Origin of the sequence: Kitasatospora sp. NPDC048365 (assembly GCF_043200835.1) — a bacterium.
GTDB classification, from domain to species: Bacteria; Actinomycetota; Actinomycetes; order Streptomycetales; family Streptomycetaceae; genus Kitasatospora; species Kitasatospora terrestris.
This window is the reverse complement of sequence record NZ_JBICYJ010000060.1, coordinates 1-49,166: the sequence shown is the minus strand read 5'-3', so window position 1 is coordinate 49,166 and position 49,166 is coordinate 1. Positions and strand designations below refer to the sequence as shown.

At 70.4% G+C, this 49,166-nt stretch carries 38 protein-coding genes and 1 pseudogene; 23 read left to right on the top strand and 16 right to left on the bottom strand.

What is annotated here, in order from left to right; genetic code table 11:
* Positions 1-89 precede the first annotated feature (89 nt).
* A complete protein-coding gene (locus ACGFX4_RS37280) occupies positions 90-533 on the top strand; it encodes a DUF6283 family protein (RefSeq protein WP_393084696.1) in 444 nt (147 codons plus the stop codon).
* Positions 534-612: 79 nt separating this feature from the next.
* Here ACGFX4_RS37280 and ACGFX4_RS37275 read toward each other — a convergent pair whose 3' ends face one another.
* The gene (locus ACGFX4_RS37275) at positions 613-1,584 is read right to left on the bottom strand and encodes a hypothetical protein (RefSeq protein WP_393084694.1); all 972 of its coding nucleotides are present in this window, start codon (positions 1,582-1,584) and stop codon (positions 613-615) included.
* A gap of 225 nt (positions 1,585-1,809) precedes the next feature.
* On the opposite strand from ACGFX4_RS37275, the gene ACGFX4_RS37270 reads away from it, so the two are divergent.
* The 3 genes from ACGFX4_RS37270 (at position 1,810) to ACGFX4_RS37260 (ending at position 6,478) form a co-directional block, all read left to right on the top strand.
* Positions 1,810-2,064: a helix-turn-helix transcriptional regulator gene (locus tag ACGFX4_RS37270; protein ID WP_393084692.1), complete on the top strand. Its 255-nt coding sequence runs from the start codon at positions 1,810-1,812 to the stop codon at positions 2,062-2,064.
* Positions 2,065-2,228: 164 nt separating this feature from the next.
* The gene (locus tag ACGFX4_RS37265; RefSeq protein WP_393084690.1) at positions 2,229-3,110 is read left to right on the top strand and encodes a DUF6083 domain-containing protein; all 882 of its coding nucleotides are present in this window, start codon (positions 2,229-2,231) and stop codon (positions 3,108-3,110) included.
* Between the two features lie 107 nt (positions 3,111-3,217).
* Entirely contained in the window at positions 3,218-6,478 is a 3,261-nt protein-coding gene (locus tag ACGFX4_RS37260) for a DEAD/DEAH box helicase (RefSeq protein ID WP_393084687.1), read from the top strand.
* Between the two features lie 59 nt (positions 6,479-6,537).
* Here ACGFX4_RS37260 and ACGFX4_RS37255 read toward each other — a convergent pair whose 3' ends face one another.
* From ACGFX4_RS37255 to ACGFX4_RS37235, 5 genes are all read right to left on the bottom strand, one after another.
* On the bottom strand, positions 6,538-11,199 hold the full coding sequence (locus ACGFX4_RS37255; protein ID WP_393084685.1) for an NACHT and WD repeat domain-containing protein: 4,662 nt from the start codon (positions 11,197-11,199) through the stop codon (positions 6,538-6,540).
* Positions 11,196-12,230: a hypothetical protein gene (locus tag ACGFX4_RS37250; protein ID WP_393084682.1), complete on the bottom strand. Its 1,035-nt coding sequence runs from the start codon at positions 12,228-12,230 to the stop codon at positions 11,196-11,198. Before ACGFX4_RS37250 ends, ACGFX4_RS37255 begins: the two co-directional genes overlap by 4 nt.
* Positions 12,227-13,111: an AAA family ATPase gene (locus ACGFX4_RS37245; protein WP_393084679.1), complete on the bottom strand. Its 885-nt coding sequence runs from the start codon at positions 13,109-13,111 to the stop codon at positions 12,227-12,229. Before ACGFX4_RS37245 ends, ACGFX4_RS37250 begins: the two co-directional genes overlap by 4 nt.
* A gap of 80 nt (positions 13,112-13,191) precedes the next feature.
* The gene (locus ACGFX4_RS37240; RefSeq protein ID WP_393084676.1) at positions 13,192-14,721 is read right to left on the bottom strand and encodes a serine protease; all 1,530 of its coding nucleotides are present in this window, start codon (positions 14,719-14,721) and stop codon (positions 13,192-13,194) included.
* 17 nt (positions 14,722-14,738) lie between these two features.
* On the bottom strand, positions 14,739-15,056 hold the full coding sequence (locus tag ACGFX4_RS37235) for a CU044_2847 family protein (RefSeq protein WP_393084673.1): 318 nt from the start codon (positions 15,054-15,056) through the stop codon (positions 14,739-14,741).
* Positions 15,057-15,431: 375 nt separating this feature from the next.
* Between ACGFX4_RS37235 and ACGFX4_RS37230 the strand changes: the two genes are divergently transcribed.
* Entirely contained in the window at positions 15,432-15,749 is a 318-nt protein-coding gene (locus tag ACGFX4_RS37230; protein WP_393084670.1) for a DUF6247 family protein, read from the top strand.
* A gap of 765 nt (positions 15,750-16,514) precedes the next feature.
* On the opposite strand, the gene ACGFX4_RS37225 is transcribed toward ACGFX4_RS37230, so the two are convergent.
* The gene (locus ACGFX4_RS37225) at positions 16,515-20,567 is read right to left on the bottom strand and encodes a trypsin-like peptidase domain-containing protein (RefSeq protein ID WP_393084667.1); all 4,053 of its coding nucleotides are present in this window, start codon (positions 20,565-20,567) and stop codon (positions 16,515-16,517) included.
* 109 nt (positions 20,568-20,676) lie between these two features.
* The gene (locus ACGFX4_RS37220) at positions 20,677-21,027 is read right to left on the bottom strand and encodes a CU044_2847 family protein (RefSeq protein ID WP_393084665.1); all 351 of its coding nucleotides are present in this window, start codon (positions 21,025-21,027) and stop codon (positions 20,677-20,679) included.
* A gap of 1,116 nt (positions 21,028-22,143) precedes the next feature.
* On the opposite strand from ACGFX4_RS37220, the gene ACGFX4_RS37215 reads away from it, so the two are divergent.
* Positions 22,144-22,653, top strand: coding sequence for an HNH endonuclease (locus ACGFX4_RS37215; protein WP_393084662.1), 510 nt, complete (start codon positions 22,144-22,146; stop codon positions 22,651-22,653).
* Between the two features lie 132 nt (positions 22,654-22,785).
* Here the strand turns inward: ACGFX4_RS37215 and ACGFX4_RS37210 are convergent, their stop codons facing one another.
* The gene (locus tag ACGFX4_RS37210; protein ID WP_393084659.1) at positions 22,786-23,313 is read right to left on the bottom strand and encodes a GNAT family N-acetyltransferase; all 528 of its coding nucleotides are present in this window, start codon (positions 23,311-23,313) and stop codon (positions 22,786-22,788) included.
* On the bottom strand, positions 23,310-24,575 hold the full coding sequence (locus tag ACGFX4_RS37205; RefSeq protein ID WP_393084656.1) for a helix-turn-helix domain-containing protein: 1,266 nt from the start codon (positions 24,573-24,575) through the stop codon (positions 23,310-23,312). The genes ACGFX4_RS37210 and ACGFX4_RS37205 overlap by 4 nt, the downstream gene beginning before the upstream one ends.
* Positions 24,576-24,865: 290 nt before the next feature.
* Here ACGFX4_RS37205 and ACGFX4_RS37200 point away from each other — a divergent pair, with 290 nt between their 5' ends.
* The 7 genes from ACGFX4_RS37200 to ACGFX4_RS37170 all read left to right on the top strand — a co-directional run bounded on the left by ACGFX4_RS37200 (position 24,866) and on the right by ACGFX4_RS37170 (position 29,038).
* Entirely contained in the window at positions 24,866-25,276 is a 411-nt protein-coding gene (locus ACGFX4_RS37200; protein WP_393084653.1) for an ATP-binding protein, read from the top strand.
* Positions 25,273-25,455, top strand: coding sequence for a hypothetical protein (locus ACGFX4_RS37195; RefSeq protein WP_393084649.1), 183 nt, complete (start codon positions 25,273-25,275; stop codon positions 25,453-25,455). The genes ACGFX4_RS37200 and ACGFX4_RS37195 overlap by 4 nt, the downstream gene beginning before the upstream one ends.
* Positions 25,456-25,476: 21 nt before the next feature.
* On the top strand, positions 25,477-26,625 hold the full coding sequence (amcB, locus tag ACGFX4_RS37190) for a cyclophane-forming radical SAM peptide maturase AmcB (protein ID WP_393084646.1): 1,149 nt from the start codon (positions 25,477-25,479) through the stop codon (positions 26,623-26,625).
* The gene (amcA, locus tag ACGFX4_RS37185) at positions 26,616-26,789 is read left to right on the top strand and encodes a multiple cyclophane-containing RiPP AmcA (protein ID WP_393084643.1); all 174 of its coding nucleotides are present in this window, start codon (positions 26,616-26,618) and stop codon (positions 26,787-26,789) included. Before amcB ends, amcA begins: the two co-directional genes overlap by 10 nt.
* Before the next feature lie 83 nt (positions 26,790-26,872).
* Complete coding sequence (locus ACGFX4_RS37180; protein WP_393084640.1) at positions 26,873-27,559, top strand: pentapeptide repeat-containing protein; 687 nt, start codon at positions 26,873-26,875, stop codon at positions 27,557-27,559.
* Positions 27,560-27,582: 23 nt separating this feature from the next.
* A complete protein-coding gene (locus ACGFX4_RS37175) occupies positions 27,583-28,299 on the top strand; it encodes a hypothetical protein (protein ID WP_393084638.1) in 717 nt (238 codons plus the stop codon).
* Positions 28,300-28,564: 265 nt separating this feature from the next.
* The gene (locus tag ACGFX4_RS37170) at positions 28,565-29,038 is read left to right on the top strand and encodes a hypothetical protein (RefSeq protein WP_393084635.1); all 474 of its coding nucleotides are present in this window, start codon (positions 28,565-28,567) and stop codon (positions 29,036-29,038) included.
* Between the two features lie 209 nt (positions 29,039-29,247).
* On the opposite strand, the gene ACGFX4_RS37165 is transcribed toward ACGFX4_RS37170, so the two are convergent.
* Both ACGFX4_RS37165 and ACGFX4_RS37160 read right to left on the bottom strand, forming a co-directional pair.
* Positions 29,248-30,420 carry a hypothetical protein gene (locus ACGFX4_RS37165; protein WP_393084632.1) on the bottom strand — a complete coding sequence of 391 codons (1,173 nt, stop codon included), beginning with the start codon at positions 30,418-30,420 and terminating at the stop codon, positions 29,248-29,250.
* Positions 30,417-31,001 carry an RNA polymerase sigma factor gene (locus ACGFX4_RS37160; RefSeq protein WP_393084629.1) on the bottom strand — a complete coding sequence of 195 codons (585 nt, stop codon included), beginning with the start codon at positions 30,999-31,001 and terminating at the stop codon, positions 30,417-30,419. Before ACGFX4_RS37160 ends, ACGFX4_RS37165 begins: the two co-directional genes overlap by 4 nt.
* Positions 31,002-31,593: 592 nt before the next feature.
* On the opposite strand from ACGFX4_RS37160, the gene ACGFX4_RS37155 reads away from it, so the two are divergent.
* From ACGFX4_RS37155 to ACGFX4_RS37125, 7 genes are all read left to right on the top strand, one after another.
* The gene (locus ACGFX4_RS37155; RefSeq protein WP_393084627.1) at positions 31,594-32,283 is read left to right on the top strand and encodes an HNH endonuclease family protein; all 690 of its coding nucleotides are present in this window, start codon (positions 31,594-31,596) and stop codon (positions 32,281-32,283) included.
* Positions 32,284-32,292: 9 nt separating this feature from the next.
* A complete protein-coding gene (locus tag ACGFX4_RS37150) occupies positions 32,293-32,442 on the top strand; it encodes a hypothetical protein (protein WP_393084624.1) in 150 nt (49 codons plus the stop codon).
* Positions 32,443-33,188: 746 nt separating this feature from the next.
* The gene (locus ACGFX4_RS37145) at positions 33,189-33,632 is read left to right on the top strand and encodes a hypothetical protein (RefSeq protein WP_393084621.1); all 444 of its coding nucleotides are present in this window, start codon (positions 33,189-33,191) and stop codon (positions 33,630-33,632) included.
* 193 nt (positions 33,633-33,825) lie between these two features.
* Positions 33,826-34,035, top strand: a complete 210-nt coding sequence (locus ACGFX4_RS37140; RefSeq protein WP_393084618.1) for a hypothetical protein — start codon at positions 33,826-33,828, stop codon at positions 34,033-34,035.
* A 92-nt stretch (positions 34,036-34,127) separates the two neighbouring features.
* Positions 34,128-35,252 carry a response regulator gene (locus ACGFX4_RS37135; RefSeq protein WP_393084615.1) on the top strand — a complete coding sequence of 375 codons (1,125 nt, stop codon included), beginning with the start codon at positions 34,128-34,130 and terminating at the stop codon, positions 35,250-35,252.
* Positions 35,253-35,382: 130 nt separating this feature from the next.
* Positions 35,383-36,099, top strand: coding sequence for a hypothetical protein (locus ACGFX4_RS37130; RefSeq protein WP_393084613.1), 717 nt, complete (start codon positions 35,383-35,385; stop codon positions 36,097-36,099).
* Between the two features lie 221 nt (positions 36,100-36,320).
* A complete protein-coding gene (locus tag ACGFX4_RS37125; protein WP_393084610.1) occupies positions 36,321-36,548 on the top strand; it encodes a hypothetical protein in 228 nt (75 codons plus the stop codon).
* A gap of 409 nt (positions 36,549-36,957) precedes the next feature.
* Here ACGFX4_RS37125 and ACGFX4_RS37120 read toward each other — a convergent pair whose 3' ends face one another.
* Entirely contained in the window at positions 36,958-40,686 is a 3,729-nt protein-coding gene (locus tag ACGFX4_RS37120; RefSeq protein WP_393084607.1) for a P-loop NTPase fold protein, read from the bottom strand.
* Positions 40,687-41,446: 760 nt separating this feature from the next.
* Between ACGFX4_RS37120 and ACGFX4_RS37115 the strand changes: the two genes are divergently transcribed.
* The 3 genes from ACGFX4_RS37115 to ACGFX4_RS37105 are packed head-to-tail and all read left to right on the top strand — an operon-like array spanning position 41,447 to position 45,169.
* Positions 41,447-42,706: an ABC-three component system protein gene (locus tag ACGFX4_RS37115; RefSeq protein WP_393084604.1), complete on the top strand. Its 1,260-nt coding sequence runs from the start codon at positions 41,447-41,449 to the stop codon at positions 42,704-42,706.
* On the top strand, positions 42,703-43,188 hold the full coding sequence (locus ACGFX4_RS37110; protein WP_393084600.1) for a three component ABC system middle component: 486 nt from the start codon (positions 42,703-42,705) through the stop codon (positions 43,186-43,188). The genes ACGFX4_RS37115 and ACGFX4_RS37110 overlap by 4 nt, the downstream gene beginning before the upstream one ends.
* 31 nt (positions 43,189-43,219) lie before the next feature.
* Positions 43,220-45,169 carry a DUF3732 domain-containing protein gene (locus tag ACGFX4_RS37105; protein WP_393084597.1) on the top strand — a complete coding sequence of 650 codons (1,950 nt, stop codon included), beginning with the start codon at positions 43,220-43,222 and terminating at the stop codon, positions 45,167-45,169.
* Between the two features lie 397 nt (positions 45,170-45,566).
* On the opposite strand, the gene ACGFX4_RS37100 is transcribed toward ACGFX4_RS37105, so the two are convergent.
* The 3 genes and pseudogenes from ACGFX4_RS37100 to ACGFX4_RS37090 all read right to left on the bottom strand — a co-directional run.
* The gene (locus tag ACGFX4_RS37100; protein WP_393084594.1) at positions 45,567-46,478 is read right to left on the bottom strand and encodes a restriction endonuclease; all 912 of its coding nucleotides are present in this window, start codon (positions 46,476-46,478) and stop codon (positions 45,567-45,569) included.
* 206 nt (positions 46,479-46,684) lie between these two features.
* Complete coding sequence (locus tag ACGFX4_RS37095; RefSeq protein WP_393084592.1) at positions 46,685-47,695, bottom strand: DUF2399 domain-containing protein; 1,011 nt, start codon at positions 47,693-47,695, stop codon at positions 46,685-46,687.
* Positions 47,685-48,173 (bottom strand): annotated as a pseudogene (locus ACGFX4_RS37090) (TIGR02679 domain-containing protein); the annotation flags it as partial. The pseudogene ACGFX4_RS37090 and the gene ACGFX4_RS37095, both read right to left, overlap by 11 nt.
* Positions 48,174-49,166 lie beyond the last annotated feature (993 nt).

Below are 49,166 nucleotides of genomic sequence, written 5' to 3'. Positions count from 1 at the left end.
AAACCCCCGACGAGAGCATCACCACAGCCCTGACCGCCTAGCCTGAAACCGGATCACCGAGTGGCCGTCGATACACCACTCCAGCGGACGTGACCCGGCCGTGTGAGAGCTGCCCCTACCGGCGGGACGTGCCGTCGGGGATCTGGGACCCCGAGGAGTATGCGAAGCTCCGCCGGTACGACGCTCCGACAGCCGAGCAGCCCACGGCGATGTTCCAGTGCCACCAGGCCGATGCCGGCAGCGGCGCGGCGCGGGTCTGCGGCGGTTGGGCTGGCTGCCACGGCTATGCGCTGCTGGCGCCGAGGGTCGCCCTGCTCGATGGCCGCATCGACGATGCGACTTACCGGGCCGTTGTGGAGTACACCTCCCCGGTCGCCCTGTTCGGCTCCGGCGGCGAGGCCGCGGACCACGGGGAGCGGGAGATCGAAGACCCCGGCCGCGGCGCCGAGCGCCTGATCGAGAAGATCACCCACAACCGCGGGGATCTGCGCTCCGGCGGCCAGCCCCATATGGAGACCAGCAGGGCGCGCTGAGGAAGAGCCGGAGCGTGCCCGATGGGTCCGGTTGAGCAGTGGGGCCCAGTCTCGGGGTGAGCCCGCGGAAGGGGACCGCTCATCCGCCTCCCCTCCGCGGCCCCGCACGGGCGAGGGAGCACAGGAGTAGACCGCTGGGGAGCGGATACCAGTCGGCGAGCACGCCTGCTGTGCTCACGTCGGCGAGGGCGTCCTCGAAGGCCTTCTCGTCGAGTCCGCACGAGCGGGCGGTGCCTTCCGGGTCCAGGAGGAACGCCTCGCCGTGCCGATCCTCCGCGGCCGAGACCGCCAGGGCGGCCAGCCGGGTGGGGGCCGGTAGCACGATGGTCCGGCGGTCGGCGAGGAGCTGCAGGGCCCATTGGCCGGCTCGCTTACGGCCGGGCGTGCCGGCGAGCTCGGGGACGAACGCGGCCGGGCCGCCGCAGGGCCTGCCGAGGTAGTGCAGCCACCGAGCCTCCTGCAGCTCGGCCAGCGCTCCGGCGGGCGCGCGCAGACGAAGTGTCCTGGTGATCCCGAGGGGCAGGGGAGCGAGGCCGGTGGGCCGTACGCGTAGCGCGCACACCACGGCGAGCAGCCGCGCCTCGCCGCTCACCCCTGGTGGCAGGGAGGCTGCGGTGTAGGCGAGTGCGGCCCGAGCTGCAGCCTGCTGTTCGGCGACGGAGCGGGCCTCACCGCCGCGCGGCCGCCTGCGCACCGGCTCAGGTGTCGCCACGGTCACCGGGCCGCGCATGGGCACGCGCGCGGCATGCGGGATGGCGCCGGCGCACGTCTCGCACGCGTCTGCCAGGTGCCAGGACCGGCCGCCTGGGCTTCGGAACAGCACGAGGACGATCTGCCCCGTGCAGGAGCGGCTCCCCACATGCCACGCGCAGCCGGCGGTGCGGCAGTTGCAGCTGCGCAGATGGGCGGCGAGCCGCTCGCGCTGCGCGTGCTGTCCGAGGTGGGTGACGGCGGCGTCGCGCACGGCCTCCGGCGTCGGCAGCCGGTCGGTGCGGTACCCGCACCCCGCCGAGGCGCACTGCAGGACGCGCCGGCGAGCGTCGACTACCACCGACCACGCACCGCCCGGTCCCGGTGTGTCGCTGCCCCGCATCGTCCATGCCGCCCTTCCCCTCTGTGATGCCTTCACCCGCTCGCGCGGCCGGTTGTTGGCCCGGGGCGGAGCGGCGGACACCCTAGTGCAGACCTCTGCACTCCCGCCGGTTGGCGAAAGCGGGAGAAAATAGGGCAGAGGTCTGCACTGACAGGGCAGGGGTCTGCACCGTGCGATAGCACAGTGATCATCCCGCCGCCCGACCCCAACCTCCCCGCGCTGCGCCTGGAATTCGCGCGCTTGCGGGCCGACCGCGGCTGGACCTACGACGAACTCGCAGAGCGCAGCGGCCTTTCCCGCCGCACTCTCATCGAGATCGAGCAGGGCCGCACCATCGGCACCCTCGCCACCTGGCACGCCCTCGCCCACGCCTTCGACATCCCCCTCGGCGATCTCGCCGGGAAACTCTGCGACGACCACACCCCGCCCGGAACCTGACCACCCGACACACCCCGGCAGGCGACCGGCACCACTCGAACGAGCACCACCACTCGAACACCCACACCCCCACGGACCGGATCAGCGACCCTCCACCGCCGAACAGGCGACACCGCCGGACCCGCGCCCCGCCAACCACCGCCCAGGGTGTGACCTTCGCGCGCATGACCTCATGCAATCCACCCGCCTTCCACTGGGACGGCACCCGCAAAGGCCCCAAGCCAACCAGGGCCCTGCGCATCGCCCCCGACAGCCCCAGCCGCCTGCTCCGCGCGGCCAAAGCCGGCATCTGCCGATACTGCGGCAACCCCGTCGAATGGTCCTACCGCGCCGACGACACCCCCATCCCACTGCATCCCGCTGAGCTCCCCGCCCCCGCGGTCCCGCCCCGCCAGCGCTGGCACCTCGCCTCCGGCATCGCCCACCCCACCGCCGGCGGATCCCCCTGGTGCCGCATCGCCCACCCCGCGATCTGCCCCGCCACCAGCCCAGCCGACACCGAGAGCAGCCCTGAGCTCACCCGGCTGCGCCGCGCCCTGGCCCTGCGCACCCGGCGCCTCATCGACCGCGGCTTCACACTCCAGCCACCTACCCCGGCGGCACCGCCGACCACCGACGAGACCACGCTCACCGCGACGACGCCGCAGCTCCCCGTCGTCCACATGCTCCACTCCCACTACCTCGCCCCCGCACCCCTGGCCGCCATCCGCTGCGTCGCCCAGACCCTGCGCCGCACCCGCTGCCCCAACCCCGTCGCCGACGACATCGACCTCGGCCGTTGGACCCTCATGCCCGTCGACACCGCCGCCACCGACACGCCCCGCCACCTCACCTCCCACCTCACCCCGCCCGAGATGGCCGTCTTCCAACTCACCCACCTGCCCTACGTGACCCAAGCGCGCTGGCGCGGCCAGCGCTGTCTCGCCCACGCTTCCAGCCGCGCCGCTGACATCGCCCTCACCCAGTGGGAGCCCTTCAACCCCTTCCTCCACCGCCAGCACATCCGCACCGAACTCCCCACCCAGCCCGCCGGCGGCAGCGCATGACCACCACACCCCGGACCCCGAACACGCCGCCGCAGCCCGCCGCCGCCCGGCACCCCTGCCAGGCGCCCCCTGGTGGAGGCCAGGACCGGGCTGACACAGTGAGCACCGTGCACGAAACAGACACCGAGGCAACCGACCTGACGGTCCCACAGCTCCTCCGTGACAGGTGGGGGAGTGACCTGCCGGCCGAAGGGCTGCAGCAGCGGCTCACCGAACCGGGCTGGACCTACCAGGAACAGGTGCCCCGCCTGTGCCCCACATGCGCCGGAGTACTGCACTCGCTACGCCGCCCGTACGAGGCTGGCGGCCGCCAGTACCGGTACGTCGCCGTGGTCTGCCCCGCCTGCCCGGCCGCATTCACGCTCGCCGACCTCGGCACGAAGACCTACGACAAACTCCTGCGCCCCACCACCCCGGCCACGTCCGCAGCGGCGGCGCCCGCCAGCCTCGCGTCCCGGCGGGCGAAGGCAGCTCCCGCGATGACGGTCCGCGCCGCGGCACGGCTGGTGGCCGGGCTCGAGACCGGCCCCTGCCCGGACGGGCCCGGAGTGACCGTCACCGCGATCCGCCTGCCCCACCCCTCCCGCGAACCCGCCCCCGCAGCCCCACCCGCACCGGCGGGACCGGCGGGACCGGCATGGCCGGAGGACCTGCCGCTGCCCACCGAGAAGGAGACCCGGGCCCTGTGGTGGAGCAAGATCACCAACCCTGCCTGGAACGTGCCCGAGCCCGCGCTGCGCGCCGCCACCGACGTGCGGGTCATCGTCCCGGCGGGGGAGCGGTTCGACGCCCTGCGCGACGCTCTCACCGGTCTCGGCGCCCGCGTGCGCGTCGCCGCGCACTGGGTGGAGGACGAGTTTGTTACCACGGTGTCCGACCTCGGTGCGCCCGTCGAGTTGGCCGCCTGGCCCGGCGGCGCGGCCACGCCGGCCGCAGGGCCCGCCGCGTACGCGGCTCGGGACGCGTTCGCCGCCCAGTGGGACGCCCTGGACGAACTCCCCGCCGGCGACATCGAGGCGTTCGTACCCGTCGAGGAGCTCGTCCCCGAGGCGTGGAAGGCGCTGCTGCCGCACCCGGCGTTCAACCCGGTCCAGGCCGCGACCGTCCCCGCCGTCACCGACGGCGACGAGCACGTGGTGGTCGTCGCCCCGACCGGCGCCGGCAAGACCGCGATCGGCATGGTCGCCGCCCTCACCGCCCACAGCAAAGGCCGCAAGGCAGCCTGGCTCGTCCCGCAGCGCTCTCTGACCGACGAACTCGACCGTGATCTCGCTGCCTGGCGCCGCGCCGGGCTGCGGGTGGTGCGCCTGACCGGTGAGGCTGCGGTCGATACCGATCTCATCCGGGATGCGGACCTGTGGGTCGCGACCACGGAGAAGTTCGAGGCGATCTGCCGCGCCGGCTCCCTGCGCGCCGCGCTCGCCGAGGTCGGCTGCCTGGTCGTCGACGAGATCCACCTGCTCGGCGACCCCGTCCGCGGCCCGGTCCTGGAAGCACTCCTCGCCCGGGTCCGCGAGGACACCACCCGGGTGCGCATCGTCGGCCTGTCCGCGACAGTCGCCAACGCCGACCAGCTCGCCGAATGGCTCGGCGCCCGCCTCATCCGCTCACCCTGGCGACCCACCCGCCTGACCTGGCAACTACCCGCCATGCCGCCGGAAGCCGACGCAACCGACTGGGCGAGTCGCAACAACGCCCGCACCCGCCGCACCGTCGACCTTGCCCGCCACCACACCCAAGACGGCGGCAGCGTCCTGGTGTTCTGCGGCAGCAAACGCTCCGTGCGCACCACCGCCCTCGCCCTGGCCCACGACCGCGGCATCGACACCACCGGCGCCGACGCGGACGACAGCGACCTCGTCGAGCGGCTATGCACCAAGGCCGGCGTGCGCCTGCACTACCGGGACTGGCCCCACAAACGCGACGCCGAACAGGCCTTCCGCACCCGCCAGGCCGACATCCTCGTCGCCACCTCCACCGTCGCTGCCGGCGTCAACCTCCCCGCCCGCGCCGTCATCGTCCGCGACACCCAGATCGGCATGAGCCGCATCGAAGTGTCCATGGTCCAGCAGATGTTCGGCCGCGCCGGACGCATCGGCACCGGCGAACGCGAAGGCCACGCCTACCTGCTCACCGCCCCCAGCGAACGCCACCACTGGCAGGCACGCCTCGCCGCCGGATACACCGTCACCTCCCGCATCCGCGACCGCCTCCCAGACCACCTCCTCGCCGAAGCCGTCCAGAACCGCATCGCCACCACCACCCAGGCCGAACACTGGTGGAAGAGCACCTTCGCCTTCCACCAGGGCCACCACCCCTTCGACCCCCTCCACGACGCCACCGACTTCCTCACCGACACCGCCTACCTCACCCGCACACCCGACCCCGACGGCGGCGACGACCGCATCGAAGCCACCGAACTCGGCCGCCTCACCAGCCGCTTCATGGTCGACGCCGACCTCGCCTCCACCCTCGCCGACGCCACCGCCCACCTCCCCGTCCCCGACAACCCGGACACCGCCGAAGACGCCCTCATCACCACCCTCGCCACCCGCCTGCCCGCACTCGAACAGGCCCCCTTCACCGACCGGGCAAAGGCCGAGCTCTACAACGTCCTGCGCATCCTCGGCCAACCCGACAACACCGAGACCGACGCGGACCAGGACGAGGAAGAGGACGACTGGCAGCCGGTCGCCGGCGACCTCGCCCGCGCCGTCCTGCTCCTCGTCGCCCGCGCACCCCGCGCCTTCCGCGGCCGGCCCGCCTACATCCGCGGCATCCCCGCCGACTCCATGGCCCCCGTCCTCGACGACGCCCAGCGCTACCTCGCCTGGCTCGGAGCCCAAGGCCCCCTCGCCACCGTCCACCCCTGGATCGCCATCACCGCCGCGGACCTTGCCCAGCGCATCCGCTGGCGCACCCTCGGCGTGGGTCGAGGCGCTGGTCGGCTGCTGTGGATGTGCGAACAAATGGCCACCCCCGCCCACACCCACACGCTCGTCCCCACCATGTGGCAGGCCGCCCGCGCCCGCGGCATCGACGCACCCGACTGGCCCGGTACCACGGCGCCCAGCACATGCCGCCTCAGCCCGGTCGACTACCGGGCGCTCCTCGCCTTCCGGACCACCGGCACCGAGATCACCCTCCACACCGACTACGCGCAGATCCGGGCACCACGCGGAGCCGTTGTGATCACATGGAACGGGGCAACCACCACTCGGCACGCCATCGCCGAACCAGTTATTGAAGCCCCCTATCCGACTCCGCGACAGGACGACCCGTCAGCAGGACACGTCGGTGCCGCCGTCTTCACCCGAGGCGACCGCAGCGGAGCCGACTGGGTGGCCTCCTACAACACGGCGGACTGACCGCGCCGGTCTGCTGCCCAGCGTTCGGCGGGAGTCATAGCCGATACGCCCGCGCCCTGTCAATGGTCCACACCACCTTCTGAGCGGAAGACGACCGAGGGCGGCTGCCTGTACGTCAGAACTGTCTGATAGCGATCGAGTTGGGGCGATGAGAGAAGGCAGTCCACCGACACTGGTCCGCTGGGTTCCACCGTGGACACGGCCCAGAGCCAAACCATCTCTCCGGGCGGTAGCCACAGCGGCGGCCGGAGCCCACCGTCCGCGTCGCGACTGACGGGTTGGGGTGTCCCGGTGGTCTCTGCGGTGTCGGGGGTGAGGCCGAACCACAGATCGATCGGGAGGGGAACAGTCCCGGCCCGGGCGGTCACGGTGGACAACTCGACGTCGGCACGGGCGAGGAGACCGAGCTCGGCGACGATCTGCTCATCAGCCACCGGCCGCTTGAGCGACACCCCTTCGTCGGGGAGTTCATGTGGTGCGACGGACCCGGCGACCCTGGGGGGAGGTAGCGATCCGCGTCCGTCGAGTTCGAGCAGCCACAGGTTCCCGGTTGAGTCACGAGCGGCGAGCCAGCCGTCCCCGGCCGCCAGAGCGGTCACCGCGCCGTCCAGGACAACGGTGTGGAGCGGTCTCGGCACCCCCGGCTGCCAGAGCAGCAGCTGGCCGTCGGCACCCCCGGAGATCAGCCGACGGCCCACACTCGCGAGAGCGGTGACGGCACCCGTATGGGCGAGCAGTTGCTGGGCGGGCCAGGAGGGGCCGAGCGATAGGAGGCGGATGGTACCGTCGGCCCCTCCAGCGGCCACCCAGCGACTGTCGATCGTCGTCAGGGCCTTGACCGGGCCGGGGCCGGCGGTGAACACGCGGACCGTCCTGGTAGTCGAGGCGTGCAGCAGGTGGACGTTGCCGTCCGCGGTCCCGACCGCGACCAGACGGTCGACGGGGTCGAGCGAGGAGACGGGCGCGAGCGAGGTGACGCGGTCAGGGAGCTCCGTGTCGGCATTGGCACGAGCCGTGCCGCCCAGTCGCACCTGCCGCCCCTCCGACAACGCGAACATCCTGTGCGGCAGGCTGGCGAGAAGGGCCGCTCCCGTTAGCGGAGGTGTCTGTACAGGGAATCGGGGTACCGCCCAGCCGCCTGCATGCACCGGCCGGAGCTCCCAGGCATGCCCGTCGGTGTCCAGGGCGACGGCCAGCTGCCCGTCCGAGGCGACCGACATCGCCCTCAGCTGGGTCTGCAAGGGCTCCTTGTGGTCAACGGAACCGTCCTGAAGAACCGTCACCATCGACCGGCCCACAGTCAAGGAGGCGCGGTCATCCGTGATCGCTAGACCGCCCAGACCCTCGTGGGGTGTGCCCGGCACGGAGAGCAGGTCCCCGTACTCGACCGAGCCGTCCCCGCACAGCACTGCGTAAGCGTCGCCCCTCGCGCTGACCGACCGGATTCCGCCCGGGAAGCCGCGCACCACCTCCCAGGCCGGACCGCCGTGTGACGACCAGTGGCGAACCGTGCCGTCGGCGCCCCAGGAGAGGATCCCGCGTGAGGTCTCGAGGCATCCCGTCACGGCGTCTTCATGCCCAGTGAGGACCAGCGAATCGAGGCCGGTGGGGCTCCAGATCCGCAACGTAGCATCGGCGGAGGCCGAGACCACGCGGCCGTCCCTGAGCATGGCCAGGGCCAAGACAGGTCCTTGGTGGCCCGCCCGCCGGGCAGTTGGGGAGTTGGCCGAACGCCCTGCGTCCCACCACCGTACCCAGCCGTCATCGCCGCCTGTGACGAAGTCGGGCTCGGTGTGTAGCAGTTGCAGACAGCGGACGGCGCCCCGGCCGTCAGTGAACACCCTAGCCCGGCCGCGATCGGCGTCCCAGAGCCGGATGGTGCCGTCTTCGCTCGTGGTGATCAGCGTGAGCAGCGCCTTGCTCTGTGCAGCGGCGGTGACGCGGGCGCCGTGGCCAGTCAGCAGGCTGGTTCGGCGTGCCCCGGCAGGGGACAGATACTGCACGGTGCCGTCGGCGGCGGCCAGCACCGTGCCAGCCCGAGTAGCGGCCGCAAAGTCCACCATCACCCTGAGTGGCCCGAGAGTGGTGAGATTGGGTACCGAGGGAGGGTAGACGGACACGGACACGACCTCCCCGTCCGACCAGGCCACAATTCGGTCGTGACCGGCTACGGCTGCCTGGAGCGAGCTGCCGGGAATCCGCAGCAACGCGTCGTTGCCCGGGCAGCGGGCGGTGGTCGGGGTGACCAGAACCAGACTCGCGGCCCGGCCCAGCAGCCCGGCGGCGAGGTGCCGTTCTTCGGCGTACCGGAACGGGGTACGGGAGCCCCGCAGTTCGTGGTCGCCCAGGACGTGGGAGACCCGAAGTGGTGGACGTGCCAGGAGCTCGGTGAATAGCTCATCGAGCCGGTCCGCCCGGGGCACACGGGCGCGCAACCGGTCGTGCAGTTGGGCAGCGAAGGCAGCGGGCGGCACCTGCGCGGTGGCCAGAGCGTGAACGGCCTGGCGGAGGTGGGTGACGGACGGATCGCCGGTGCGGTCGGCCACCTCGGCGAGGTCAGCCACGAGTGCGGTTGGATCGTCGGCGTAACGCGCCCGTAGATACCTTAGCTTGAGGCAGAGGTCGATGGCAGTGGAGGGTCGATCGGCTGCCAGGGCGTGGTGGACGGCTGCCGTCAGCCTGGTCCGAGAGGTGAGTTCCACGGCGAGTGGGGCGGGGTGCCGAGGAACGAGGTCGGCCAGGATGGCATGGGCGAGTCGGAGGTCAGCGCCGTTGGCAGCCAGCTCCCGAATGCGTTCGCCGACCGTGGGGTCGGCGAGCCGGACCAAGTCGTCGAACGCCGACGGCTCGACCAGTCGGGTCTGCGTGCACACCTCCTTGAACCGTGCCCAGTCGTCCGATTCGGCCAGGGAATCCGCGCAGTCGGCCCAGGTGTTGCGGCCTTCGGCGGCCGTGAGCAGCAGCAGCCAAGGCGTCGGATCGACGCTGAAGTGCCTGGTGAGGAAATTGAGTTGGGGCTCCCAGCGGACGGTCAAGGAGGGCGGGATGTCGTCGAGTTCGACCGATCCGGCAGGTCGGCCGCGCAGCCAGGAGAGGAGGCGGCCGAGCCGGCCCGGCAGCGCGTCCACCAGGTCGAGGAGTTGGCGCCCCTCCCCGGGGAGCGGTACGGCGAAGGCCCGTGCCAGGTTGGCGCGTTCGTGCACGAGCATGGCCCGGCAGAGCTCGGTGTTGTCCGTCAGGGCGACGGGGCGGAGGCGGATACGGGTGGGCACCAGCCGACCCCGTAACGCGGCAAGACGGTCCGGGCTCTCGGCCCGCAGCCCAAGCAGGCAGCGAACCCCAGGGGGGAACCACGTGGGCACTGGGTCCATCGGTGGCCGGCTGAGCGGATCGAGATCGCCCGCCACGAGGCCATCGAGCATGATCACCAGCGGCCTGGCCTTGAATGCCCCTACCGCAGCCAATGCGCCCAGGCCTTCGGCGAGCCCGCGTCGGCCTGACTCCGGTTCCGCTCCGGCAACCTGTGTGAAGTCGGGATACTCCGCGCAGAGTTGATCCAAGAGCGATGCCTCGAGCGGGCCGGATTCGTCGCGCTCGGGCGACCCCGAGCCGAAGAAGTGCTCAATCACCGCGACACCCCGAGCGCGCAGCTCGTCGGTGGCGGCGACCAGCAGAACGGACTTGCCGCAGCCCGGCGGCCCCCACACCGCGACCCAGTCCGTGGCATCGGAGGGATCGGCAAGGAGTCGGCGCACTTCGGCCAGCTCCGCCGACCGGTCAAGGCAGGGCCGCAGCCCTGCCTTGACGGCCGCGTGCCACGGCTCGTCGAACCGGGCCTTCCGGTCGGTCGGGCGGAGCCGGTAGGCGAGCCCGGACAGGAAGACCAGCGTCACCGTGTCCGTGCCGGTCTCCACCCGCACGGGCTCACCGGGATTGACACCGACCCGGACACTTCTGGCCCGTTCGCCGTCCTGCCACCGTGCTTCGACCACCAGAGGGTCGGTCTGCGGGATGCCCTCCAGCGGGAGCGCGTCCGGGTCGGTGGCGCCGAGCACCACCGCACCGTTGAGGAGCCGGACGGGCAGGCTGGTGGTGGGCAGCCCCTCGAGTAGCCAAGGCAACCAGAGCTCGCCCTCCTCCGGCGTCAGGGTATCGCTGACCTGCCCGGCCCGACCGTCCAGCAGGGCCCCGGCGGCGGCCTGCGCGGCTCGGGACACCGGTGCCGCGGCGATGTCGGCGGGCAGCCGTGCGACGGCGCCCAGCAGCCACCGGGCCATGCCCTTCTGACCCGGCTGCCGAGCCAATTCGGCCAAGCCGGCCAGCACCAGATCCTCGATCAGCTGCAGGGCCCGCGGCGGCCGGGCGGCATCGAGGTAGTTCACTTGCTCCTCGAGTCTGACCGACCAGTGCGCCTCCAGGTGTGCGGCATGCACGAGTTGCCACGCCTCGCGCAGCAGCCGCGTGTGGTCGGGCGCGGCGAGCTCACGCCGCAGTGCACGGGCCACCGAGGCGTCCAGTGCGATCGCGGTGATGTCCCGGGCAGTCACCAGGTCGCTGAAGTACAGGTCGGCTTCGGTATCGGCGCCAGCGCCGGGGATCAGCAGGCGCAGGCCGCGCAGCAGCCCCGGCTCCACCCGTACAGCCAGTGAACAGGCCAGGGCAAGCCGGGCCGCGGCGGGGTTGGCCGCGCGCAGCCGGGCGATCCGGGTGGCCGGGGTCATCGCGGGCCCTGCAGCAGCTCGGCCGCCCGGCCGGCAGCGCGGCGGGCCCGGCCGACATCGGTGACGCGGTCCCAGCTGACGACGGCGAACCGCCGGGAGGTCCAGTCGGGACGTCGATCGGGCGGGTAGGGCACCAGGAGGACCAGCGGACAGCCAGCGGTGTGCACGGTCCGCGCGAAGGCGAGCCACTCCTGCGCCGAGGCCGGTGTCACCCCGATTGCCGCCGCACCGATCCCGAGGTCGGTGGCGACCAGCACGGCGCAGGGGTGCCGTGGCGGCTGGTACGCGGATTCGATCCGCCGGTCGGGCAGTGGGCTCACCGTGTTCGGAGTACCCGCGAACCGCAGCGCGGTGACCTCCTGCTGACCGACGACCCGCCTCGCCCGCTCGGTCAGCAGGCGCAGGTCCCGAAGGAACGGGCGCATCGACGGGCCCATGTCCAGCAGCAGGTGCAGGCCGGTCCGGGTGGTACGGGCTGGCGCGAGTGGCAGCTCGTCGATCGGCTGACGACGGGCCAGCAGGTCCAGGGCACGTGGGAGGTCCAGCTCCGTGCCGGGGCGGTCGATGGCGGCGAGGGCGGTGATGACCGCCCGATGGTGGTCGGCGCGGAACAGCTCAGCCCCCACCAGTGCCCGGTCCGGTGGCTCGCCGGCCGGCGACAGCGCATCGAGTAGCTCGGTCACCGTCCCCGGCATCTTCCTGGGCGGCAGGGGTGAGGCCGGCAGCCGCTCGGCGGTCATTGAGCGGCCCGGCCGGGGGTCATCGCCCCCGGCGCGGACTGCCTCGCTGTCCTCGCTGCTGCGCCGGCCCCCTCGACGATCCGCAGCGGCCGGTGGCGTGGAAGGTGGTGCCGGCGGCGATGGCAGCGGCTCGGATGTTTCAGGAGCGGGGAGGTCGAGGCTGATCCCGAGCATCGCAGCGGCGCGGGCCAGTACGTTCGGTGAGCTGGGCCGCAGCCGCGCGGCGACCCGAACCAGATCCCCGAGCGCATTCGGCGGGCGGCGGTAGGGGGCCGGGAACAGCGGGATCATGGTTGGTCCAGCCCGGGCGGCTTGTGCGTGGTGGCCTCGACGACGGCCGCCCAGAGCGGATCTCCCGGACGGATGCCGGTGCCGACCGCCGCCGAGATGGTGTCGAGGTACTCCGCAGTGCTGATCGTGACAGCCGCTCCCGGGGCCGGTCCGCCGTCGCCGCTGCCGCCCATGAACTGAAGAATGTCGGCGAAGAGGCCCGCCGACTCCGCCGGGAAGTGCGCGTGGGCGATCTCCCTGAGTCGGGCGGGGAGAGGCGGCCGCAGTACGAGGACGACGCAGCGGCGCAGGAAGGCCTTGGGCAGATCGCGCTCCTCGTTGGTGGTGACCACAACCAGCGGCGCCGCCGAGGCCGCGACCACCGGGCCGTCCTCTCGGCGGAAACAGTACGAGCCGAGCGGCTCCAGGAGGTCATTGGGGACGTCCGGGTCCGCCTTGTCGATCTCGTCCAGCAGGACCACGGCCTGGTCGGCCTTCAGCACGCCCTCGTTGGGGTCCGGTAGCGGGCCGGACGCCGCGGACCCGACGCCGCGGCGGCGGGCCGACTCGGGCTCGAAGGCCCACCAGAGGACGCCCGGAACGACGTAATGCGGGCGGGGTCCGGCCTGCCCGGTTGAGGCATCGGAGAGCCGGGCCACCTCGTCGACGGTCCACAGGAGGTCCCTGGCCCGGGTGCGGGAGGAGATTGTCGTCCGGTAGAAGCGCCGCCGGAGGTGCCGGGCGACGTTCGGTGCCAGTGACGACTTCCCCGTGCCGGGGTGCCCGCGGACCAGGAGCGGGCGGCCTGTGGCCAGCGCGATGTTCACGGCCAGCACGATCTCTTCGTCGTAGACGTAGACCTGGTCCGTGGTCCGGTCGCCGATCCGGGCCCTGTGCTCCAAGCCGGGGGCCAACTTGCCAGGCTCGGGATCGGGCGGTCGCAGGGGAGGGTCGAAGTCGCGTCGATAGTCCCGCTGTCCGATCATTTCTCGGCCGCCTTCCTAAGTTGGCACGCCGTGTCGTGGTACCACTGCACTGCGTACGCCTCGTCCTCGGGCGGCAGGGAGGCGGGCAGCGGCATTAAGTCGGGGGCCGCGCCCAGCCCGGGTGCCAGACTCGGAGCGAAGATCGCGAAGGTGCAACCCGGGAACTCCTGCCGGAGAGCAAGCAGGAGTTCGGCATCCTGGTCGGCCGTCCCCGGGGGCAGCACCAGCAGGAGGTCACGGGCCTGATCGAGGGCGTCATCGCGCCTCTGCCCCCAGAGCCTCCGGACGGCTTCCTCATTGCTGCTGTCGGCGACGTCGGTCAGGTTGTCCAGCAGTTCCGCACGGATCGCGTGCAGCAGCCGCGCCGGCAACCCCGTCTCCTGGTCCGCCTCCGCGTCCGGCGTGGTGAGTTCGGCGATGGCCCAGTCGTCCCTGGTGGCCGCCCGGCCGACATACATCCGCCCGGTCAGCCGGTCCGCGCAGGGCACGTGCACGACTCGCGGGCGGTTCGCCGCACGCTCCTCGGCGAGCAGGGCCGCACCGTGCGGCTCGACCCATGGCCGTTCATGCACCCAGGAGCAGCACGCCGTGTCACGGAGAACCTGTTGCGCCCTGTCGGCCTCCTTCCTGATCCGGGCTAGGCGCTTGAGCGGGCCCCGGAGCTGCTCCAGGCGGAGGTCGAGGAGTGTCAGGGCGAGCTCCTCGGGGGATGGTGCTGGCGGGCTACCGCCTACCAAGGCCTCCAGCATGCTCTGGCGCCACTCGGCCTCGGCTCCGGCGAGCGTGTCCCTAATCCGGTTGAGCACGCGTCCGAACCGCAGGCGCAGCGTCTCAACGCTGTCGACCGACCGGGTGGCCTCGGCGTTGAGCTCGCTCAACTGGTAGCCGGGGAACGCCGCGAGAATGGCCTTGGTCGGCAGCAGTACCGCGCCAGCGTCCCAGGCTAGATCACGGCTAAGCTTCACGATGCCCACGACGATCCCGCGCTCCAGATGGATGACCGGAGCCCCGCTGGCGCCGTGCTCGACCTTCCGGCCCTTGGTCAGGAAGAGCGTCAGGCCGCTCGGATGTCCGCGCGGGCTGTCGTAGCGCATCAGCATGCCGTCCTGCATCGGTATGCCGGGCTGTGTCGACCTGTCTCCGATCACTGGCCAGCCGTAGGCGTACAACTCGTCGTCGTCCCCTGGCACCAGATCGGTCAGCTCAATGCACCCGTGTCCGTGGAGTAATTCTTTAGCGGCAGCCACGTCGAGCAGTGCAACGTCGGGGAGGTCGTAGTTCGAACTCACCACCGGCGGCTTCCGGTCGAGCACCCGAGCGGGGAGCTCCCGGCCGTCGCACAGCACATAGACTGTGGTGCCCTCCGGGACGACATGCGAGGCGGTCAGCACCCAGCTCTCGGTGACGAAGAACCCCGTGCCGGTCATGGTCTCCCGGCCGGAGCCGTCGCGCGCGCTGACCCGCACCGTCGCGGCCAGCAGAGCGCTGCGGTGGTCGTCCCGCTTGGTTCGGTAGGGTACGTCCACGACTGCCACCCTGGAGGTCAGCCGCCCCATTCCAAGGTGATCTTGACCGCCGCCTCGCCGGCCGCGTTGACGAACAGGCCGGTCATCACCCCGCTCTTCATCGCCACCTTGACGCCGAACTCGACGGATGCCTTCTTCGGCTTCGCCTGCTCCAGCGCGTGTTGGAAGGACTGCGCGAGCTGAGTCACGGTGGCCATGACCTGCCCGAAGTCAGGCAGCCCGCTCCCGACGAGCACCTCACCGCCACCCGGACCACCGTCCAGATCAAGCGCCTCGACGAGTAACCGGCCGCCATCCGGAGCCTCGGCCACAAGGTAGTGCGATTCGTTCGCCATGATCCACCTCCGCAGACGCTGGATCGCTCGGCTACTCCTCCTCTACCGTAGCCTTCGCGGCCGACCACGTCCCCCCGACGAACGCGCTGACCAGCCTGGCCGGCAGAGAATCTGCCGGTTCCGCCACGTCATGGACGATGCAGAACATTAAGAGCTCGCGCGGATAGACGGGCGGTCATGGTCGGCGGCGGGGGCGTGTGTCCCAGCGGTGGGTGGTTTAGGCCCGGCGGATCAGGCTACGCGCGGTGATGATCGTGTCGGCGAGGTCAAAGAAGGCTTCGATGGCTTTGGTTCGGCGTTCTAAGCGAATCCGCCCATCACTCGGCCTACTGGAATTGCCGTACCGTGGCGGACGACGAAGTGAAGGAGATTCGCATGAGCGCCCAGCCGAACCACCTTCCCACTGCACCGCAGGCCCCGGCTCCGCGCGCTGCTGCCCGTCTCCTCACCCGCATCCGCGGCCAGCAGGACCAGGACCGCAGGGCGCGATGGCTCCAGGCGTTCGAACGGGACTGGGCCAAGGCCCTGGAAGACTCCCGCCAGACCTACGACCTGACCCCCTTGCACGATGTGGTCCGCACCTGGCAGGTCCGACTCGACAGCGCACCCGCCGTCGACGCCTTCACGGCTGGCGGTATGCACGACGAGGACGGAATCGACCTCGACCAGCTCTTCCCCTCCACGCGCCCGTGAACGCCCCGCCCTGGCCCGCCCGCCTCTCCCCGAAGGCCGCCAGACACTCGCAGCCCTTCCCGTACACACCCGGCAACTCGCCCGGGACCTCCTCGACATAGCCTCCCGTGCCCCCTGGGGATGGCCGGCCTGGGACACTACCGACACCGAGGGTGAGGACAGCCGCTGCGCCAGCGTGGGGGAGCTCAGCCTGATCTACCTGGTCAACCGTCAGGCGGGACGGCTGTATGTGATCGACATCGTCTGGCTCGGCTGAACGAGGCAGCAGCGCGCCGGTCCGGGCGGGAGGCCCTTCCGCTTCTCGTGCCGAGGGCAGCGAGTGTCGTCAGCGCGACCCGACCACGTCGGTGAGGCTTCGGGCAACTGCACGTTGAAGGCCTGGCGGCCCCGGGTCTCGTAGAGCCGCTGGCGTTTGCCGTCGCCAGCGAGCGGGTTGACCATGAAGGGCGCCGCTGCCTGTGGCTGAGAGCCAGCCACCGAAGAGCGCGACGGGCGGTTGCCGGTGGTCGCCGTCTCCGAGGCGCGACTCGGAGGAGTGTCTTCCACCGCTCAAGCGACGCTACCGAGCGCTACCAGCTGGCGATCGGTTCGGGTGGCTGGAAGTCCGAACCGATCGGGATGGGCGGCCGAGCAGCAGGACAACTTCGCTCCCCTGGGGCCGGAGCGACGGCAACACCCCGTTAGCAGGTCGGCCCGGTGGCTAACGTCGACGGTTGCACGACGTTCGGTCGAATGACGTGCCAAGGCTTGCGGTGTGCCGACTGGTCAGGCCGGACAGATCGGCCCCAGAGGTCGGTCGGGTAGGTAGAAGGCTTGCTCGGAGTCGGTGAGGTCGCGGGCGACGGCCTCGCAGACGGCGCGGATCGCGGTGTCCGGTGCGGCATAGGGCCAGAGTCGCGCGGTGCCGTCCGAGCTGGCGGTGGCGACGGTGCGCCCGTCGGGGCTGAATACCACGGAGTTCACCCCGCCGCTTTGGCCGGTGAGGGCGGTGATGAGAGCACCTGTGTGCACGTCACGCAATGCCACTGGGCTGGAGTATTCAGCAGCGGCGAGGGTGCGCCCGTCGGGGCTGAACGCCACCGATGTTGCCCTGCTGTCCGTGGCGGTGACGCTGGTGCCGGTGGCCGGGTCCCACAGGGCAGTCGGGCTGTCGAGGCTGGCGGTGGCGAGGGTGTGTCCGTCGGGGCTGAACGCCATCGAGCGCACGCTGTGACCGGTGAGGGTGGCGATGATGGCGCCGGTGGTCACGTCCCACAAGCGTGCCCTGCCGTCGAGGCTGGCGGTGGCGAGGGTGTGTCCGTCGGGGCTGAACACCACCGAGAGCACGCCGAGGCCGTGACCGGTGAGGGTGGTGATGGCGGCACCCGTGGTCACGTCCCACAAGCGGACGGTCATGTCTCTGCTGGCGGTGGCGAGGGTGTGTCCGTCGGGGCTGAACGCCACCGAGCGGACTTCGTCCGCGTGGCCGGTGAGGGTGGCGGTGGTGGTGCCGGTGGTCACATCCCACAGGCGTGTCGTGCCGTCGGAGCTGGCGGTGGCGAGGGTGTGTCCGTCGGGGCTGAACGCCACCGAGAGCACTTCCCCGGTGTGACCGGTGAGGGTGGTGATGGTGGTGCCGGTGGCCATGTCCCACAGGCGTGCCGTGCCGTCCGAGCTGGCGGTGGCGAGGGTGTGTCCGTCGGGGCTGAATGCCACCGATGTCACGGCATCGGTGTGGCCGGAGAGAGTCGTGGCCGTGGTGCGGGAGGTGCCGACGGTCAGGTCCCACAGGCGTGCCGTACTGTCGCGGCCGCCGGTGGCGAGGGTGCGCCCGTCGGGGCGGAACGCGGCCGATTCCACCCCGCCCGTGTGGCCTGTGAGAGTGGTGACGGTGGTGCCGGTGGCCACGTCCCAGAGGCGTGCCGTGCCGTCGAGGCTGGCGGTGGAGACCGTGTGCCCGTCAGGGCTGAACGCCACCGATGTCACGGAGTTGGTATGGCCGGTGAGAGTGGTGACAGTGGTACCGAGGGTCACGTCCCACAACAGTGCCGTACCGTCTCTGCCGCCGGTGGCGAGGGTGTGTCCGTCGGGGCTGAACGCCACCGAGTAAACGTCGTCCGCGTGCCCGGTGAGAGTGGAGAGAGTGGTGCCGCGGGCTATGTCCCACAGGCGTGCTGTGCCGTCGGAGCTGGCGGTGGCGAGGGTGCGCCCGTCGGGGCTGAATGCCACCGAGAGTACGTCGTCGGTGTGACCGGTGAGCGCGGCAACGGTGGAGCCGGTAGCCGCATCCCACAATCGGACGACGTTGTCGCTGTCGCCGGTGGCGAGGGTATGTCCGTCGGGGCTGAACGCCACCGAGAACGCGCCGTGGGTGGGACCGGCGAGGGTGGCGACCGTGGTGCCGGTGACCACGTCCCACAACCGTACGCCGCTTAGCCTGCTGGTGGCGGCGAGGATGTTCCCGTCGGGGCTGAACGCCACCGAGTCCACGTCCCCGCTGTGCCCCATGAGAAATTTGCCGCCTGTGCCGCCGAGGGTGGTGACGGTCCTGCCAGTGGCCACGTCGTACAACCGCACGGAGTCGTTTCCGCCGCCGGTGGCGAGGGTGTGTCCGTCGGGGCTGAACGCCACACAGTTCACGCCGCGGGTGTGACCGGTGAGACGGTGGCGCAAGGGAAGGTTCGCTGCGGCGCTGAGGCTGGCGATGGCTTCCTCGGTCGGGCTGCTGCGGTAGGCGGCGACCGCAAGGAGAGACGCACGATCGGGATCGGCGCCGATCAGGGATGTGGACTGGGCGGCGAGCTGCCGGGACTGCGCGGCGAGCTGAGCCGTGACCGATGCCCGCCACTGCCAGAAGGCCACACCCGAGGCCGTCAGGGCGAGAACGAGGACGGCCGACAGGATGATGTTGAGGCGTCTGCTGCGCCGGATCGCGCCCCGCTGGCGGCGGCGGCCGGCATTGATGAAGCTTTCGAGGTCGGCCGGGAGACGGCGGTTGCGCGCCCACTCGGTGCCTTCAGCCAGGAAGGTCCCGCCGGGCAGGTCCTGAGGGTCGCGGTGCTGCTGCCAGCGGGCGTACTGCAAGCGGGCACGGTGGAGCCAGTCATGGAACCGGGCGTCCTGCTCGACCCACCCGCGCAGGGCTCCCCAGTCTCGGATGAGGGCGTCGTGGATCAACTCGACCACGGGAGTGCCTTCGCCCTCCGCCGGGCCGGATTCGCGCAGCCGGTCGGTGGTGACGATGCGATGGCGGACGAGGACGGCCAAGACCTCGTCGACTCCCGCCAGCGCCTCGGGCGTGCCGCCGTCGGCAGCCAGGTCACGCAGCGCGTCGAGCGGGAGCTGTTGGCGCACCGCGGGAGTCCGCAAGGTTTCGTCGGCGGGGCGCACAAGGGCTGTCAGGATCCTCTGCGCGACCCCCCGCTGCCGTTCGTCGAGTTCGCCCAGCGCCGCGTCGCACCAGTCGGCCAGGGCCCCGGTCACGGCGCCGATGCGGCGGTAGGCATCGTGGGTGAGGCGCCCGTCGTGCTCCCCGCGGCGCTCCCACAACCGGGTGAGCGCGACTTCCAACAGCGGCAGCACGGTGACCGGCGCCTCGGCGTCCGTGGCCGCGTGGGGGTTGAGGGCCAGGACGTCGGCGACGATCCGCTGCGCCAGCCCGTCCTCGAAGCCCACCTCCAGGTCACGGGCGGGCCCGGTGACGATCGCGTCCAGTTCCTCGCCGGTCAGCACGGCGGGCACGTTGAGGACGCCTCGCGAGTGCAGCGCGGCGCGCAGCAGGCCGGGGGCCATGGCGGACAGTCGGGCGTAGAAGTCGTCGCGCATCACCAGAAGTACGTTGACGGTGGTGTGCGAATCGACTGCCTGGGTGATCCGTTGGAGTGTCTCCAGGGTCTGCGGTCCGCCGGTGGGTGTGAGGAGTTCCTCGAACTGGTCGATGACCAGCACGACACGCTCGGGGACCAGGTCGACGGTCAGCGGGTCGGTGACGGTCGTCTCGATCGCTGCTGCGGGGGCCGCGGAGAGACCGGCCCGTTCGAGGGCCGCCTGCAGGTCCGGTCCGGGCCGGGTGAGTACCTGTCGCCAGCGGTCGCTTCCGGGCAGCCGGCCGTCGGCCAGCGCGGGCAGCACCCCGGCTTGGACGAGGGAGGACTTGCCCGACCCGGAAGGTCCGAGGAGCAGCACCACCCGGCGCCGCCCGGCGAGGCCCGTCAGGACCTGGCGCACGGCTTCCTCGCGACCCCGGAACCAGCGGGCGTGCTCGGCGGTGAACGGCTCCAGCGCCCGGTAGGGCGACACGTCATGCTCGCCGAGAGCTGGCCAGACCTCGCGCAGTACGGTGGTCGGGGTGGCGTACGCGATGCCCAGGCCCCGGTCGTAGGCATCCGGTGCGGTGATCGAGGTGAGCATGCCCACGACCAGGCCGGTCACCTCGTTCAGGACCGGACCTCCGCTGAATCCCGTCGTGAGATCGTTGGCGCCGGTCAGCTGCAGCAGATCACCGCTGCTGCCAGCGGCCGGCAGCAGGTCGCCGGCTGAGGCATACCCGAAGTGCCCGCCCGGCGGGGCCTGCTGGGGGAAGCCGAACGAGCGCACCCGGTGCCCACGGCAGCCTGCCGCCGACCCCAGGGCCAGAGGGGCCGCCCCCACCGGGCGGTCCAGGCGCACCAGGGCGATGTCCTGTTCCTGCGGTTCACGCCACCCGTCCTCCAGCGCCCGGCCGGTGACCGTCGGGGCACCGGGCGCATGCGGGAAGGCCAGCTCCACCATGTCCCCGGTGCCGTAGCCGCCGTCCTCCAGAACGTGCGCGCAGGTCACCAGCAGGTCCGCAGCGACCAAGAACCCTGCCCCAACGACCGCCCCGGCCCCGTCACGGACCTGGGCGACGGCAGCTTCCAGCCCTTGACTGCCACCACACCGGCCGGCGTCACCCGGAACGTCCACCGGGTCAGGCCGACGTGCCGTCGGCAGCCGCAGCTCCCGATTCGTCCTTGCGCCACACCATCTTCACTGTCAGATGGCAGTTCGCCGCCGTCTTGGTGATCACGACTCCGGCCTCTGTCGCGAGGTCGACACCGAACTCGACCTCCAACTCCGCCGGACCCGCGTCCCGCAGCCGGCTCAGCACGGTGCGGGCCATATCCGTCACCGGTTCCAGGGCCGCGTTCAGACCCGCGGGCAGGTCCCGGATCGCCTCCCCGATCCGGCCGGCCTTCACAGGCCCCACCCCGCCGTCGGCCGCCTCGACAAGAATCGAGCCCCCGCCCTCCAGCGGCACCCGCGCCAGCTGCTGCCCCATGTAGTTCCCTCCCTCTGCTGCGCCCCCTGGCGATCGCACCGACACCGTACTGGCGCGGACGCACTGAAATCCGGCCAACTGCCCAGTAGGGAAGTCCCGGAGGCGGAGCAGCGGGGCGGACGGTGTCGTGGAAGGCGTGCTGGAGCCGTTCGAGGGCCGCGGTGGAGCGGCCTTGAACCATCGCCTCCGTGACGTCCGGGTCGCGCCCTGCCGTCAGGATGGGCATCGCAAGCGCTCTGGTATTCCAGAGCGGGCTGCGCTCCTACCAGCGCGAGGCCGGAGGCCTGTCGTTCCGCGCCATCGCCCGGAACGCCCAGCTTGAACGGTCGGCCCCTCACCAAGAGCACTGTTCACCGCATGCTCTCGCCCGGCGCGGGATACCTCACTTGGGAACAGGTGGAAGCCTTCCTCGTCGGGTGCCGACCGGAGAAGCTGCCCGACCTTGCTGCATGGCGACAGGCGGGGCAGCGACTTTTCCAACGGTCGCTCACACCGACGGACTACCAGCGAACCGTCCCCCCCGGCGCAAGAGACGAAGGGCGACGCCGTCCTCAGGTTCTTGGAGAGCAGCATCATGGAGCAGCCGGTCCGGGATCTCCTCGACGGCGCGTGGCAGCAGCGGGCGAAAGAGCGGGTCGACCGCCTCCTCGCTGCTCACGGTCACCGACCGGTCCCCGCATCGAGGCCGCAGAGCGTGATCCTCGGGAGCACGCATCCAGGGTGGCCGCACAACCGTACGATGCCGGACGGCGCCTGACCTCGTAGCCGGCAGCGAGACCGCACAGTCCTTGGCGCCGCGTCGCCGGCCCTTGACCAGCGCCCTCCGACAGCCCGCGACGCTCCGCTCGGGTGGACGGTAAGTCAGCCGACCAGGTCGACGCAGAACGTGCCCAGGAGCTGCTGGAGGGTGTCCGACAGAAGTTGGCGCGAGACGTCCTCGCATCGATCATCTGACCAGCGGGCCGGGCGACCTACCGCATCATGCACGAGGACACGCGCCACCCGTGCCGCCCACACCTTCGGATGACCACGAACGGTGGGCCGCCATCAAGCGGCCCTCCCCGCGTTGCTCCGGACAGGCACCAGCATCCGCGTCCACTTTCCTGGAGCCCTGCCGTGCGCCTCCGCTCTGCCTTGGCCGCTGCCCTCGCGGTCGCCACGACTACCCTGCTGTTCACCGCGCCGGTCATCGCCGCGCCGGCCGCCGCTCACCGGGCGGCGGGGGAGACGGTCACCACCACGCTGTACGAGGCGATCGACGCTCTGCCGGTCGCGGACGAGGACCGTACCGGCTACGAGCGCACCAAGTTCCGGCACTGGATCGACGCCGATAGGAACGGCTGCACCACCCGCGCCGAAGTCCTCATCGCCGAAGCCGTCCAAGCCCCGGTCATCGGCGCCAAGTGTGCCCTGGTCGGCGGGATCTGGCACTCCCCGTACGACGACGTGGTGCTGCAGGAGGCCAAGCTCCTCGACGTGGACCACGTCGTCCCGCTCGCCGAGGCCTGGGACTCCGGCGCCTTCGCCTGGAGCGCGGCAGAGCGGCAGGCCTACGCCAACGACCTGGACGAGCCGCGGGCACTGGTGGCGGTATCCGCCGCGCCTGCGTCGGGGAACTCGGTGTGATCTATCTGGTCAACCGTCAGGTGGGGCGGCTGTATGTGATCGACATCGTCTGGCTTGGCTGAACGCCGCGGCGGCGTGCTTGTCCGGGAGGGCGACTGCTCCGGTTCTTGCCCCGACAGCGGTTGGCTGTTGTCAGCGGGGGCGGATCATGGCGGTGAGACGGGGGGATTCGGGAGTGGGCTGCTGCGCGTTGAACTCCTCGTAGCCCCAGGCTTCATAGAGGGCTTGGACTTTTCCGTCGCCGGCGAGGGGGTTGACCATGAGGGTGACGCGGTCCTCGGTGCGGGTTGCCAGCAGGGAGTCGTGGATGCGGCGGGCGGTGCCGGTGCCACGCCAGGGGGTGCGGACGCCGATCTCCTTGATGACCAGGACCGGGGTGTCGGTGTAGCCGTCGGGCAGGGGTTCGGTCATGCGCTTCCAGTACCGGTCGCCGGCGTCGGCGGTGTTGCCGTAGGCGTATCCGACGGGGATGTCGCCGTCGTAGCCGAGGACGAGTTCGAAGCCGGGTTCGGTGGCGTGGCGGTCGAGGCGTTCGGCGAAGGTCTCGACGCGGTAGTTCGGCAGGTGGAGCAGGGGGGCCCGGACATCGGCGTAGACGTCCAGGAGGTCCTGGCGAACCCGGGGGGAGAGGTCGAGGTGCTGGCGGAGCTCGACGGTCACGCGGGGGTCCTCCTGCTGTCGTGGGTGTACTGGGTCCAGGTGAGGTCCGGGCGGCTGCCGGCGGCCCGGTTGTGGAGCTTTGTGCCGAAGAGGGCCAGCATGCCGGTGACGCGCGGGTGGGTCGAGGCCTCGGCGGGGACGGACATGGCGGTGGCGACGGCGGGGTCGATGTCGCCCTGGGCGAGTTGGGCGTGGGCGAGGCGGACGGTGGTGATGGCGTGGGAGCGCTGCATGGCGCCGCGGCGTAGGGCCATGGAGCGGTGGGCGTGGGCTTCGGCGTCCTCCCAGTTCCCGGCGGACAGGTGGGCGGCGAGGGCGAGGGAGTCGAGTTCGGCCTGGTCGTAGAACGCGGTGATCCACATGGGCCTGGACGCTGCGTCGTCGGCGCGGTCGAGGGCGTCCTGGGCGTGGCCGAGGGAGCGGCGGACGGCGTTGGTGTCGCCGGTGAGGCCGTGGATGGCGGCGTGGCGGGCGTGGCCGAGGGAGGCGAACAGCGGGTCGCGGCGTGCGATGGGCAGGCCGCGGGCGACGTCGTTGGCGGCGAGGGCGTCGGTGGGGCGGCCGAGGTGGCGGTAGAGGCTGCCGGCGTGCGACCAGATCCGGAACTGGATGGACGAGTCGCCGGACATGGCGGCGACGGAGGCGGCCTTCTGGTGGTGTGCCAGGGCGGCGTCGAAGCGGCGGCCGTCGATGGCCGCCCACATCGCGGACGACATGAAGGACGCCGCGCTGGCATACAGGGCGGAGCGGATCCGCTGGGTGGCGCTGCCGCGTTCCTGGAGGGCGAGGGCCTCGTCCGCGAGCTGGACGGCGCGGGTCTCGATGCCGATCCGGCCGCCGTGGCGGTGGTCGCTGGCGACGACCTCGGCGAAGCGGGTCTGCAGGAGCTGGAGGTCGGCGGTGCCGATCCGGCGCGGGGAGGGGGCGGCCGCGGTGGCGGCGAGGGCCGCCGCGGCGGTGCCGCCGGCGGCCGCTATGAAGTCGCGTCGCCTCACGTCTGCCTCCGGTGTGGTGCGGGCCCGGCTGGTGGGGGTGAAGCCGAGCTGTTCGGGTGTGCAGTCGAATACTGCCCCGAGTGCGACCCGGATCTTCCCCGGGGGCCAGCTGGTCGCACCGGTCAGCCAGTTGTGGACCGTGCGCTCTGATACGGTGCCCGGCTTCCCGGTGAGGATCTTGATCTCGGCATTCACTTCGCGCGCCAACTCGGCCTTGGTCATGCGGCGTTCGGCCATTCTGCGGCGGAGAGCGACGTTGGCCACCATGCGGTCAACGTAGCCGGACAGTCACCTGCTGTGCAGGGCTTCGGGTAATGGGGTCGTCAAGTTTTCCGGTTGCCGGTGGACCCGACTGCACCGAACTTTTCCTCACTTCCGTCGTGCTGATGGTCGTTCACTGGGTGGGCGGCCGTTACCGGACCCCCTCGGTGGCGGCCGCCTATCTCCCTGCCCACGTGTCTGGAGTTCGCCATGTCTGTGCCCGTCCGTCTTCCCGTACGGCTCTCGGCCGCCCTGTGGCGGCACTCGGGCGGGCCGTCGTGACGGGGGAGGCCGTGGTGCTGGAGCCGACGGCGCTCGCCGAGGTGATTGTCGACCTGCCCTACCGGCCGCAGTCGGCGGCGCAGGCCCGGAATGCGGTCCGTCGAGCCCTGCTCGGGTGGGGCCTCGACGACCTGGTCGACGACGGCGCCCTGGTGGTCTCGGAGCTGGTCGCCAACGCCGCGAAGACAGGCTGCCACCAGGAGATGGCCCTTCGGATCACCCGTTCGACGGCCGCCTCGGTCCGGATCGCGGTGACGGACGGCTCCCGCGCCCTTCCGGTACGGATCAAGGCCGCGGGCGCCAGTGCGGAGTCCGGCCGCGGCATCGACCTGGTCCACCGGCTCACCCGAGGCCACTGGGGCGTCGAGGTGGAGACATTCGGCAAGACCGTTCACGCAGACCTGCGACGCGGCGGAACACGGTGACGGGCCGGGGCTGCGACCGCGACCCGGTCGCCGCGGCCCTCCGGTCGGTCTGGACGGTCGGCCACCTCGTCGTGCTCGGCCTGCTCGCCATCGTGGCCGACCATCAGCTCACCGGTGACCCGCTGTCCCGGCTCACGGCCTCCGCCCCCGACACCGAGGCTCCCGAACCGCCCGCCTGACCTTGCGAAGGAGAGCGCACGATGCACACCCTGGCTGCCCGTTACCGGCGCCGCATCGCCCGCCGCCCGAAGACGGTGGTCGTGCAGCCGGACGGCTTCTGCAACCTCGACTGCTCCTACTGCTACCTGCCCGAACGCGACCGCCGCACTCCCATGCCCGTGGCGGTCGCCGAGGCGGTGGCCTGCTCGGCCGCCGAACTCGCTGCCGCCTCGCCCGAGCCGATCGAGATCGTCTGGCACGCGGGCGAGCCACTGGCCGTCGGCCGTCGGCGCTTCACGGAGCTGCTGGCACCGTTCGAGCCGCTGCGGAAGGCCGGACTTGTCCAGCACTCGATGCAGACCAACGCCGTGCTGATCACCCCCGCCTGGTGCGACTTCCTGACCGAGTACGGGTTCCGGGTGGGGGTGAGCATCGACGGCCCGGCCGCGCTCAACCGGCAGCGCGTCGACTGGGCCGGGCGCCCGGCCTTCGACCGGATCATGAAGGGCATCGGCCGGCTGAGAGAGTGCGGCGTGCGGTTCTCGGTGATCGCGGTCGTCAGCACCGAGAGCGTCGGCGACCCGGAAGGGCTGCTGGACTTCATGGCCGGCCTCGGCTGCCACAGCGTGGGGCTGAACATGGAGGAGACGGAGGGTGTCAACACCGACCGGGCGGTGCCCACGGTCGAACAGGCCTGCGAGTTCTGGCGCCGCACCATCGCCTGGTCCCGGCGCCATCCCGAGCCGGCCGTCCGGGAGGTCGACCGGCTGGGCAGCTACCTGCGGGCCGTGCGCGCCGACGGCCCCTCCGCCTGGGACGGGCTGCTGATCGACCCCATCCCGACCGTCTCCTCGGCCGGGGACGTCGTCCTGCTCTCGCCCGAACTCGCCGGGATCAGCGACCCGGCGTATGAGGACTTCCGGGCCGGGAACGTCCTGGAGTCGAGCATCGGCTCCATGCTGGAGCGCGGACACGAACTCCGATACGTGCGCGAGTTCCTGACTGGCCTGGACGAGTGCGAGGCCACCTGCGAGTACTTCGGGTTCTGCCGCGGGGCGCAGGCCGGCAATCGCTACTTCGAGAACGGCCGCCTGGACACCACCGAGACCAACTACTGCCGCGTGTCCAAGCAGGCCCTTGTCACCGCACTGTCCGATACCGTCCGAGAGGAGCAAGCCGCATGCCCCTGATCGAACTTCTCGCCATCGCCGACACCCCGGTGGTCGCCGACCTCACCGCAGGGGGCCTGGACGCCGTTGCCGCCGCCGGGTTCGACAACCGACCCACCTGGGACAACGCCGGCTCATCGTTCGACAACCGGCCGACGTGGGACAACTGGCCGAACAAGAGCTGACAGCACCACCCCGAAACACCGCCCGGGCCCGCACCCCAGCGGGCCCGGGCCGGCCCCTGAACCGAAAGAGCGGAGCACACGCAGTGGACAGCACCTTCGGCCGCGTCACCGTGACCCTGCCCGACCTGAACGAGCCCGGCCTGTACCTGTCCAACGTCAGCACGCTCGACTCCGCACGGGGCATCGTCCAGGACTTCCGCTACGCGGACGCGAACCTGCGGGACCTGGAACTCGCCGACACCAGCCTTATCACCGGCCGCGTCACCGGTCTGCGCGCCGACCGCGTCCAGCTCGACAAGGTCCGCCTCGACTCCGTCGAGTTCGACACCTGCGACCTCGCCACCGCCCGCATCACCGACACCAAGTTCTCCCGCGTCGTCTTCCGTAACTGCAAGATCATGGGTGCCCAGCTCACCGGCGTGACCCTGGACAACGTGCTGTTCGAGAACTGCAGGCTCGACTACGCGACCTTCGAACAGGCCCGGGCGACCGGCCCGCTGGTGTTCTCCAAGTGCGTCCTGACCGAGGCCGCGCTCACCGGCTGCGACCTTGGCCGGGCCGTCCTCGACTCCTGCAGCCTGCAGGCGGCCGAGTTCGGTCGGGGCAAGTACCAGCACCTCGACCTGCGCGGATGCGACCTGAGCACGATCCGCGGCGCCGCCAACCTGAGCAAGGTCATCATCGACCGGGCCCAGCAGGCCGAACTCGCCGAGGCCCTGGTCGCCGAACTCGACGTGACCTTCGCGGACACCCTGGACGACCGCCGGTGAGACCAAGCCGGGAGGAGCCCGGAATGAACCTCGCCATCGCCCACCACGACCCCGCCGCCCTCATCGCGCGCTGCCAGACCGCCAGCGTCCGCACCGTCGACTCCGACCCGACCTACGAGCCAGGGGCCGTCCTGCCGGCCGGCCCCTGGCAGTCCCTGACCACCGCCCTGGCATCGCGTCTCATGCCCACCGCCGACACCGCGAACGGCACGTTGGTCGAGCTGGTCAGGCTCCCGGACGGGCCAGCGCCAACCAGGCTGGAATCGGTGACCGATCGGCTTGGCGACCCCGACGCCGTCCACCTCGGCCAGGCCGCCAGCCCCGCCAACGCCGTCACCACCACACCGAACTACCAGGACGGACGTCGCATCGGACTGCACGTCGACAACTGGGACAAGCTGCCCTACCACTCGAAGCACCTCGGCCGACGCCGCCTGTGCATCAACCTCGGCCCCGGCACCCGCTACCTCCTGCTCGGCACCGTCGACATCCAGAGCATCTGCCGCACTCTCCACCCCGACCCCGTCGACCGCTACCCGCACACCGACGACCTCCGCACCTACGTCACCCGCGGCCTCCCGCTCACGGCCCTCCGCATCCGCCTGGACCCCGGCGACGGCTACATCGCCCCCACCGAACTGCTGCCCCACGACGGCTCCACCGAAGGCCATCCGGACCCGTCCACCGCCGCGTTCTGGCTCGGCCACTGGCCACGAGGTGTCCTCGGCTCAATCATCTGAGTGACGCGCCGCTCGGCTCACGGCACCACTGTCCGAGAGAACGCGCGTCGTGAGGTGTCCGGGCCCCGGGAGCATCGGAGCCGGCGGGGCGGAGCCCGGAGAAGCCCCCGGGTGTGGAGGATTCCCTGGCGCACCCGTAGTTCCTCCTGCGTGGGGTGGTCGTGGCGTCATCGCGGCCTGGCTCCGGGTGGGCTCAGGTGTCGGTGAGGCGGCGCAGCAGGTGGGCGAGTTGTGTCCGCTTGGCCGAGATGAGTCGGGCCAAGGCGTGGTTGTCGACGCGCTGGGCGTCGGAAGCGGCGTTGTGGAGGAGTTCCCGGCCTTCGGCGGTGAGGCCACCGCCCGCGTCGACATGCACCGCAAGATTCGCACGAGGTATGGCCTCACCGGCATCGGTCCGCTCGCCGCGTTCTCGGACAGCGTCATCTACCCCGGCCCACCAGGCTGGCGCGCTCGCCGTCGTCCCGCGCACCTCCGGTGGCGGCCAGGTCCCGGGTGCGTTCCGCCTCGGCGTCCAGCCACCGGCACCACCGCCCCCGACGGCCGGCTGCGCCAGCTGACCAAGACCCTCCCCGCCGACTATGCGGCCCGCCTCTTCGACGCGCAGCTTGCCGGCGACGAGGAGGCCGCCAAGGCGGTTCTCGCCGAGTGCATCCAGAACGACTACTTCAAGGAGGGCGGCCGGGCCGACGCCTTGGAGGTGCAGATCGACGAGATCGACCACATCGAGTTCGACTGGTGACCGGGTGCGGGCTGGCCGACGACCGGGTGAAGGAGCTGCAGTCCCTCGCTGCTCCGTGATCCCGGGACTCCGCAATGCCGGACCTCCGACACGTTGAAGAAGGGGTGCCCGGCCACAGAGGCCGGGCACCCCTTCCCGCGTCGGTTGCTTCGGAAGGCCGAGCTCTACGGGTTGTACCGAGGCTCTCGGCGCCGACTGCGCTGGCGGCCCTACGCCCACGAGAGGTCCGTTGCTGCCGCGCCCGGCCGGACAACGTAGATGCCGGAGCCGGCGCGGGTCTCCTGTGAGTCGCTCCGAAGCCGTTCGATATCGACAGCGGGAGGCCACCGCGTGGAGTATTCGGACCAGCGCACCCCTTCCAGATTGATGCCGGTGAGATCGACGGTGCGCAGGTCGGCCTGAGTGAAGTCGTCCAGCAGGTCGTACAGAGTCCCCAGCCCGGCGCCGTCAACCAGCTCAAGCCCCAGACGGCGGACCGCACGATCGAGGTTCCGGACAAGGGCGCGGGCAAGGTCGCGGAGCAGGTCGAGACCGTGGATCTGGCCGAGGTCGGGGTCGACGTCGAAGACGAAGTCGCGGCCGAGGCCGGTGACGAGGTCAGTAGCGACCTCGATGTCGAGGCCCCTGATGAGGACGTGCGCTAGGAGGCGTCCAAGGATGCGGGCGCGGTCGCTAGCGACTGCGAGTGCGAGGTCGATGTCTAGATCGAAGTCGCCGTGGGGGGCTACGTCGAGGTTGCGGTCGAGGTCGCCAGCGAGCTCGACTTCGAGAGCGTGCGCTAGGTCGCCAGCGCGCCCAAGGTAGCTGGCGAGCTTGAGGTCGCGGTGGCGGGCTACGCCGAGGTTGTGGTCGAGGTCGCGTGCGCAGGCGAGGACGCGGACGAAGTTGCTATCGAGGCTGCGCGCGAGGTCGAGGTCGATGTAGTGGACGAGATCACGAGTGCGGGCGAAAGCGCGGTGCCGGGCGCGTGCGAGCGCGAGATCGAAGGACAGCTCGAGGGCGCGGACGAGAAGTGCAGCAACGATGCTGGCGGAGACGAGCGGGTGGTGCCGCAACGCGAGGCGCCTTTGAGGGCTGAGAGCGGCGATGTGCTGGAGATGGTCTTCTGAGTTGATCGCCGCACCGGTATCGAGGGGCACGGCGTCTCCGGTCGCAGGGGTGGATGCCGTCGCTGGGAGGATCGCGGCCAGACCTGCCTCGATGTCCAGTGTGTGTGCGAGGTCCTGGGCCAGATCATCGTGGTGTGCATAGACCAGTACCTCGCACAGTCCTGCCTCCACGTCCAGCACACCAGTGAGGCTTTCGACGAGGTTCTCCTGCTGCGCTGCGAGCCACTGGTCCACCGCCTCGTCCTCGGAGGGATGCATCGGCGCGTTAGTCATGCGTCCTCCTCTACAGCGTTGATGCGCCGGGCTGCAGCGCGGCGAGCCTTCTGCAGATTCCCGCGGACAGCATCGGGCTTGATCTGTAGCTCTTCGGCGATCTCTGACGGGCTGTAGCCGGACACAGTCCAGGCCAGTACCTGACGTTGGCGGGGCGGCAGAGCCCTCATTACTTCCAGGAAAACATGCCTGCCTTCCAACTCCGCCAACTCATCGGGCCGAGGCAGTAAGACACTCACACCATCGGGCACCTCGTCGACCAAATCCTCCTCGACCCGGCTGAGGTGGCGCACCAGGGCCCGAGAGGCGACCCTCCGAGTCCATGCCTCGGGCGCCCGGATTTCCCGCCACTTGCGGTGCGCGGTGATCATTGTCTCCTGGGCGAGGTCGGCCGCCAGTTGTCCCTGGGCGCCCTGATACATTAGGAAACCCACCAGCTTGGGCATGAAGCTGCGGTAGAAGGCACCAAACGCCCCCTGAGTGGATTCCTCGACGTCGGCTGGTGTCCTCGGGCCGCCTACGCCAGACGGCGCAGACAGCGGTGAAGAAGTCCCCGCCTCCGCAGACTCGTTGTCGGTCACCTGCGCCGTCCCCCCGGCCGATGTGAATGCTGCGGGATCGTCAAGCTCACGCTGCCACCGTCGCCGCGGACCTCGCGGAAACGGCTCCCGCTTGGCAAGGACCGAGCCAACGCCACGAGGGTCTGTCGGTGCGCCTGTTCCTGATTTACCAGCCAACGTAGCCTCATGTACTGGCATACCGCAGCAGTCACGCGAACCCCAAAGCCCGAGACAGCTACCACTGCCGACGCAACGAGCGGATCCATCCCACCCCTCCCTCCAGAAGCCCGCCCGACACGAGCCCTCATTAGGTAAGAGGCACCGCACCCCCTCAGCGTGAACCGTGGGTCCCGAAATCGCGCCGAACGGTGCATGGCACCAGGCTGTTCACAGGAAGTGCAGGCGATCAGCGGCAGCGGGACAGCGCCTGGCGACGGGTCACCAGGGCCCGCCACGGGTCTCCTCAACCAACCAGGACACGGCCGCTACCAGAAACGGACTTAACGTCCTCTAAGTCCCACCCTGTTCGGATGACCACGACCATTCGGCCGTCACCTCGGCCTCGAACCTCCGGTTGGACGCGATGTCACCGCCGTCCCGTCAGGAGCTATTCGTGCGCATCCGCCCCATCTTGGCCGCCACCCTCGCCGCTGCGGCTGGCCTGGTCCTTGCCCTACCCGCCCACGCCGCCCCGCCCGCCGCTGTCCAGCTGCACCGCGGAGCCGGGGAGACGGTCACCACCACGCTGTACGGCGCGATCGACGCGCTGCCGGTTCTTGACGAGGACCGCACCGGCTACGTCCGCACCGCGTTCCGGCACTGGATCGACGCAGACAAGGACGGCTGCTCCACCCGCGCCGAGGTGCTGATCGACGAGGCGATCCAGGCGCCGGTCATCGGCGCCAAGTGCGCCCTGATCGGCGGCGTCTGGCACTCCCCGTACGACGACGTGGTGTTGCAGGAGGCCCGGCTGCTCGATGTCGACCACGTGGTGCCGCTCGCCGAGGCCTGGGACTCCGGGGCCTCGGCGTGGACCGCGACCGAGCGGCAGGCCTACGCCAATGACCTGGACGACCCCAGGTCCCTCATCGCGGTATCCGCGGCCTCGAACCGCGCGAAGGCGGACAAGGACGTCGCGGAGTGGCTGCCGCCGGCGACCGGGTACCGCTGCACCTACGTCACCGACTGGACCGCGGTGAAGACCCGCTGGGGCCTGTCCGTCGACCAGCGCGAGGCCGATGCCCTGCACCAGCTCGCCGCGGGCTGCCCGGACGAGCCGCTCACCGTCACCCTCGCCCGCTGACCGCGCGCGATGGACGGCAACGACTGCTCGGCCACCGCCACCATCCAGCTCGACGGCACACTCTGCACGGCGATCTGCAATCTGCCCGTCGGTCACCCGGGCCCCGAGCACGAAGACATCGTGCTCGGCACCTGGACCGACCTGCCGGACGGCCGGTAGCGCGAACCCGCCGAAGTGCCCGGCCGGCATCGGCCGGGCACCCCTTCGAGGCGTTCCCTCCGAAGTGTCAGTGGTGCCCCGTAGGGTCCACCGGCATGGTGGCACCTCGCTTCACTCCCGATCAGGCCGTAGCGGAACTGGCGCAGCGCGGATGGGAGCCGCTGGAGACCTACCCCGGTACTGTCAAAAGGCTCTGGCTGATGCGGTGTGTCACCTGCAACCAGAGCCGACCGCGTTCCTTGGACCGGGTCGTCCGCGGGTACGGGTGCCGGTCGTGTGTCTTTCCGCTGGCCGACCCGGTGTACCGGGAGAAGATTGTCCGGGAGGCGGGGTTCGAGCCTCTGGTCCCGGCCCCGCGCCTGTCGCGCACGCTGTGGCCGTGCCGCTGCCAGGACTGCGGCCACGACGTCGAGCTGTTGCCGGAACGGATCCAGCGGGGGTTCGGCTGCCCCTGGTGCTCCGGCCGGAGATCCCCCGAGGAACTGGAGCAAGAGATGCTCCAGCGAGGCTTCAGGACTCGGACCGTATGGCCGGGCCGGGTTAGCAGACCGTGGGAGAGTGAATGCCTGGCCTGCGGTGCGACGGTGAAGCCGATCCTTTCCAACCTTCGCCACCGACCTGATCAGAGCGGCTGCCCGCACTGCTCGAAGGTCGCGCCGATCGCCCCCGAAACGGCTGCGAGGCGGATGGAGGAGAAGGGTGCCACCCCGCTGGAGCCCTTCCCCGGGCGACGCACACCCTGGCTCATGCGCTGCCACAAGTGCCACCGGGAATCCCGACGCCGGTACAAGGCGGTGATGCGCGGGCACGGCTGCAAGTTCTGCGACAAGCAGGGCATGGACTGGGCCGGGCCCGCCGAGGTGTACGTGATGACCAACGCCGGTCTCCGCGCCGGCAAGGTGGGTATCGCCTCGCTGCGCCCCAAGCGCAGCCGCGCGTCCGTGATGCGCCCCCACGGCTGGGAGGTGTTCCGATCCCTGCGGTGCGTCTCCGGCACCGAGGCCCACGAGATCGAGCAGCAGGTCCTTGACGCGCTTCGGGAGAGCCTTGAGGTCCCGCAGTACCTCGACCAGAGCGACCTGCCGCAGAACGGCGCCACCGAGACCTTCGCCCTCGCGGACATATCACCGACCGCGATCTGGGAGCTGGTCAGGAGGACAGCCGCGGAGCACGCACACACGTCCGAGTAGCAGGCAACAACTCCCGGAACCACGGGCTCCCGGGACCCAGGGTGTTGCCGGTCTGTCGCCGTGTGCCGTTGCAAGGTGTTGCGGGCCGCGCAACGGTTCCGTGCTCGGACAAGCTTCTGCCAACTCGGTTATTCGACCGAGGTGTTGGACCCGCGGCGGATGCCTGCTCGGGTCCTCGACGATGGAGGTGGGGATGCGGCGCTCGCTGCTGACCATGAGGTCGGCGTTGGTCCTACTGCTCGCGGTGCTCACCGGGATCGGAGCGGGGGTCCTCGCCCGGCTCGCCGGGTCGCCGGCCGCTGAGTGCGTCCTGTACGGCGTGGGGGCGCTCGGCGCCGCGGTCCCGTTCTTCGACCGCCTGATCGCCGTCCCGGCCGAGGAACAGTCTGAAAGCCCGTCATGAACGGCCTCCGTACGGGAAGCATGGAACAGCCGCCGGGGAGGGCGGCACGAGGTGGCCTGCCGCCGGGAGGCGGTGGGACCGAAGGGGTGGGGATGGGCGGCCTTCAACCGCTGAGCGACAACCTGAACAGCGAGTGCCGGGCCTTAGCCCAGGCCCTGCGGGAGCTGTTCGCCGAGCTGGCGGTCTCGGTCCGCCGCTGCGCGGCACGGTGCTACGTGAACGCGGGCACGCTCTCCCGCTACCTGGCAGGCACCCGCGTCCCGCCGGCGGACTTCGTGGACGACTTCCTGCGCCACATCGAAGACGTCCGCGGTACCCGGATCGAGCAGGCGGCACGGGAGCACCTGCGGGTGCTGCGCATCGCGGCCCTGCGCACCAACGCCTCGATCAGCCAGGCCGTCCAGCAGCTCGAAGGGCAGCTGAAAGCCGCAGACCGGGAGGTACGGCAGACCAGCGCCCGGGAGGAGGAACTCGACCACGCCCTCGACGGCTACCACCACGCCATCGAGGACCTGGACGAGCGGCTGAAGAAGCTGGAGCACCCCGGCGGGTACACCCGCCAGCCGGCCCCGCCGAACGCCGACCGCGCGGCGATCCTGGAGGAGCGCAACGTCCTCGCCCTCCAGGTCGCCCGGCTCAGCATGGAGCTGGAGCAGACGCGCCAGCGCGCGGCGTTCGCGGAGGCCCGCTGCGAGCTGCTGGAGCGCCAGCTGGAGGTGGTCGAGCAGCAGCAGGGCGCCGTACTGCCCGAGCCCGAGCTCGTCCGCCTGGTCGACCCGCTCGACACCCCGGCGCTCGCCGCCGGATTCCGGCCGAAGGTGCTCCTGGTCGACGACAAGCGCCCCAACCTCATGGCCCTCGAAGCCGTCCTCAACACCCACGGCCACGAGGTGGTCTCCGTCTCCTCCGGCCAAGAAGCCCTCAAGGCCCTGCTGGAGTCCAACGACTTCGCCGTCATCATCCTCGACATCCAGATGCCCGAGATGGACGGCTACGAGACCGCCGCCCACATCAAACGCCGCGCCCGCACCCGCGACATCCCGATCATCTTCCTCACCGCCATCGGCAACGACCCCGAGTACTCCATGCGCGGCTACGCCGCCGGCGCTGTCGACTTCATCGTCAAACCCTTCGACCCCTGGGCGCTGCGCGCCAAGGTCGCGGTGTTCGTGGAGATCTACCTGGAGCGACGCGAGCACGCGCTCGGCCGAGACTGACCCCGCTGGCTGGCCGGATCCCCTCCCTGCGTCACCACCTAGGGATTGCCCGCCACCACCTCGGGGCAGTGTCCCTCGGCCCCTGGCCCGCCCGAGGGGCGAGACGACACGCAGAGATCCGAGGAGCGCGTTGAGCGACCAGCAGCCCGACCTGCAACTGACCTACGACCGGGGATGGCAGCACATCGTCGTCCACACCGAGCCCGGCCTCGGCGCCGCGATGTCCGGCCTGCACGGCACCGTCCCCATCGAGCGGGACTCCCGCTACACCCGCGAGTGGCTGAGCCGCCTGGAACCGTGCGACCCCAACCCCCTCCACACCCTCCTCGTCGGCAACGAGACGATCCCCAAGCTGTTCCACCCCTGCGTCTACGACGACCCCCAGAGCCCGTCCGCCGTTGCCGGCTCGGGCTGCGTCTGCTACCGGACCTTCTACGACCCCGAGTACGGCCTGCCGGTCATCGCCCACCACTACCGCACCGTCACCGGCAACATCGAGAACTGGAAGCACACCACCTATGCCCCCTACGCCCTCCGCGAGAAGGACATCTTCGGCAGCCTGATCATCGACGGCGGCGACCTCTTCTGGATCCGCACCCAGACCGGCACACTGTCGCTGCTCCCGGAGAGCCGTTCCGGCTACGGCATCGGTTACGGCGGTGGCGGTCCTACCCAGCTGGCCTCGTACATCCAGCAGCTCCTCGACACCGACGGGAGCAACACCACCGCCCAAGCGGGCTACGGCAAGCCGGCCAAGCGGATCCTCGACTGGACCCGGGACCCCGCCAACAAGGCGCTGACCCAGGAACTGACACTGAGCGACCTCCGCCGCATCCAGCGCGCCTGACCTGACAGGCAGCCACCACCGCTGTGCCGGTGCGGTAGCACACGATCAGCCTGAGCGGTACGTCGGAGCAGTGTGGCGGGCGGGCGGCGGTTCCGCCCACCCGCCGGACGGGAGCGGCAGCCGTGACTTGAACCGAGTGCGGTTCCTGACCGCGGATCGGTGGATACGGTGGACTGCATGGCCCCGGCCCAGTCCACCGGGGGAGGACGGAGAGACCCGCTATGACCTCGAACCACCCCGGACGCATCCCTCTCGACAGCGACGGCGCCGACTCCCTGCGGGTCCTGGCCGCGCAGGAACGGGGCCGGGCGGAACAGTTGGCCACGTTCCTGGAGGATGTCGCCGACAGGGGGCTTCCGTCCCTCGAAGAGTGCCAGCCGTGGGAGGAACTGCGCGAGCGGCGCCTGTCGGAGCTGGCAGGCGGAACGGGTGAGCAGCACGTCGGCTGAGGCCCGCCGCCACCCGCAAGCCCAACAAGTGCGGCGGACCGGATTCACCGCCATTCTCGTGTCTGATCGATCGCCAGCTGCGCATCCGGGCTGTGTCTTGCGGCGCCCACCCCGGTGGGTCCGGGACCGCCCGAGTTCGCCACCAGCACCCTGTAGCCGGATCCCGGCCAGGCCGGGCGGCCGGCGGGACCGTGGAGGCCCAGCCGGAGCGCGCCGCCCTCGGGAGCGAGGCCCGCACAGGGCCGTCGCCGCAGACACGACGGCGCGAACACCGTGGAGAGGACAGAAACGCCCGCTGCTCCCCGGCTGCGGGAGCGGCGCACTTCTGCCCGCGCGGACAAGCCGGCAGGGGTGACCGGCCGTGCGGGCCGGGCACCCTTGCCGCCGCGTCTCCTGCGGGGGCCGGGGGTCAGTCCTCCTGATCGGTACGGATCTTCCTGCGCCGGCCGAGCCAGCCGACGCTCGTGGTGCTGTAGCCGAGGCCGGTCATAACGCTCAGCGCCTTGTTGTGGAGCTTGTCGTTGGGGGAGGTCGCCCGTTCCACGGCGTCGGCGATCTGCTTCTTCATCCCTTGAGGGATGGGCGCCCCGAGGCGGGGGAGGAACTCGAGGGCGAGCTCGGTGGCGCCGGCGTTCTTCGGGTCGAGGATCGGGAGCAGGACCTCCTCGACCAGCCGCTTGCGGGCGGCGGCCTGGGTGATCCCGGCTTCCTGCCACAGGGCCAGGACCGCGCGGCGCTCCGTGTTGTTGGTGCACTGCGTGGCCCGGTCGGCGACAAGCGAGGCGGCTTCGTGGTCGCCGAGGTCGCTCCAACCCACGCCCGCGAGGACCGTGCGACCGGTCGGGGCGGTCTTCTTGTCGCCGATCAGCGCGCGCCAGAAGTCGGCCTGTTCGGCGGTGGAGAGGCTGGCCAGCCGCCGACGGACCTCGGCGGTCAACGCCGACGAGGGGGCCGGGGCGGTGGCGCGCAGGGCCTGAGCCGTCGCGGTGGTCAGGTCGCTGCCCGACGGCTCGTCGAGGGAGATCCAGTCCGCGAGGGCGAGGTCGGCCGCCGCGCCGTGGGTGTCGAAGAAGTCGCGCATGGAGGTCGCGCTGGGCAGGCCCCGCAGCGTGGTGCTCTGGCACAGGTGGCTGCCCGCCGCGCGCCGTGTCTCGAGCCTGAGCGCGGTGTGCTCGGGCTCGGGCATCCAGGTGCAGTCGTCGACGGCCTGGATCATCGCAGTGGCGTCCTCCTCGCCCAGGACGACACCGGTGCGGTGGCCGAATGCCGTGAGGCAGCCGGGGGCGACGGTGGCCGCGTAGTACAGGAGGGCGTCGTCGTCCGTCACCTGGTCGTCTCCCCGCTGGAGGACGTCCGTCACGACGGAGCACTCGTACCTGGCGAGTTCGACCGGGTCCACCAGGCCGCTGCCGAGGAAGGCCTTGGCGCGATCGAGGAGCACCCGGTGGGCTTGGGCGCTTTCGTCGTCGTCGACCGGGTCCTGGAGGGCGTCGAGCACGATCGGGGTGAGGGAGAGGTCCGGTGTGAGCTGGTCGCCGACCAGGGCGGTGTAGGCGGCGGCCGCATCCCGGATCTCGTCGGCCGACCGGTCGGCGGTGCAGTCCCAGAGCTTCTCGAGGACGCGGGTGAGCGCCTCGTTCAGCTCCGCCATGGGCAGGCGCGGGTGGACCGCGCCGAGCCACAGCGGCCAGGTGTCGGGCGTGCGCCGTGTCGCGCCGTCCAGGACGCGTCGGGCGACGGCCAGGTCGCGGACCGGCCCGAGCCCGGCGAGGTGCGTCTCGACGATGTTGCAGCCCTTGACGTGGTCGGTGTCCAGAAGAGCAGCCATGAGCTGCTGCGCTGCCGCAGGCGCCCGGCCGGCCCAGTGGCCCAGGAGGTCGTCGAGGGCGGCGAGGGTGGGAGCGGGATCGTAGACGGCCGCGGGGGCGGCGGCCCGCGGGGCCGGCGCGGGCACTCCCGGCGAGGGTGCGACCACGACCGGCGCCGCCGCCTGGGCTGCGTCGTGCTCCTCGAGTGCCTTGCGCAGCCGCTTGCCCAGGTAGGGGGCGATTGCTGTTGCCAGCCGTTCGGCGGCCGCTGGCTCGAGGTCCTTCATGACGGCCGTGAGCACCGAGGCCTGGGGCGAGAGGAGGTGGTGGCAGACGAGGTCGCGGATGTGAGCGGTGTCGGCGTCGAGGACGGCGTCGGTGTCACGCAGCAGCCAGGCCGTACTCGCGGCCTGGGACCGGAAGTTGGGGTGCTGCACGACGGTGGCGCGGAGCCTCCTGGCCGCTGGCCTGCTACTGGCGAGAGCCAGGCGCCACGCCCCGGGCAGGAGCTCGGTGCGAAGGACGTCGTTGTTCCGGGCCAGTACCGGGGCCAGGGCCTCCACCGCGGCGTCCGCGCCCGTTCCCAGGTCAGTGCCGGCGTCCGTGTCGGTGAACAGGAGGAGCACCGCCGATGCGACGTTGGCTGCGGCCACACCGAGCTCGGTGCGGGCCTGCTGGGTGAGCAGCTCGAGCACCGCTCGGCGGTCCACGGGGCCGAGCGGCTCGACCGTGCCTCGGAACTGGGCCAGCGCGCCGTTCTGGGCGTGCTGCTCGATCATCTCGGCGAGCACGGCCGGCAGACCGAAGACACTGCCGCTGTTCTGAAGGAACAGCAGGTCGCGTCCCGGGGACGGCACGGAGCGGGTCCTCTCGAGGTAGTCCAGCAGCTGCCGGCCGTGCCGGGCCTGCACGGGCCCGGCCGCTGCTCCCGGCCGGTCCCCCGCGGTGTCGTCGCCGGTGGCTTCTTCGCCGTCCGTGTCGGCGAGGAGCCGGTCGAGGGGGGCCTGCCGCTTGGCGTACTTGTTCGCGATCTCCCGGATGTCCTCGGAGACGTACGGTCCCAGGTCGGCTGCCGGGTCGTTCATCAGGGCGAGGACGTGGTCGGGCAGGGCGTGGTCGAGGAGGAGGTCGCGGGCGAAGAGGGGGAACTCCACGCGCAGGCACACCAGGCGGGCGATCTCGTCGGCTCTGGCCTGCAGGTCGCAGTCGAGGTGGCCTGCCGCTCGGCGCTGTCGGGCGAGCCGGAAGGTCAGGACGAAGGTGTTGAGCAGGGCCTTGACGCGCCGCGGGCTGGTGACGTGGGACGGTACGAGGATGCTGATGACCACGTTGATGTCGACCTCGGCCCACACTCCGGGTCGGCCCCGCACCAGGGCGGCGGCGAAGTGGCTCACCCGCTGGCTCAGCAGTGGCGGGACGCTGACCTGGTACTGGAACACCTTGTCCAGGTAGCCGCTGCCGCTGCTGTAGTAGGGGTTGCGGGCGTCCGCGGGTGTGGCCTGCTCGGAGGCCTTGGTCAGCGCTTCCTCGAGGACCTGCTGGTCCGCGGCCACCACGAAGACGCACTTCTTGACGCCGAGGAAGGTGCGCAGGGCGTTGAGCGCGGCGACCACGTTGCCGGGCGCGCATCGGTCCAGCTCGTCGACGAAGATGACCAGCCGCTCGGTGCCCGACTTCTTGATCAGGTCGATGAACAGTTGCTCGAACTGCTCGTCGCTGCTGACGGCGTCGGTCTTGCGTTCCACGGTGAAGGTCCGGTTCGCCAGGACGATGAGCGCGGTCAGCAGCGCGGCCGGCGCCACGCCGGTCCTCAGCGCGTCCGGGGTGCGGTGGAGGAACTCGGTGAGCACGGGACCGCTTGAGAACAAGGCCGCCGCCAGGGGAATGACCAGCGCGGTGGCGCAGACGAGGAGGAACATGCTCGCGAAGAGGCCGATCAGCCGCCATACGTCCCTGTGGCTGAGGCTGAAGGCGGCGCTGGACCTGCCGGTGTAGAGGTCGGCGTGGAACGCGCTGTCCTTGATGCCGAGCTCGCCGGCGACCGCGCTGATGAAGTTCCTGCGCAGCGGGTTCTCGGCGTACTTGAACGCGTCGAATCGCACGAAGCTGTATCCCGACCGGCCGCGCAGCCGGTTGGCCAGGAGGTTCGCGATCCCGCTCTTCCCGGACCCCCACGGGCCGTACAGGGCGATGTTGGTGGGGGTCGGGACGGTGGTGACGAGCTGTTCCAGCTGGTCGGCTATGTGCTCGTGGGCAAGTTTGTCGTCGTCCAGGGCCGCGACCTCGCGATCCTGGACGAGGTCGGTGTTGCGCAGCTGCTCATCGCTCACGTGCATCCGCCTGTCGCACCGGGGTGCGCCCTTGCACCCCGCCTGTTCGGTTGACCGGTCAGGCTACGACTCACCACTGACAGACGCCATGCCGGGAACGCACGGCCGGTGCGGGGATGGCCGGCGGGGCGCCCGGGTGCCGGCGTCGTGAGCCCGCGGAGCCGCGGCGGTGGCGGGCGGCTGGGACCCTGCCGGGTGTGACCACGAGCAGGTCCATGGATATCGAGCGTTTCTCCACGCAGGCGAATACCTGAGAGATCCTGGGAGAAATGCAGCCGAGGACGGAAATTTGGACTCGCCGACTGCCCGCCTCCGATGCCTTTCTCGGGCCTCGCGAGGCGGGCGGCCGCTGAATCCATCACAGGTAATTATGGGTCCGGCTGGCTTGTGATTATCACCTGGTATCGAAAACTGTTCGGGCTGCGCCTTGATGAATTTACGAGCCGCCTGAACGCCTCGTTCCCGGCAGAGGCGGAGTGCAGCACCGATCCGGAGATCGTCTGTATCCCGGGCACCCGTTCGTCTCACCGACGACAGCGGGGGGCGGGGCTCAAGGCGTGCGGCGCCGAGCGGATCCGCGAACTGGCTTCCTCACAAGCGGCGTTCGAGCATGTGGCAGCTCGCGGGCAGAGCCGGGTGAAGGTCACCGTACTCAGTGCTATCTTGTCGTCACGGGGGAGCGGCAGAACCGCCCTGACGGACGGTCGCGGGCGATCGTCCGGACCACAGGAGCGCGCCGCCCAGGCAAGCACGATCAGTAGTGGGCAACGTGGCGCAAGCTGGTTCGCATTCGGCCGCAGGCCAGATGACCGGATACCTCTACCAGTGCGAACTGGCCCTGCTGGAACTCGCGCGCCGCAGCTGGGAAGACGCTTCCTGCGCCGTCCGGATGGAAGTCCTCGACGACATCGAGTTCCTGGACCCCGACAACCACACCCCGCTCGAGCTGATCCAGTCCAAGCACCGCGAAGCAGCCGGCCCGTTGAGCGAGGTCGGCAAGGACCTCTGGCGCTCGGTCGCCTCGTGGATCGATGCGCTGAAAGCCCTCGCATCCCCCTCGGGCACGGCGATGCCACTGCTGCGCCTGGTCTCGACCCAGGTCGCCCCCGCGGACACCTTCCTCTCGATGCTCCGCCCCGGAGGCCAACGGGACACTCGTGCCGCGCTGGCCCGGATGGAGAAAGTCGCCGCCGACAAGGAGGGCGCGGAGGGTACGGCCAAGGACCGGGAACTGTTCATGGCACTACCCCCCTCGCAGCGCCAGTTGCTGGTCGACGCCATCACAGTCGACGACGGCGCCCCGGTGATGTCGGACCTGAACCCTAGTCTGGCCAAAGAGCTGGGTATCACGCCAAGCGACCATGCCCAAGCCGCTCTCGACGACATCAAAGGGTGGTGGTACGGCATGGCCGTCGGACTGCTGGAACGCAAGAACCCCCAGCGCAAGCGGCCTGCGGTCACCGCCCAGGAGCTCATGTGCCGCAGGGACGAGGTCCTCGACCGGTACACCGGGAGAAACCTGCCGATCACCGAGACCCTGAGCAACCTCACCCAGGCCGAGATCGCCGGTTACGAGGGGCAGCTCGTCGTGGCCCAGATGCGGTGGATCGGCCTGCCGGACCCTGAGATCGCCATGTACCTGCGCGACTACCACCACGCACGCGCCCAGCGCTCCGAGTGGCTGCGCACCTTCAAGATCACACCCGAGCGGCTCGGCGAGTACGAGCGGGAGTTGCACGACGATTGGGAGCACATCTTCCGCCGTCGTACCCGACGCTTCCACGGCGACATGGACGCATCCGAACGCGAGTCGCTCGGCCAGGACGTACTGGACGACACCATGGACAGGGTCGCGGACAGACCCGCCCGCCCCGGCAGCGTCACCGCACCGTGGATCGGCCGCGGCACCGTACACAGCCTGGCCGACCAGGCGGACACCGCAGACCCGGACCGCACCGTCGGCTGGCACCCGGAATACCAGGACCTGTGCAAGCCCCGGGAAGAGACACAGGACCAGTGACCACGACCCCCCAGCACCCCGTTCCCGAGGCGGAAGCCCTCTTCAATCCCGCCTTCGGCGCCTACCTCCTGGCCAGCAGCGTCCACGCCGCGGCCAAGAAGGCACAGAACCCCCTGCCGTGGCCCAGCGCCTTCCTCGTCCTGCCCCTCGTCCTTCCCGAGGACACCCGGCGCTCGCTGCCGAGCAAATCCACCGTGACCCTCATGGCCTGGGCCCACGCCAACCCCCGCCACCAGGCGGCCTTCGCCGAACGAGCCGCCGCGCTGACCGACTACACCCGCGCCAGCCTGCGCACAGCCCTGCGCCACCAGGCCATAAGCACCAGCCCACAAGGCCTGACATGCCACCGAGCCCCCAAACCCCCCTCGCAGGCCCCTGGCGAGGAGGTCGCCGAATGCGCACGCGCCGCCGTACTCGTCGGCCGCTGGCTCGCCACGACAGACCCGGCCCGCGCCTTCACCGTCCTCGGCGTCCGTCCCTGACCCGCCCCGTCCAAGGAGCCCCAGAACCGCCATGCAGTTGCTCGCCCTGGCCATGTACCACCGAGACGGCGGGACAGCCCCGAGAGTCCTGCGTTTCCGTCCCGGGGCGCTGAACATCATCACGGGCGAGTCCGAGACCGGGAAGTCCGAGGTGCTCGACATCGTCGACTACTGCCTCGGACGCAGGACACCGAACCTGCCCGACGAACCGATCGACCGGACCGTCGGCTGGTACGCGCTCCTCGTCGTCTTCGACGACGAGAGCCGCATGGTCCTGGCCCGACCCCGTCCTACCGGCGCCTCCACACTCCACGCCATGGTGCAGACCGGCGACAGCCGCCTCGATGTCCCCGCCGCCGGCGAACTCATCCCCAACTCCAATGTGGCAGCCCTGCGCAGCGAGGTCAGCGCCCGGCTCGGGATCGAGGACTTCCGCTTCCAGCCGCCTGCCGGCGCCGGCCGAAAAGCCTTCGACGTCTCGATCGCCCACGCCGCCCTGCTCTGCTTCCAGAACCAGAACGAGATCGCCGACAAGAAAGCCCTGTTCCACCGGCAGACCGAGAACGGGATGATCCAGACGCTCAAGGACACGCTGCCCTACTTCCTCGGTGCCGCAGGCCCCGAACAGGCCCTGCGGCGCCACCACCTCACGGAAGCAGCCCGCGCTCAGCGCGCGGCCCAGCGCAAGTACGACGACGCCGTGCGCCACCAGACTGCGACAGAAGCGAACGGGCTCGCCCTGGTGCGCCTCGCGCAGAACGAAGGACTGCTCACCGACATCCCCGCCGCACCGAGCACCGCCCAGGTCATCGACCTGCTGCAGCAGGCCCTGGCCGCCTCGCCACGGACCGCGGCACCGCTCGACCTGCCCGACCGGCGCCAGGCGCTGAACACCGAACGCCGCGCGCTGCGAGACCAACTCCAGGAGTACGACGAGAACCTGGCGACAGTCGACCGCTGGCAGCAGCAGGGGCGCGCCTTCACCGGGGAACTCCACCTCCAACTCGACCGCCTCAAGACCCTCGCCCTACTCGGCCCCGAGTACCAGCACGACACCAGCGTCTGCCCGATGTGCACGCAGCCTCTTCCGTACCCCGACCCGTCCGCACAGGACATCGCCGAGCTCACCGGCCACCTGGCCGAGGAGCTCGCCCACGCGCAGACCCTGCAGCCCGTCCGCGAAGAGCACCGGCGCGCCCTGCAGACCGAACGCGACAGCATCGCCGAACTCCTCCGACTCAACGGGGTCCAACTGCGAGAACTGCTGGCCAGCGACGAGCGGATGCGCAACCTCCAGGAGCAGAACCTCCGCATCGCGCACATCCAGGGACGGATCGCCGAAGCCCTCGCCCGCACCGGTTCGGACAGCGACCTCGGAAGGCTGCGCCACGAACTGGCCCTGGCCGAGGAACGGACCGCAGCACTCCAGGACCTCGTGGACGAGGACGACGTTGCGGCCGAGACCGAACGCTGCCTGGCCGACATCGCCACCGATATGACTGCCTGGGCGAAGCGCCTCAACCTTGGACAAGCTGCGGATGCGACAGAGGTCGGCATCAGCCTCAGCCTGCTCAACGTTGTCGTCAGGCGCCCGGCCGGCCGGCTGCCCCTCACCCGCATCGGCAGCGCCAAGAACTGGATCGGCTACCACCTTGTGGCCCACCTCGCCCTGCACACCTATCTGCGGCGCAACGCCCGTCCCGTCCCCGGCTTCCTCATGCTCGACCAGCCCACCCAGGCGTTCTTCCCCGAGAAGCCGCGCGACGCCTCGAAGGTCCAGGACGCAGACTGGGCCACGGTCACCGCATACTTCACCCTCCTCGACGAGGTGGCGCGACTCAACGAGGGCAACCTCCAGATCATCGTCAGCGACCACGCCAACCTGCCCGACACCTGGTTCCAGGACGCGGTCATCGCCAACTGGCGCCCCAACGGCGACGGAAGCCGCAACGCCCTCATTCCCCCGGAGTGGCTCGACTGACAACTCACTGGCTGTCGGGACGGGCATCGCTATTCGCAGTCCGGGCACTCCTGCGCGACGGCTGGGAGGCGGGCCAGCCGTCCGGCGGATCTCGGCTGGCAGCACCGAGAAGGGGGCCGGGGCGATACCGCCACCCCTGCGGAGCCGCAGAGGCGGCGGGCACTGTTGGCCCGGCCGGGCGTGACCGCGAGCAGGTCCATGGATATCGGGCATTTATCTACACGGACGAATATCTGGAACGAGCCGTGAGGAATGCAGCCTTGGAGGGAAATCCCGACTCGCCGCCTGCCCACCTCCGAGGCCTTTTCGGGCCTTGGAAGGCGGACGGCTGCCGAATTTGGCACGGGTAAATCCGTGTCCGGATAGCTTGCGGTTTCCCGGTTTCAGACTATTTGATTTACCCCTTGAGGAATTTGACGAGCCGCCTGAACGCCTCGTTGTCGGCGGCCAGCCGGGAGACGTCGATTTCCATCGCACGGCGGCGGACCTCGGCTTGCGAGACCCGTTCGCCCGGCCTCTTGGTGTAGCCCATCCAGATCTCGATCTCCGGGTCCACGATGATCACCTCGATGTTCTTCCCCTCGATCACCTCCGGATGGGGGATCTCGGTCCGGAAGCCGTCGGAGTCGGCGATGGCGAGGACGTCGCCGCCGCGGGCCTGGAGTGCGGCAGCCGCGATGTGGGCGAGGCCCATGGCGCCATGTGCGACGACGACCTCCAGATCCCGGACCTTGGCGCCGCTCAGCGCGAGGCTGTCGGCCACTGCGCGGACGACGATCTCGTCGCTTCGGCCCTCGACGACAACGGTCGCGGCCTCTCGCGTCTCCTTGGGCGGGGCGATGTACGGGGTGAAGAGCTCACCCTGGTCGGCCGCCGCGCGCAGTTTGAACGCCAGGATAGTGGCGAACCCGTGATCGAGGGCCGCCTCGACGTCTTTCCTGTCGAAGAGTATGACGTTCAGTTCCTTGCCGAATCGGAGTGCGTCGACCGAATCGTCGCTGTATCCCGACATCGACACAAACACCCCGATGGTTCCGGTGAGCTTGCCGTCGACCTTTCCCTTGAATGCGTAGATCGCGGAGGCGGGAATCGCTTCTGCGAACCATTTGGCCTCCAGGAGGTAGGTTCGGTCGCGGTGAACGAACGAACCGTCGATCTCCTCGCCCTTTGGGCGATAGCGTGTGCTGGGCTCCAGGTTCCCCTCCTCCAGGAGCTTCTTCAACCACCCCTCGAAGGCGTGACCTCGGGTCTGCGGCGTGTGGCCATTCCTCAGATGTTCAAGATCGTCGAGTTCTTGACGCAGGGTCACGATGCACAGTCCTCCGAATCGGGCCGTTGCGGCTGGGACGAATTCCTAGCATCCCGGCCCGTGCCGTGTCTGCCATCCCGGAACACAGGCGCCCACCCGGGCAGGCGCGGTGAACGGGCAGCCTCGCAACGGGCCGCGCGGCCATCGCGCAGGCACGGGCCCCAACGCATCGCAGAAATAAGCAAGTTGGGCCACTTTTGCCTCGTTCAGCGATCCGGACCGCGTCCGGCCCGCCCATCAGTCTCCCGTGCTGCGCCTGGCCCTGTGACCCCGACAAGGCAGCGGCAGGCCCGTCGGCAGGAGCCCAGGCTCGACGCGCCCCGCACCGGGCCGGCCCCCCGGAGGCTTGGCAGGACGTCACGCCACTCGGGTCGCGGAATGGGCCCGCAGGTCCTCGAGCAGCAGAGGAAGACCGTTTCTTCGTGGACGGCGTGTCCGACGCCGTGTATGGCCTCCGCCAGCGCCGGGTCCCACACCGTCGGGACGGCCTCGCCGGTCAGCGGGAGCGCAGTCGCGGGGGGCAGCAGGGTCAGCGCCTGCCGGTAGTCCTCCGCACCCAGCCCCAGGACCTGGCTCGCGATGGCGATGCCGGGCCAGTCGAAATCACCGTGGTAGCGCAGGACAGCCCCTTCGGCGTGCAGCCGCTCCAGCAGATGCCAGCCAGCCGCGGACGGCATCCCCGAGGTGCACACCAACGGCCCGGGCACGGGCAGTTGGGCGGCGGCCTGCAGGACCTGGGGGTTCTCGCAGACATGGGGACCTGCCGGGTGGCCACCACAGGGGCCTCGGCGGCGGGGGGAGAGGAGCTCGGCGAGTGTGAGGTAGGTGACCAGCCCCAGGTCTGCACGGGCCCGCAGCATCACGGACCACGGCGCCGCGCCCGGCGGCCGCACACCGAAGGTCATCACCGTGCCGGAGACCTGGTCGGGGGCGACCCCGACGTGCTGCCACAGCTGCCTGCGCCCCGCGGCGTCCGCGGGCCAGGGCAGGGTGTGCGCGGCGGCCACCGCCCGCAGGACCAGGGCGGCGACCAGACGGCCCTCGTCCAGGCCGTGGGCGTCGCCGGTGGTGCGCGCGGCGAGCTGCGCCAGCCCCGACCCCGAGCCCTCGGGGCAGGGCTTCTGCGGCAGGGGGGCGAGGCGAGCCTGGGTGCGCCAAGTCGGCCAGGACCCGCACCCCCGCCTCGACGGCCTCCCCGCCCGCTTCCGGTCCGGCACTGGTCAGCAGCCCCTGGCCGCGGACCTGCTCCCGCCAGGCCGGCACCCACGCCAGATGCGCGAGTCCCGCCGCCTCCAACCGCGCCCACACCCCGGCGGAGGCCGTGTCCCGCTGCCGACGCCCGGTCCGCCGGTCGCTCAGCGCACCACCGGTCAGATCCGCGACGGCGGTGATCAGCGAGCACGAGGCGCTGGAGGAGCGCAGCGCCGCGTCCAACGCGGCGAGCTGCACCCGCACCGTCCTGGCCCTGATGTGGGTGCCCAGCAGGCTGCCCAGACGCCGCGCACCGGTCTCGTCAAGGTCCAGCGCGAGCGTGCCGGCGATCGCGAGGCCGTTGCGCTCCAGCCGCGCCCGCACCGCCCCCACACGCCCTCCAAAGCGGGGTGGGACCAACTGCCGGCAGCGCTCCTGAGCCGTCTCCAGGGAGATCTCAAGGCTGGCCTCGATCAACCGGTCCCGCACATCGGCCGCGGACATGTCGGCCAGCAGCGTCCCGCAGAACACGTCCATGTCGGCGATGTACTCGATCTCATTCTCAGCCGTCAGATACCGGTACAGCTGCAGGCACTCAGTAGGCACAGGATCGAAGAAACCACGAGCAGTGACAGCCACAGCCAGCCACACCCGCTCCCACACACCGGCCCGCCGACAGGTTCGCGGCACAAGGCACACCCCGAACGTAGAACCACCGCAAACGCCGACGCACCTGAGCACGTGAAACGACAAGGCCAGCACCATAACTGACACATCATGACCGTCCCAGCGCCCTGAACCGACCGAAAGCCGCCCAATAACGACCCCGACCACCAGGCGGGGCAACACCCCCACACGACACAGCAACCCCGAACCCCAACGCGGAACCGAGCCGTCAGCCGACGAAGAACCTGATCACCACTCCGAACCCACCCGCCACAACAGCAACCCCACCCCCACAACAACAGCCGGCACCATCATGCGAGACCGGGCCCTCCCCAAAGTGCAGGGCAGAGAACCGGCATGAAACACCATCAAAGACACACAAAAACCTGGCCGACAGACCAGGACAACCAAGAAGGCCTAGAGAACCACCGACCAGCACCCACCCACACCAATAACCAATAAAACCATCGACAGAGAGCCAGAAAACACCCACATCTGACTGAAAGTCAGATTATGTAAAGCCCCTTAAGCTGAACCCTGCCGATAAATACATAAACAAATCCGCCGAAGGCGGAAATTCCCCAACACCGCCACGCAATAACATTCCTGACCAACGGTCAGGAATAGAAGAACAATACAGCCGGCAGCCGAAAGGCTGCCGACGCCAACCACCAACAAAATCGTGCCAGATTGCCCGAAAGGGCAATCAACATTTCCACAGAATTCCCGAAGGGAATTCGACAGTAACCCAGAAAAATCCCCCGAAGGGGGATTTCGGGGGTTCAGGAATTCCGAAAGGAATTCCTTTAAGGCGCTTTAGCGCCCTGCCCC

What these genes read in the sequence shown, in the direction of transcription:
- ACGFX4_RS37175 (WP_393084638.1), top strand. Translation starts at nt 27,583, where the DNA reads ATGAACCTCGCCATCGCCCACCACGACCCCGCCGCCCTCATCGCGCGC.
- ACGFX4_RS37135 (WP_393084615.1), top strand. Translation starts at nt 34,128, where the DNA reads ATGGGCGGCCTTCAACCGCTGAGCGACAACCTGAACAGCGAGTGCCGG.
- ACGFX4_RS37140 (WP_393084618.1), top strand. Translation starts at nt 33,826, where the DNA reads ATGCGGCGCTCGCTGCTGACCATGAGGTCGGCGTTGGTCCTACTGCTC.
- ACGFX4_RS37235 (WP_393084673.1), bottom strand. Translation starts at nt 15,056, where the DNA reads ATGGCGAACGAATCGCACTACCTTGTGGCCGAGGCTCCGGATGGCGGC.
- ACGFX4_RS37150 (WP_393084624.1), top strand. Translation starts at nt 32,293, where the DNA reads ATGGACGGCAACGACTGCTCGGCCACCGCCACCATCCAGCTCGACGGC.
- ACGFX4_RS37125 (WP_393084610.1), top strand. Translation starts at nt 36,321, where the DNA reads ATGACCTCGAACCACCCCGGACGCATCCCTCTCGACAGCGACGGCGCC.
- ACGFX4_RS37220 (WP_393084665.1), bottom strand. Translation starts at nt 21,027, where the DNA reads ATGGGGCAGCAGCTGGCGCGGGTGCCGCTGGAGGGCGGGGGCTCGATT.
- ACGFX4_RS37255 (WP_393084685.1), bottom strand. Translation starts at nt 11,199, where the DNA reads ATGACCCCGGCCACCCGGATCGCCCGGCTGCGCGCGGCCAACCCCGCC.
- ACGFX4_RS37250 (WP_393084682.1), bottom strand. Translation starts at nt 12,230, where the DNA reads ATGATCCCGCTGTTCCCGGCCCCCTACCGCCGCCCGCCGAATGCGCTC.
- amcB (WP_393084646.1), top strand. Translation starts at nt 25,477, where the DNA reads ATGCACACCCTGGCTGCCCGTTACCGGCGCCGCATCGCCCGCCGCCCG.
- ACGFX4_RS37265 (WP_393084690.1), top strand. Translation starts at nt 2,229, where the DNA reads ATGACCTCATGCAATCCACCCGCCTTCCACTGGGACGGCACCCGCAAA.
- ACGFX4_RS37230 (WP_393084670.1), top strand. Translation starts at nt 15,432, where the DNA reads ATGAGCGCCCAGCCGAACCACCTTCCCACTGCACCGCAGGCCCCGGCT.
- ACGFX4_RS37105 (WP_393084597.1), top strand. Translation starts at nt 43,220, where the DNA reads ATGCAGTTGCTCGCCCTGGCCATGTACCACCGAGACGGCGGGACAGCC.
- ACGFX4_RS37145 (WP_393084621.1), top strand. Translation starts at nt 33,189, where the DNA reads ATGCGCTGCCACAAGTGCCACCGGGAATCCCGACGCCGGTACAAGGCG.
- amcA (WP_393084643.1), top strand. Translation starts at nt 26,616, where the DNA reads ATGCCCCTGATCGAACTTCTCGCCATCGCCGACACCCCGGTGGTCGCC.
- ACGFX4_RS37205 (WP_393084656.1), bottom strand. Translation starts at nt 24,575, where the DNA reads ATGGTGGCCAACGTCGCTCTCCGCCGCAGAATGGCCGAACGCCGCATG.
- ACGFX4_RS37165 (WP_393084632.1), bottom strand. Translation starts at nt 30,420, where the DNA reads ATGACTAACGCGCCGATGCATCCCTCCGAGGACGAGGCGGTGGACCAG.